Origin of the sequence: Pantoea sp. (genome assembly GCF_028283705.1) — a bacterium.
Taxonomy (GTDB): domain Bacteria; phylum Pseudomonadota; class Gammaproteobacteria; order Enterobacterales; family Enterobacteriaceae; genus Pantoea.
Genome location: NZ_JAPWKD010000032.1, coordinates 629,597 through 686,863, shown reverse-complemented (window position 1 = coordinate 686,863; position 57,267 = coordinate 629,597). Strand labels below are relative to the sequence as shown.

Here is a 57,267-nt window from a genome sequence, read left to right as displayed (position 1 = left end):
GGCAACCTGACCGATGATGACCAGATAGCCCAATTGCTCCAGAGTGCGGAAACCTCGCTGGCGGTGGCGGCACAACTGAATTGTCCGGTCCTCAATTTGCACGGCACCGGGCTGGATGACAAAGGTCTGCCGGTGAAACCGGTGGAGGTAGTGACCGGTGACATGTGGCTGAAGGCCGCCGATACGCTACGCAAAGTGGCACAACTCGGTGAGCGCGCCGGGCGGGTATTCACGCTGGAAAACCTCAATCTGCCGGTTGACCATCCGGGTACGCCTTTTGCGCTGGCTGCCGATACGCTGGCGCTGGTGGAGGCGGTCAACAGCCCGGCGCTGAAGATGAATCTCGACCTGTATCACGCGCAGATCGGGGAAGGCAATTTGATCGAACTGATCCGTCGTGCCGGTCCGGCGATTGGTGAGATCCAGGTAGCGGATGTGCCCGGACGTCAGCAGCCTGGCACCGGTGAAATCAACTATCGCGCCATCGCCCGTGCGCTGCATGACATCGGTTATCAGGGCACGGTGGCGATGGAGGGCTGGGCCAGCGGCGACAGCACGGCTGCGCTACAGCAGTTCCGCGATCACTTCAGTTTATAAGCGTTATCCCGCCGGGTATTTGCCTGTTGCCCGGCGTTAAAACACAACAATAAAATCGCAACCCTACAGGAAACATATCATGAAAATCAGAACCTTATTTCTCCTGCTCTGTTCGTTGTTGTTCAGCCTGAGCGTCAGCGCCAAAACCTTCACCGTTGGCGTGGCGCTGGCGAATTTTGACCTCAACTTTGTGTCGATTTTGCGTACCCAGATGGAAGCCGAGCTGAAGGCCAATCAACTCAAAGGACAGTTTGTTGATGCCAAAGGCGATGTAGCGCTTCAGGTGCAGCAGGTGGACGATTTTATCAACCAGGGTGTGGACGCCATTATCCTCAACCCGGTGGATACCCAGGGGGTGCTGCCGATGATCACCGCCGCGAAGAATGCCGGGATTCCGCTGATCTTTGTCAACCGTAAACCGGAAGTGAAGCTACCGGCAGATATGGCTTATGTCGGCTCGGATTCGGCGCTGGGCGGCGAAATGCAGATGGAAGCGCTGGCGAAAAAGATGAATTACAAAGGCAACGTCGCCATCCTGATGGGGGCTTTGTCCAACGAAGAAGCTCGCGAGCGCACCCGCGCGGTGGAAGCGGTGATCGCCAAATATAAAGATATGAAGGTGGTGGAGAAGCAAAGTGCGAAGTGGCAGCGCAACGAAGCGGTGGATGTGGTATCGGGCTGGCTGCTGAATCAGCGTCCGATTGATGCCATCGCCGCCAATAACGATGAGATGGCGATTGGCGCGATTATGGCGCTGAACCAGGCGAAGAACGAAAAGATCCTGGTGGCGGGCATTGATGGTACGCCGGACGGCCAGCAGTTTGTGAAGAGTGGCAAAATGGTGCTGACGATTTTCCAGGATGCCAAAGGCCAGGCGACCGGGGCGGTGCAGGTGACCAAAGAACTGCTGAATAAACAGCAGGTTCAGGTTTATAACTGGGTGCCGTATAAAACCATTACGCCGGAGAATTACACCCAGTTTGTCGCAGCGAATTAAGGTTGCGCGAATATCGCGCGTTACGTTTACTACGTAATCGTTAATACGTATGATTCTCATTCTTTTTACAACTCCCTAATGGAGCGAAGAATGAAATCCTTGTTCAACCCACGTATTGCGGGTGTGGCGCTGGCCGTGGTCACGGCGCTGAGTCTGACGGCTTGTCAGGCACCGGCGAAAAAAGCCGCAGCGCCTGTTGTTGCCCCTCAGCCGGTTGCCAGCAATGTGCAGCAGCGGGTGCTGGCGGAGGGTCTGTATGAAATGGCCTATGTCCCCGGCAGCACCGCATCGCTGTTTGTCGCCAGTGCGCAGAGTTTCAAAGGGGTTAACGGTGGCGTGATCTACCGCCTCGATCCGGCCACGTTGGCAACCAAAGGCGAAACCCATACCGACCTGAAAAACTTTGCGATGACGATGGAGCCGGACGGTAGCCTGCTGTACGTCACCAATACGCTGGATGGCGGGATTTCAAAAGTCGATGCGCAGAGCGGCAAAGTGTTGCAGCGTCTGATGTTCGGCCTGATCAACGACAAAGGCTTCCCGTCTGGTGCGCGTGAAATCATGCTGCACGACGGCCTGCTGTATATCGGTGGCGTGGCGGATCCGGGCGTGATCTGGGTGGTGGATGCTAAAACCTTTAAGCTGAAAACCACCATCAAAAATGCCGGTAAGTGGGTAACTGGCCTGCTGTATTCACCGGTCACCGATCGTATCTATGCGGCCAACGGCAGTGGCGAGATCCTGGTGATCAACCCGCGCAGCCATAAGATCGAACAACGCTGGACACCAGGTGATGGCAAAACCTATCTGTTGCTGAATCTGGCGGAAGATCCGGCCACCGGTCGCCTGTTTGTTACCGACAATTCCAAAGCGAAAACCACGCTGGTATTTGATGAGCACACCGGCAAGGTGATCAAGCGGATCGACGGCGATGCGCTGGGTATCAAGTTCAACGCCAAACGCAATGAGATCTATATCAGCCAGCGTGAATCCGGCAAGGTGCTGCAACTGGATGCCACCACTTACGCGGTGAAAAACAGCTGGACGCTGCCAACTCATCCGAACAGCCTGCTGGTCTCACCTGATGGTCAGACGCTGTATGTGACGGTGAAGCAGGGCTTTAACAAGGATCATTCGACGAAAGGGCCGGATAGCGTGGTGCGGATTAAATTGAATTGATGAGGTGAAAAGGGCGGTTGCACCGCCCTTAATTTTAGGCCACGCCCTGCACCAGCAACACGCGATATTTTGCGCCCTTCAGACGATGCGTTTTGGCTTCCTGATAAGCCGGGCTGTAATACCAGCCTTTCGCGGCATCGATATCCGGGAACTCCAGTACCACCACACCTTCTGCTTCCGGGCCTTCCAGCGTTTCCAGCTCGCCGTAAAAGGCCAGCGGGGTGATCGGATGATCACCGCGCGCTTCACCGGCTTTCTCAGCGTAGATCGCCATTTCGTTGCCGTTCAGCGTTTCATCGCGGATAAACACCACATATGCGCTCATTATTTTTCTCCCCGCGCCTGGCGCTTATCTTCGGTGTTGGTCTCAAAATCAGACGCATCATGACGTTCCAGCAACTGGTCTTCAGGTGCGGCACCGAAGGCACGGTTCACCTTGCGGCCACGGATCACTGCCGGACGCTGGGCAATCTCTTTCGCCCAGCGCACCACATGTTTATACGACTGCACATCAAGGAACTCGGCACCGCCGTATTGATCGTTCAGCACCAGGTTGCCGTACCACGGCCAGGTGGCGATATCGGCAATGCTGTATTCATCGCCGCCGAGATAGTGGTGATTTGCCAGCTGGCGATCCAGCACATCCAGCTGACGCTTCGCTTCCAGCGTGAAGCGGTTGATAGCGTACTCGATTTTTTCCGGCGCGTAGTGATAGAAATGACCGAAACCACCACCGAGATAAGGGGCAGAACCCTGCAACCAGAACAGCCAGTTGAGCGCTTCAGTGCGACCGGCAATGTCTTTCGGCAGGAAGTGGCCGAATTTGTCCGCCAGGTACAGCAGGATGTTGCCGGATTCAAACACGCGCAGTGGCGGATTGACTGAGTGGTCGCTCAGCGCCGGGATTTTGGAGTTCGGGTTAACGTCAACGAAACCGCTGGAGAACTGGTCGCCCTCACCGATGCGAATCAGCCAGGCATCGTATTCGGCGGCAGTGACGCCGAGTGCCAGCAACTCTTCCAGCAGAATGGTAATTTTCTGGCCGTTGGGGGTGCCCAGCGAGTACAGCTGGAGCGGGTGTTTGCCGACCGGCAGTGTTTTCTCGTGAGTGGGTCCGGCAGTCGGACGGTTGGTCTTAGCGCCGTTGCCTTTGGCTTCCGGGTCCCAGGTCCAGACTTTTGCGGGCTGATACTGATGTTCCGACATTGTGATTTCGCCTTGTTGTGGTTGCGTTTTTAGCTGCCACAGAGTGTAGCAGTCGCAGTCAACGGCGATTTAACCGCGCTGGCGATGAGATGCAAAGTGCGGTTATGCAAAGTTCTCTTGCGTAAAAAGCATAAAGTCCACTTTGCCTGCCTGCCAGGTATCCGGCTGCTCACCTTCTTCCAGGTAGCGCAGCAGCAGCGTCAGAGCCAGTTGGGCATGGCGCTGGGTATTTTGATCGAGCGTCAGCGTCAGTACCTGTTTTTCCAGCAGCATGCGCGTGGTGTTGTAAAGCTCATGGGTGACGTACACCACTTTGCCGCTCAGGCGGTGGCGCGCCAACGCTTCATAAATCTGCGTATTGCCCATCCCGGTGTTATACAGGCCGACAATCTGTTTTGAATTCGCCAGCGCTTTTTCCAGCAGGCGGCTGATGCGTTCGCGCTCATCCTGCCCGGCGAGAATGGCGTTGAGATGGAGCTGCGGGAAGCGTTCGGCCAGCACTGCCTGACATCCTTCAATGCGCTGGCGGTGGGCGCGGTAATCAGTCCGGCCACTCACCAGCACCACCTCACCCGGCTGAGACAACATGCTGCCCAGCATCAACCCGGCGGTGCGCCCGGCTTTGTACTGATTGATACCGACGTGGCACAGGCGCGCTGCATCGGGCAGATCGGTCACCAGCGTAATCACCGGCACCGCGCGTGCCTGACATGTCGCCAGTGCCTGATAAATCAGTGGGTTTTCATGGGCGAAGACAATCAGCGCATCCATTTTTTTGCTGCTGGCTTCGATGTGTGCCGCCAGTTTCTCTGGCGCGTTTTCCGGGATCAGGGTGCGATGCAGTCGCAGGCGGCGATAGCCCAGTTCATCCGCCAGGGTAGCGAAATCCTGTGCCAGCTGCTGAAAGAAGAACGAACCGTTGCCACTCAGCAGCACTTCAATCTGCCATGGATGACGATGCTCCTCCGGCAAAATGCGTTTTAGCCCGGCATCACGTGCGATTTGCAGCACTTTTTTGGTCATCGCCGGTGAGACGCCGCCCCGGTCATTCAGCACCCGGTCCACCGTCGCCACGCCTACGCCTGCCCGTTTGGCCAGTTCTGCCAGCGTCATTGCCTTCATCTGAGTGAATTCCATCAAAAACCGCGTTCAGCCAGCCTGCCAGAAGCGGCTATTTTGACAAGCAACAGACCTCTGAAGTGTGAACAAACAGGAGCTTTATCATGCGGTCACCGCAACGTTTTGCCTTGATTGGTAGTGGTTTTATCGGCCAGGTGCATGCCGCGAATCTGGCGGCTCATCCTGGCGTGGAACTGGCGCTGGTGTGTGATATCGATGCCGCCCGCGCGGAAGCGGTGGCACAGCGCTACGGCGCACAAGCAGCCAGCGTGCAGCAGGCTCTCGCCAGTGATGCAATCGATGGGGTGCTGATCGCCAGCGCCACGCCGACTCATGCCGATCTGCTGGAGCAGGCGGTGACGGCAGGCAAGGCAGTGTATTGCGAAAAGCCGATTGATTTGTCGCTGGAGCGTGCGCGTGAGGTGGTGGAAAAAATTTCGCCGGTGCAAGTACCGATCACCGTTGGTTTTAACCGCCGTTTTGACCGCAGCCATCAGCAACTGAAAGCGCAGCTGCGGCAGGGGGTAATTGGCCGGACGGAGCTGATCCAGATGGTGTGCCGGGCTTCTGAGTTGCCGCCGCTGAGCTACCTGCAATCATCAGGTGGGCAGATGCGCGATCAGGCGATTCATTTCTTCGATCTGCTGCGCTGGCTGACGGACGATGAAGTCACCACCGTCGGGGCGATGGGTGCGGCGCTGGCGATGCCGGAAATCCGTGATTTTGATGTTGATACTTCGGTGCTGATTATGCGGATGCAGCAGGGGGCGTTGGCTCAGCTGGATAATACCCGCCGCACCGCTTACGGCTACGACGAACGCATTAGCGTGATGGGCAGTGCCGGGATGCTGGCATCAGAAAGTCAGTCGGTGCGCGGTGCCACCTTGTATCAGGCGCAGGGGATTACCCAGCCGGGTTTGTATGCCGACTGGTTCAGCCGGGTGCGCGAAACTTATTACACCCATCTGGATGCGTTTCTGCGCCATATCGCTGGCGAAACGGTGGCGGACCTGCCGGGATTGCAGGATGGCTTGCGCGCGCAGGCGATTGCTGAAGCGGCACAGCTGTCTTTAACCCGTGGTGAGTTTGTTGAGGTGATGTAACGGCGCGAGAAATCGCGCGATGCCGAAAAACACCGCGCGATGAATCGCGCCGCTACAATAACTCGCGTTCAATCAGTTCGCGGGTTTCCACTGCCTGATACTTCATTTTCTCGGGATAGCCAAACAGCGCCGCCGAGATGATTGATTCGCCGCCCACTTTAAAGCTGCGGTTGGCGAAATCCATCTCGCGCAGCGCTTCGAACAAGGCATCAAAATTAACCTCCCCTTCGCCGACTCCCACATGCTGGTGGATGGTGGCATCCACGCCCGGCGGGTTAACGATATAGCGGCAATGTTTGGTGTGGTTCATGGTATCGGCAATCAGCATATGCGACAGGTCATCCCCGGCGTATTGCAGCATGCTTTTCACATCGCCTTTGCCTTTGTCATAGAAGAAAGTGTGCGGCGCGCTGTAGATGTATTTCACATGATCGCTGCGGAATGACTTCACGATATCCGCTGTTTCGTTGCTCTCTTCGCAGAAGTCCCACGGATGCGCCTGAATTTCCACGCGAATACCTTCACGTTCGATAATCGGCAGCAGCTCTTCCATCGAACGATAGAACATCTCTTCACAGATCTCCGGCTCGTTCGGGTTGCCGGACAGCTCGGTATTGATCACCGGTACCCCCATTTCCACGGCGATTTCAATCATGCGTTTCCAGTTCTTCACTGCCGCCTGGCGACGTAATTCATCCGGACCGGACCAGCGATACACCACGATAAACGAGGAGATTTCCAGCCCGGTCGAACGCAGCGCGTTCTTGTATTCCGTCATGATTTCACGGCTGGCTTTCGGGTGTTTATAGAATGGGTTAATTTGCGGATGCGGCGACTGTTCAATGTACTTGTAGCCCCATTCCGCCACCTGATGCACCATGCGGGTGATACCAAGGTCACGGATGACATCTACGTCAAAAGCGATTTTCATTGTTTTCTCCTGCGCGTTAAGCCGGTCGCTCTTCATTGAAAACCACACCGATCTGGCGTCTCACTTCATCCATCGCGTTAAGCGTTGCCCGCGAGGTGGCAAGCGGACGAACCGGTGAGTCGATCAGGCCCTGATGGATGCACCAGGCGGTATGTTCGATTTCATGAGAAAGCTGGATATAGCGATTATTGGGTTCTTCCCAGCGCAGCGTGTGGCGGCCATCGCTGGAGGTCAGACGGAAGTTGCCGGGGGTGTAAAATTGCCCATCGAGATACAGGGTGGCATCGCGACCTGCGATCACCGCCGTACCGGGCGTGTTACTGAACAAAGTGGTGTTCAGCACCGCCTGCATCCCGCCGGGATGGGTCAGCAGCATTGAGGTCTGGCCGTTGACGCCGCCAGGCGCAGGCTGACCCACGGCGATAATGCTGTCCGGTGCCCCTGCCACCAGCACGCTGAAACTTATCAGGTAGCTGCCGAGATCCAGCATCGGACCCCCTGCCAGATCGGCGTTGAAAATGCGGTGATCCTGAGTGAAATACTCACCATGATCGGCAATCAGGGTATGAACCTCACCGAGTGCGCCATCTGCCAGCAGCTGGCGGATCACATCGTATTTTGGCGCGTAGTCGCACCACATGGCTTCAAGACACAGGCGCTGCTGTTGCTGCGCTTCCTGGTGTAACTGCAACGCCTGCTGCGCATTCAGCGTCAGCGGCTTTTCAATCAGCACATGCTTGCCAGCCTGCAATGTGCGTAAACCATCAGGGAAATGGTGGTTATGCGGCGTGGCGATATACACCACATCAATATCGTTGCGGTTCAGCAAGGCATCAATACCTGCACAGGCGTGGGGAATATCCCATTTGCTGGCAAACGCCTGCGCTTTCTCCATGCTGCGTGACGCGACCGCCACCAGCTGTTGTTGCGTGTGATGACGCAGCGCATTGGCAAAGTGGTCAGCAATCCAGCCGGGGCCGACAATGCCCCAGCGCAGCGCGGGAATCTGGTTAACAGGGTGACGACGGGGTACAGGTAAGGTTGAAGGGAACATATCATCTCCGTTTTTCTTCGATACGTAACACATCGGGCGACCAGGCAGGCCGTTAACCACTATAGGAAGGCGCAGCTGGCCGCTCTAACGCTTTGCTGATGCAAATCCATCAACCCGTTTTCAGGCGTCGTCAGTAAAAATAATTATCAAACATTTATTCCGAATGATATTGATGTGAAATTATTCATTTCATTTTTGCGAAGGGGATCAAAATTATGAGAGATTCTCTATCAGACATGGCGATTTCCAGCATGAAGCATTGGCACTTTTGATGTGGCTGAGGCATTATTTTTGATAAAATTTCTATCATTTAATCCTGGAAATCTGGCATGAGTAAAATCACCATGAATGCCATCGCCGCTGCTGCCGGTGTCGGTGTGGCAACCGTTGATCGCGTGCTTAATCGCCGTGCGCCGGTGCGCGCCGCCACCGAACAGAAGGTGCTGGAGGCGGCGAGCCGTATGGGCTATCGCGCTGATCTGATGCCTTTGCTGCACCCGGGGCAGCAGGTGTCCGCCGTCTCGCTGCGTATGGGTTTTATTCTGCTGGCAAAAAGCTATTCGTTTTATCAGTCGCTGACCGATGCCCTGCGCGCACAGGCGCAGCCGCTGCATCCGGCAGGCAGCGAACCGCAGTTTTTCTGGCATGACATTGATGATGTTGATGCGGTGGTGGCCTCGCTGCATACCCTGGCGCAACAGGTGGACGCAATTGGGTTGGTGGCGCTCGACCATCCGCTGATCCGCCGGGCAATTGAAAGCATATCGCGCCAGGGGGTGAAGGTTTATGCGCTGTTTTCCAATTTCTCCCCCTGTGGTCACGCAGGGTACTTCGGGCTGGATAACCAAAAAGCCGGGCGTACCGCAGGCTGGATGACAACGCATTTGCTGCATCAGCCTGGCCCGGTGGCTGTGCTGGTGGGCGACCACCGTTTTACCTGCCAGGAAAGCTGCGAAATCAGCTTCCGTTCTTACCTGCGCGAACAGGACAGCACGCGCCGGGTGCTGGAACCGTTAAAAACCCATGAGTCGATCGAGGGGGGTTATCAGGCGACGCGCCGCCTGCTGGATGACCATGCCGATCTGGCTCTGATCTTCGCACCATGCGGTGGGGTTGAAGGGGTGATCCGTGCCCTGCGTGAACAGCCGCAACGGCGGGTGGCGCTGATTTGCCACGGCCCGGTCAGTGATGGTGATCTGGCCTTGATTGACGGTACCATCACGGTGATGCTGCGCCATCGCATTGAGGATCTGGCTCTGACGCTGGTACAAACGCTGCAACAGCAGCAGGCCGGGGGCCATGAGCATTTCACCCAGGTGACGTTGCCGTTCGATATTGTGACGCGCGAGAACCTCTGACGGCGTTTAAAAACCGCACATCAGCGTAACGGCGCGATTTATCGCGCTGTTTTTATATGAAATGATAGAAAGTTATCATTTTTGTGATAATAAATAACATGATCGTTATCAAAAAATGAAAGTTTCATGCTTGTTGAGGATGAAATTTTTATTTGATACTTGCCCCATCAATCACAGCAAGGAACGATCATGACTATTCATATCGCCAATGCGCCCTGTAGCTGGGGCGTTGATGATCCGAAAAATCCCTTCCTGCCACCGTGGCAAAAAGTCCTGAGTGAAGCGGCGCAGGCGGGTTACCGCAGCATTGAACTTGGCCCCTGGAGCTACCTGCCGGTGGATGCCCGCGAACTGCGTCAGCAGCTGGAGTTACACAACCTGTCACTGGTGGCGGGTACTCTGTTTGACGACCTGGTGAGTGCGGCCAATTTCCCGGCGATGGTGGAGCTGACGCACAACATCTGCCGCAACCTGTCCCAGGTGCCGACAGCAGAGAAAACCCACGGCGTAAACCAACCGGCCCCCTACCTGGTGATTATCGATTTCGGTAATCCCGAACGGGCGAAATATGCCGGTCAGTCCGATAAAGCGCCGCGTCTGGCAACGGACGACTGGCAGCGCATGATGCAGCACATCACCACCCTGAGCGAGATTGCCTGGCAGGAATATGGCGTGCGTGCGGTGATCCATCCCCATGCTGGTGGCTGCATTGAATTCGCCGATGAACTGGAACAGCTGGTGCAGGATATTCCGCACGAAGTCGCCGGTTTGTGCCTCGATACCGGCCATCTGTACTACTCCGGCATGGACCCGATTACCTGGTTGAATCGCTACTGGGATCGCATCGATTATCTGCACTTCAAAGACGTTAACGAGGCTGTGTGGCGGGATGTGATTGCTCGTGGCGTCGATTTCTTTGCTGCCTGTGCCGAAGGGGTGATGTGCCCGATAGGTAAAGGGGCGATTGATTACCCGGCGGTGCGCGGCTTCCTGGCGGAACGTAATTATCAGGGCTGGATCACCATCGAACAGGAGCGCGACCCGCGCAATGCTGACACCAGCCTGCGCGATGTCACTGCCAGCCTGCACTATCTGCAATCCGTCGGATTCTGAGGACAACATCATGATTAACGGCACTAAAGCTCTCGATCGTTCACTGCGTTGGGGTATGGTTGGCGGCGGTGGCACCAGCCAGATTGGTTACATTCATCGTTCCGCTGCCCTGCGTGACGGCAATTTTGTGTTGCAGGCCGGAGCGTTCGATATCGACGCTGAACGTGGCCGGGCCTTTGGCGTGGCGCTGGGCGTGACACCAGATCGTTGCTATCCCGATTATGAAACGATGTTCGTGGCTGAGGCGGCGCGCGCCGACGGTATCGAGGCGGTCTCCATCGCTACCCCCAACAACACCCATTTCGCCATTTGCCGTGCCGCGTTAAACGCCGGGCTGCATGTGGTCTGTGAAAAACCTCTGTGCTTCACCGTTGCTGAGGCTGATGAGCTGGAAAAACTGTGTGCGGAGAAGAAAAAAATCATCGGGGTGACTTACGGCTATGCCGGTCATCAGTTGATTCATCAGGCCCGGGAGATGATTGCTGAGGGCTTACTGGGGGAGATTCGCATCATCAATATGCAGTTTGCCCACGGTTTCCATAACGAGGCGGTGGAGTTGCAAAATCCCAGCACCAAATGGCGTGTCGATCCGCGTTTTGTTGGCCCCAGCTATGTGCTGGGGGATCTTGCCACGCATCCGCTGTTTATCGCTGAAACGATGGTGCCGAAGCTGAAGGTCAAACGTCTGTTGTGCAGCCGCCAGAGCTTCGTCAAAAGCCGCGCACCGCTGGAAGATAACGCCTTTGTGATGATGGAGTATGACAATGGTGCGGTGGGCACCATGTGGGCATCGGCGGTGAATTGCGGTTCGATGCACGGCCAAAAGGTGCGGGTGATTGGTGAGAAGGCCAGCCTGGAATGGTGGGATGAACAGCCGAATCAGCTGCGTTACGAAGTGCAGGGCGAGCCGGTGCAGATTCTGGAGCGCGGCATGGGGTATTTGTACGGGCGTGCGTTAGAGGAGGATCGTATTGGCGGCGGTCACCCTGAAGGGTTGTTTGAAGCATGGTCCAATCTCTATCGTCGTTTTGCGCTGGCGATGGATGCCACCGACCGTGCTGATAAGGCTTTCCTGGAGAACTTCTGGTATCCCGATGTGCACGCAGGACTGATGGGGGTGCGCTGGGTCGGGCAGTGCGTGCAGTCGGCTGATGCCGGTGCGGTGTGGGTTGATTGCTGAATCGAACATTCCTACGCGCAATAAATTGCGCTGCTACAAACCGTGTATGCAGAAGCGTAGCGGCGCGATTTATCGCGCGGTTTTTAGATTACAGATAAATAATTTCCACATTTCCAGGAATAATCTCCGGGTTAATCAGTAGTGTGAAGGTGGCCCCTTCACCAATGCGTATACAACAGGGTTGTCCATGAGTTTCAAGCGCTTTCAGGACAGAGCCACTTTCCAGCGTAATACAGGGAATAAAGTCTCCTTTAGTTTCTCCCGGTGGAGGTAAGCAGATTTCATCAACAACGGTATTTTCTTTCATTATCAGCGTGTGCCCCCGTAGCTTCACGGCACCATTGAGGGTCGAAGAGAGGATTTCATTATTCCGGCCACCCAGGATGGCACCCTGTCTGATGACGGAATGGTTGTGAATCAGTGTATTGCTATCTTTAGCATAAATAAAATCCACTGTGGAGTTATTTATCTCTGTCAATCCTTCCTGACTATAAACAGCTTTGGCACTGCTTTGCTCCAGCAGAGTATTGCCACCATTATTCAGAATGCTTCCCGCGACCAATGATTTGTATACTTTTATTTCCCGTCCATCATCGTCTATACAGTAACGATTGTTAATAATATCTCCGTATATTTTACACCTATCATGACATTCGACATCATCGTCGTCGGCTAAAATAGCAAAGTGAGTTAAGCTATCGACATTTTTGTCATCCTCAGGGTCCATCAGAGAGTTATAATAATCAATATCAGCAATGTTAAATTGATAAATGGCATCGTCGCTATCTTTGATACTATCTATCCAGGCATCAAATCCGGATCGCGGTGTGATCTCTGTTTTTATATAGTCCCGACTTCTGATTTCCGTTGTGGTTAAGGTGATTGGGAAGATCGAACCTGTTACTTTCCCGATAATTAAACAATCTTTCGCCTTGATGTGGCCGCTCGGTGCGTTAACCACGCCTTTAATGGTGCAGTCATTCATCACCACGAGTCCACGATAAGAATAAACGGCTTCATCGGCTTCAGGGTCAGTATGCTTAGCGCCAACGTAGCAATTGGTAAGGATGATACTTTCAGTACAGTGAATATCAAAATTAATAATATGATTGCTCATCTGAAGAGGGTTACGCGCATATATCTGCTCCGAATATTGCCAGTCACTGTCAGAATTCCTTGCTGCTGCACCGGGTGAGGTCGAAATAGAACTTATGCTCATCATTATTCCCTTATATTAATAGCGACTGGTCGCCATTGATGACGACCAGAGCATAAAGTTAAATAAAATGAATTTCCACATTGGCAGGGATGGGGTCCCCAGTGTTCAGGGGGGTAAAGACAGCATCTTTTCCAATAACTAAGCGACACCGCTGTCCTTCAGTTTCGATAGCATGAAGCGTGGAGCCACTGTTAAGTCTGATCTCGGTAAAATCAAACTCTCCTCTGACTTCATGGGGTTGCGGTAAACAAACCTTATCAACGATGGAGTGGTCTTCGATAGTCAGAATTTGTCCCTTCAGCTGCACGGAGTCATGGAGAGTTGAGGATGAAATCCGGTTCATCATGCCTCCCAGCATTGCGCCATGTTTGATGACAGAATGATTATTAATATGTGTATCACTGTTCACGCTATAAATAAAACCGACATCTGAGTTATTTATCTCGGTTTTTTGTGTATTACTATAAACGGCTTTTGCACTGCTTCTTTCCAGCAATGTGCTGCCGGTGCGGTTTACGATGCTCCCTGCGATCATTGAATCAAAAACCTTAATATCTCTGGTCGGGTTTTCAATATCCAGGAAGTCGTTAATGATATCACCATATATTTTGCATTGTTCCCGACATTCGATATCGTTATCGTCGGTCGAGATTGCAATGTGATATAATCCGTAATGTTCGGTATTCATTTCCAGCAGATTGCTGTAACGTTCGATGTCGGTGGTAGTAAACTGATAAATTTCATCATCATGATCTTTGAGAACGTTTATCCACTCGCCAAATCCTGATTCAGGTACAGTTGCGTATTTTGTGTAATCCGGGCTTCTGATTTCCGTGGTTATTAAGGTGACAGGCGCGCTTCTGCCATCAACTTTCCCCTGAATTAAACATTTTTCGATCTCGGTATCACCATTGGGGGCGTAGACGATGCCTTTAATCGTGCATTCATTCAGTTTCACCCGGCCATCAGATGAGAAAACCACTTCCCATTTTTCTGGTTCTCTATTCTTAATCCCCACCTTACAATTATCAAGCGTGATATCATTGCTGTTAGCCACCGCAATATCGATGATGTAATTGCTTAAATTAACAGGGGCAATCCCTCCGCTGTGGCACTGAACAAAACGCCAGTTCGTTTCAATATTATTTGCCGTCGTGCCGTATGAGGCTGAAATAGATCCTACGCTCATAAAATCATTCCTTTGTAGAGATAAGAACTGGCAGTCAGGCCAGTGATATGGACTAAAGAGTATAAAAGCTAACGTGAAGAAGAGGTGGCGGGAATTGATTTCAGGGAAATATCATAAAATATCAGATGTTGAGAGGGGGAAAGAGGTCGCGCGATAAATCGCGCCGCTACAACGAATGCAATAATTGGCCAGGACGTGAAGTTTCGCTGGTTTCGTAGCGGCGCGATTTATCGCGCAGTGTGTGCTTTGAATCAATGGGATCGTAAATCGCTTAAAAAGCGCTGGGCACGCGGGTGCTGCGGTTGAGTGAAGAATTTTTCCGGCGTGGCTTTTTCCAGAATCTGGCCTTGATCCATAAACCAGATGGTGTCGGCCACTTCACGGGCAAAATTCATCTCGTGAGTGACGCACATCATCGTCATGCCTTCCTGCGCCAGGCTGCGCATCACTGATAACACTTCACCGACCATTTCCGGATCGAGTGCTGATGTCGGCTCATCAAACAGCATCACCGGCGGCTTCATCGCCAGCGCACGGGCAATTGCCACGCGTTGCTGCTGACCACCCGACAGCTGCGCCGGCCAGGCATCCGCCTTGTGCGACAGCCCGACCCGTTCCAGCAGTTCCCCCGCCAACTGACGCGCTTCAGAACGTTTCACCCCGAGCACCTTCATCGGCGACATCATTATGTTCTCTGCCACCGACACATGCGGGAACAGGTTGAAACTCTGGAAAACAAAACCAATACGCGTGCGCAGCTGGTTGAGGCGCGTACTGCTGCCGTGGATGTCGATGCCATCAAAGACAATCTGGCCGGATTCGATCGGTTCCAGTCGGTTTACGGTGCGGATTAGCGTTGATTTGCCGGAGCCGGATGGGCCGCACACCACTACCACTTCGCCGGGATTGATCTCGGCACTCAGGTCGGTCAGCGCCTGATACGCGCCGTACCATTTGTTGACCTGATTAAACAGAATCATCGGTCGCATAGCCGTTCCTTACTGTGATTGGGTTTTAGTCATCATCACCGCCGGGGTCGCGGTGGGGATTTCCACTGACGGCTGACGACGTTTCTGCGCCAGGCGTGCTTCCAGTTTGTTGGCAAGCCACGTCAGGCTGAAGCAAATGATGTAGTAACTCAGCGCCACGATGGCAAACACCTGAAAAGGTTTAGTCAGCAGTTGGTTACTCACCTGGTTGGCGGCGAAGGTCAGCTCTGGCACGTTGATCACATAGCCGAGGGTGCTGTCTTTAATGATCGACACCAGCTGGCTCACCAGGCTGGGCAGGGTGTTAAACAGCGCCTGCGGTAGGATCACCAGACGCAGGGTTTTGATATGTCCCATGCCGAGTGCGCGTGCTGCTTCATACTGGCCGTGCGGTAACGCCTGAATACCGCCGCGCACGATCTCGGCGATATAAGCGCTTTCATAAATCACCAGCGTACACAGCATGGTGGTAAAGCCACTGATGTTGTGACCAATCAGCAGCGGTACGCAAAAGTAGGTCCAGAACACCACCATCATCAGCGGGATGCCGCGCAGCAGATAGACCCAGCAGGTGGCGGGCCAGCTCAGCCAGCGCCATGGCGACAGGCGCGCCAGCCCCAGCAGCACTCCCACCGGAAAGGCGAACAGCACTGCCAGCAGCGAGATCAACAGAGTACAGAGCACCCCGCCCAGTGGCCCGTTCGGGTACTGGCCCATTAACAGCAGCATGCCGTTGTTATGCAAAATGGTGAACATCTCAAGCATCGCCATTACCTCGCATAGACGCGCTGAAAGCGGCGGGCCAGCAGCGCGCCAAGGCCCATCAGCAACAGGGAGAAGAACAGATAGCCAATGGTGGCGACAAAATAGGCCTCGAAGGTGCGGAAGGTCTGGTTCTCGATGTCGCGCGTCACATAAGTCAGTTCCGCCACGCCAATCACCATCGCCAGGCTGGTGTTTTTGAACAGCAATACCGTATGGTTAATTAACGATGGCAGCGCATTACGAATGCCCTGCGGCAGGATCACCGACCACATGGCGCGCACAAAGCTCATGCCAAGCGCACGCGCGGCTTCGTTTTGCCCATCCGGGATGGCGCGCAGGCCGCTGCGGATATCTTCCGAGAAGTAGGCGGCCTGGCACAGGCCAAGTGCCACCAGCGAGAACAGAAATTCGGCGTTGTAGTCGTTAATCCACATTTGCAGCGCTTCCGGCAGCAGCGTCGGAATAGCGAAATACCACATCATCAATTGAATCAGCGTCGGCACATTGCGGTGATACGAGACCCAGGCTTTCACCAGCCCGACGGCAATGCGTTGATTGGTCAGGCGGATGATCACCAGCAGCATGGCGAGGACCATTGCCAGCAGCCAGGCACCCAACGCCAGTTCAAGGGTGACAACCGTTCCATCGACGATCATCTGGCCGAAGTGGCCGGTTATCACACTGCTGAAATCGAGTGCCATAGTTTTACCTCGTTACTCGGCGCGGTCGCCCGGTCGCATGGTGGAAAGGCCGCCCGGCACCTGCAACGTTGGGGTGATCTCGATATTGCCGATATTCACCGCCACCGGTGCCGCCAGGGCAAAGGCGACGCAGTCGGCGATATCTTTTGCCTGCGGCAGCTCAAAGCCGTCAATAAAACGGCGACGCGCATCTTCGTGATCGCCCGAGACATTGCCGAAGATGTCGGTCGCGACGCGGCCCGGGCAGATTTCGGTGATGCGCACCCGCTTGCCATAACAATCGACGCGCAACTGGCGCGACAGGGCGTGCACCCCGGCTTTGGTGGCGTGGTACACCGAGTTACCGCCAAAGTTGTAGATGGCGGCAATGGAGGTGATGTTGAACACATGGCCACGATCGCGAGCCACCATGCCCGGCACCAGCAGACGGCACAGATGCAGCACCGCGCGCAGGTTCACATCCACCTGGCTTTCAATCACGTTTTCATCGGCATCGAGAATCGAGCCCGGATGCGACAACCCGGCGTTGTTGACCAGAATGTCGATTTGCAGGTCCTGACACAGCGCCGTCAGCGCACTGAGATCGCTGACATCCACTGCGTGTGGAATGCAGCCGGTGCGTTCCGCCAGCGCCGCCAGCTGTTCTTTGCGGCGCGCTACGGCGTGAACGGTGCTCCCTTCCTGGCACAGACGTTCAACAATCGCTTCACCCATCCCGGCTGATGCGCCGGTGACCAGTGCGGTTTTGTAATCTGAAAATGGCATTTGCCTCTCCTGTCATCGCCGGGCCTGTTGGCTGTGGCGCGTTTCTGATCTTTTTCTGACTTTATGCAGTTATGTGGTATGGGGATAAGACATAAAAATTTTGAGGCAATAAGCGACCCTTATAACCGCGGGAGTGCGGGGTTATCCTGATGAATTATCATGATTTCCTGGTTGTATTCCACAGGAGAGCCGCCGTCTGCCGTGACATTTTCCACCCGGCCAGCGGTGGCGCTGGTGACGGGCAAATACAGCGGACCCACCTGCACCAGTGCCAGCACCTCCTCGGGTTGCACCTGCTGACCGGGCTGGACAAAATCCTGCTGGCTGAGCGGATGGCGCAATAGCAGAGTGCCCGGCATCGTTGCTGTGACAACATGGGTGCTGCTCGGGATGACCTCCGGGGCCGGAGGGGCCGGAGGGGGAGCAGGGGGCAAGGGGGCGAAAGTCAGTCGTACCGACCAGTCTTTACCGCCCAGCTCCAGGCGGCTCAGCCCGGAGCGGCGCATCCGGCGCGCGATAGCGCGCAGCGTCGGCAGCGGTATTGCGGTTTTTTCCATGAGGTTCCCGTCAAAGCAAAAGACGACAAAGCCCGCCGGAGCGGGCAGCTATGCCGTCAATCTAGCGCGTTCGTCAGACGGGCAGTAAGAGGGTTTCGCTTTGCGGTAATAAGCGAGGCTTATCCCACCAGCGTCAGGGGATGGTTCTCAACGTTGCGGCGTGACATCAGCGACAGCAGAATCGATTTCACCGCTTCTGCCGGTTGTGACAGCGGCAGGTGATCGGACATGCAGAAGGAAAGCGACGCCTGCACATCCGGTTCGACAATCTTCGCCATCCACGCATCGGCATTTTTCAGCATCGCCCGCGCGGCGGATTCCGGCATGATGGTCGCGCCCAGCCCGGCGGAAAGGGCTGCATTGAGGGTGGTTTGCGATTCGATTTCGCATTTCACCTGATATTGCAGGTTGTTCTGCACAAAGGCATCGTCCAGCACTTTGCGCATGATGTTATAGATACGCGGCAGGAACAGATCGTATTTCGCCACTTCCGCCAGACGGATCTCCTTCATCGGTTTCGCGAGGCTGAAGGGGCAAACGAAGCACAGATCTTCCTTCATCAGTGGCATAAAACGCAGACCGTGGATGTTGCGATGGTCATAGATCACCGCCATGTCCATGCGGCCATTCATGATCAGTTCACTCAGCGTGGTGCCGAAGTTCTCATTGAAATACAACACGATGCCGGGATGCTGCTGCTGCACTTCCATCATCAGCGGCAGGGCCAGGTTTTGTGCCGCCGTGCCCGGCGCCAGGCCGACAGAGACGCTGCCGCTAAGCGACGCGCCGACACGATCAATCGCACTTTGCGCCTGTTCGCACTGGCGCAAAATGGACTGGGCATGTGAATAGAGCGTTTTACCCGCTTCGGTGGGCGTGACGCCGCGCTTGGTGCGGATCAGCAGCTGCTGATTCACTTCCCCTTCCAGGGTCGCCAGCTGCTGGCTCAGGGCAGGCTGGGCGATATGCAAAATATCGGCGGCCTGCGTCAGACTGCCGACATCGACAATTTTGACAAAATATTTAAGACGGCGAAGATTCATGGTCACTCCCTCCAGCGGAACGCATATCAGCATCAAGCAAAGTTGATGCCAGAATAAGGTTTAGTGATTGAACTCAGACAGGAGGGTACAGCCAGTGTGCCTCCTAAGGCTTTTGCTGAGTTGACTCCCTGCCTGTTCAATAAATGTTCAGGCCGGGTGTTTCGCACTATTTTGGTGCGTTTTCCCATCAGCGTTACCAATGGCTGACGACAGCGATGCGCCGGGATGGCGCGTAAAAACAACTAAAAGTAACACTTTTTTAACATATCCGTGGCGGCAACGGCGTGACCCGCCGCGCATTTCCGCGCAAAGCGCTGGATTTGCGGCCAAAGTGCGCGACCGCTCCAGTCATCGTTTTGTGTTATATCACCACAACAAAGCTCTATTAACGGTGGCTTCGGGCAAAAACCTATCCTCAGAGAACTTTGCTGGCCCTGCGCGTTTCGGCGTGCTGCGCCGTTTCTGCTGACCCTGAGATCAGGAAATGTTCCCCATGCCCGAGATAGCCGATCGACTCAAGAATGTCACTGTTTCCGCCTCCGTCGCCATGACCCAGAAAGCACGCGATCTCGCGGCGCAGGGGATTGATGTCGTGGCACTTTCCACCGGGGAGCCAGACTTCCCGACGCCGGATCACGCCATCGAGGCGGCCTACGCGGCGGCCCGCGCCGGAGATACCCGTTACCCGCCCACCGATGGCACCCCGGCACTGCGCCAGGCGATTCAGCGGAAATTCAAACGTGATAACCAGCTGGATTACGATATCAGCCAGATCCTTACGGCAGGCGGTGCCAAGCAGATCATCTTTAACGCTATGCTGGCGACCATTAATCCCGGTGATGAAGTGGTGATCCCGACGCCATCGTGGATCAGCTATGCCGACATCGTGAAGTTCGCTGGGGGGATTCCGGTGCCGCTGCCCTGTGCCCAGGAAAACGGTTTCAAGCCGCTACCTGAACAGCTGGACGCAGCGATTACCGACAAAACCAAATGGTTGTTGCTTAACTACCCAGGCAACCCGACCGGTTCCGTGGCGAGCAAAGCGGAGTTACAGGCGCTGGGCGAGGTACTGCTGCGCCACCCGCAGATGTGGATCATGACGGATGATATCTACGAACACCTGATTTATGACGACGTGCGTTTTTACACCCTGGCGCAGGTGGAACCGCGTCTGTATGACCGCGTGCTGACGGTAAATGGTGTATCAAAAGCGTATTCCATGACCGGCTGGCGTCTCGGTTTCTGTGGCGGCCCGGCAACGCTGATTAAGGCGATGAGTAACGTCAACACCCAGAACAGCGGCGGCGTCACCACCCTGACCCAGGCGGCAGCGGTTGCGGTGCTGGAAGGTCCGCAGGATTTATTGCAGGAACGCGCACGTATCTACCGCGAACGTCGTGATTATGTACTGGAACGTTTGACCTCGATCGATGGCCTGCGTTGTCACCGGCCGCAGGGGGCGTTTTACCTGTTTGTGAATATCAATGGGTATATCGGCAAAGTCAGCGCCGGTGGCCGTCACATCAATAACGATGCGGATTTTGTGCTGGCCTTGATTGAGGAACAACATGTGGTGACGGTGCAGGGGGCGGCCTATGGCATGAGTCCATTTATTCGTCTCTCCTACGCCACCAGCATGGAGCGTTTACAGACCGGCTGTGACCGTATCGCGGCGTTTTGTGCTGGTTGCCGTGAAGCCTGATGAGGGATGGATAAAAAAACGGTCGCTTCAGGGCGACCGTTTTTGTTGGTGAATTATGCTACCACCTCAGCCGCTGGTGCTACCTGGTGGCCGCTGGCCTCGACTTCGCTGCGTACAATGCTGGCGAGTGCCAGCGAACCGGGGGTATCGCTGTGGACCAGAATCGAACGCGCACGCACGGCCAGTTCTTCACCTTCGATGGTGGTGACGGTGCCCTGTTGCAGAAACTGCCGCACCCTGGCGCGCAGCGCGCTTTCCTCGTTAATTACCGAACCCACCACACCGCGTGGCACCAGACGCCCCTGGGCATCGTAGGCGCGATCAGCGAGGAATAGCGTCAGGGTTTTTAATCCTGCCGCCTGCGCGGCGCGTTCAATAAGGGTATCCGGCTGGGCGAAGATAATCAGCGAACTGTCGATGCGGGCTACCAGCGCCATCACCTGCTGTGCCAGCTTTTCGTCGCGATTGACGATATTACCCATCGCGGCATGGAAGCTTAAATGCGCCACTGTTGTGCCTTCGGCGCGGGCGATCGCCATCAACGCACCCAGCTGATAGGCCACCTGCTGGCAAATCTCGTCAGCGGAAAACGGCAGCTCACGGCGGCCAAATCCCTGGCGATCCGGCAGGCCCGGATGCGCACCAATGCCGACGCCATGCTGCTTTGCCAGCCGGACCATTTTGGTCATGATCGCCGGATCGCCAGCATGAAAACCGCAGGCGATATTGGCCGATGACACCACCTTCATCAGCGCGGCATCATCACACAACTGATAAACGCCGAAGCCTTCTCCCATGTCGGAATTCACATCAATCTTCATCGTATCGGGTCCTTGCTCTGGTTAAACGCTGATAGCCTTGCGCATTGGCAGGCAGCTCAGGCGCAGCCGGGCCAGCCAGTGCGCGACTTCCTGCTCGATGGCGATGGCTTCACGCGCATCACTTTTCACTAACTGGATCGACTGGCCCGGCAGCACCTGGCCGAGTCGCCACAGATCCTGTTCGATCACCCCGGCGATCTTGGGATAGCCCCCGGCGGTGTTGGCATCGCTCAGCTGAATGATCGGCTCACCCGCTGGCGGCACTTGTACGATGCCGGGGATCAGACCGTACGATCGCATCTCCACCGTTTGTGACGGGAAGATCGGATCCCCTGCCAGCCGGTAACCGGTGCGGTTGCTTTGGTTCGATATCTGCCAGGATTGCTGCCAGAAACGGGCCGCATCGGCGGCAAACAGGTGATATTCCCCGGACGGGATGGCGCGTAGCTGGATTTCGCCCGCATTGTTGCGGGGAAACAGCGCGCGCAGTGCGCTTTCCGGCGGTTCAATGCCGATGCCGGAACCAGGCAGGGCCGGGCCACTTCCGGCACCGAGTGCCAGCTGGTCGCCGCGCTGCAATGCCCGGCCATGATGCCCGCCAAATGCGCCACGTAGCGCGGTGCTGCGCGAATTCAGTACCACCGGCACATCAATGCCGCCACTGATGCACAGATAACCACGTGCACCGCTGCGCGGATAACGCAGCTCCAACACCTGTCCGGCTTTCACACCACAGCCCCACCAGGGCGGCAGCGGCTTGCCGTCCAGCGTGGCGCGGCAGTCGGCTCCGGTGACGGCGATACTGGTGTCCTGCAAAAAGCGCACGCGAAACGGAAACAGCTGCACTTCAATTGCCGCAGCGTTCTCGTCGTTGCCGAGCAGCAGATTCCCCGCGCGCAGCGCCAGTGGGTCCATCACGCCGCTGACCGACACCCCCATATGGCGGTATTGAAAACGCCCCAGGTCCTGCACCGTATTGAGCGCGCCGCTCTGTTCAATCTCAATCACAGCTCAATCCTCTGCGGCAAAAAGCGGATGCGGTCGCCGGGTGCCATCAGCGCCGGGGAATCCGCCAGCGGGTCAAACACCTCCAGCTCGGCATAGCCGATGGCGTTCCAGCCGTTCGGTCCGGTTAGCGCCGAGACCCCTGCCTGCGCGCCACCGATGGTGACGGTGCCTTTCAGCATGCTGAGGGAGGGGACTTTTTTACGCGGCGTTGCCAGCTGGGGATCCAGCCCGTGCAGATAGCCAAAGCCTGGTGCGCTGCCGAGCGCAAACACGGTGTATTCGTTTTGATGATGACGACGTACCACTTCGCGCGCGCTGAAGCCGGTATGGCGGCAGACCGCATCGAGATCGATAGCGTGTTCACCGCCGTAATCCACCGGAATCTCAATCAGTTTGCCCTGCGGATGCACCGCCTGCGCCTGCTCCCAGGCCGCATGCAGCCTGGCGCGCACCCGGGTTTCATCCGCTGGGATATGACGAAACAGCACCAGCAGATTGGTGACGCCAGGGATCAGCGCCTCCACGTCGTCATCGCCCGCCAGCAGACGTGCCAGCGCCCAGACGCGGCGCTGCGAGGGCAGATCAAACCCCCCTGGTGCTTCAACCAGCCAGGCGCGCGCGCCAATGGTGGAGAGAGTCATGGTGGCACCTGCCAGCGCCGGGGCACTGGCAGGCTGGATATCCGTTTTTGACATCACGGGCATGGGTTATTCCAGCGGTTCGAATTTCAGACTGGCGAGCGGCTGTACGCGTTCCTCACGCACCATTTTGTATTCGGTATTAGGCCCAATCCAGGTGTCCCAGATTTTGTCGATGGTGCCGTCATCGTCCATGGCTTTCAGGCCGCTGTTCACGCTGGCAAGCAGGGCGGGCTCATCACGTTTCATGCCGATGCCAATCGGTTCCAGCGCCATCGGTTCTTTGATCATCGCGAGGTCGATACCGTCTTTTTTCGCCTGGGTGATCATTTTGATGCCGGTCATGGTGTTGGTGACAAAGCCCAGCGCTTTGTTCTGTTCAACAGCCAGGAAGGCGGAGGCGGAATCCTGGAAAGTGACCGCTTTGGCCCCTTTCAGGTAGATCGACTGTTCCGAGGTGGTGCCTTTGGTGGCGCTGATGCGCTTGCCTTTAAAATAGCTGAGCGGCTTGTCGGCCAGCGGCGCTTTCACTAGCAGCATTTCTTTGGCGACGTAGTAGGGGTCACTGAACTGAATCTGGCTGCCACGGGTTTTGGTGTAGGCGAGGTTGGCGATCAACACATCAGCACGGCCGGTGGCGATCACCGCGATACGCGCTTCCACCGAGGTTGGCACCAGCGTGGCTTTGACGCCCATCTGTTTTGCCAGCGCATGACACAAATCCACATCCATACCGGCCAGCTGACGGGTTTGCGGGTCCGGTGAGGAGAAGGGCGGCACATCGGAATACACCGCGCATTTGAGTTCACCGCTCGATTTAATGTTTGCCATCAGATCAGCATGGGCGGAAGCGATAGCCAGCAGCGGCAGCAGCGCCAGCCCGATGGTGGTACGTCTTTTCATGGTCATGTGGTGCCCCTCAATGATGGTTATCGCGGCTGCGCCGGGAAATGTTCACTTTTCCCGGACTATATCGGCTTTGTTTTAAAGCGAATAAGAGGGAAACCCTGTCGCGCGATAGCGAAATGCTATGACTGCTGGCGATAAGTTATTGCTATTCAGGCAGAACAAAATAGTGTTATCGCGCGCGCCGCTCTCTCCCTAACGTAGGCACGTTGTCCTGCCGACAGGTGACTGGCAGAGAGAGAGTAAGGTTAAAGCAATGAATGCCCGATTAGGCGTATTACTGAAGATATTGGCGGCGCTGTGCTCTACGCTGATGCTGGCGTGCGTGAAGGGACTGAATGGCACCATTCCCACCGGTGAAGTGATCTTTTTCCGCAGTTTTGTGGCGCTGTTTCCCCTGCTGCTGTGGCTGAAAATCCAGGGGAACGTGCTGGCCAGCCTGAAGACGCGTAATTTGTTCGGTCATTTGATTCGCGGCTTTTCCGGCACCGGCGGCATGTATTTCAACTATCTGGCGCTGGTTTATATCTCGCTGGCCGATGCCACCGCACTCAGCTATGCCGCACCCTTATTTACCGTGATCATGGCGGCGCTGTTGCTGAAAGAGCGGGTGCGGGCTTCGCGCTGGCTGGCAGTGGTGGTGGGGCTTTCCGGCATTCTGATTATGTTGTCTTCTAAACTGACGTTGTTTTCCGGCAGCGTGGCCCACGCCAGCGCCGGGATTGGCGTGCTGTGTGCGCTGGTCGCCGCCCTGTGCACCGCCATTTCCAACGTGCAAATTCGTTTTCTCAACGGTATTGAACAGCCAGGTGCGATTGTGTTCTATTTTTCGCTGATGACCACGATGATCGGCCTCGCCACCGCGTTGTTTGGCTGGACGATGCCCGGCGGCACGCAGCTGTTACTGCTGATTGGCTGCGGGTTATTTGGCGGCATGGCACAGATTCTGGTGACCCTCAGCCTGCGCTATGCCGATGCGTCGCTGCTTGCGCCGTTCGATTACACCACGCTGGTATGGTCGATGGTGGTAGGTTATCTGTTCCTTGACAGCCTGCCAGGGCAAAGCACGCTAATGGGGGCCGCCATTGTGGCGCTGGCGGGGATTTTTGCTGTGTGGCGCGAGCAGCGCAAACTGGCGGCGGCCTGAACGATAAACCGCACCCCATGGGAGCGATTTATCGCACCATAACGGTCAGCGGTAGATATCGTCGATGATTTCCACCTGCTTATTACGTAGCGTTTCATCCAGCCAGCCGCGCTCCAGCGAGCCGGTTTTCGCCAGCTCGAAATTGCGCTCATCCACCTGTAAATAGGCCAGCGCATCTTCCAGAATGCGCGCCGCATCCTGGCGGGGAACAACAATCACCCCGTCGGCATCGCCAAGGATAATATCGCCCGGCGCGACGTGGATTTTGCCACAGGCAATCGGCACGTTGATTTCGCCCGGTCCATCTTTAAACGGGCCACCTGGCGTGACACCTGCCGCGTAGATCGGGAAATCCATACGCGATAAACCCTCGATATCACGCACCGGACCATCCAGCACAATGCCTTCCATGCCACGCTGTCTGGCATACGTCGCCATCACTTCTCCCATCAGTGACTGACTGCGATCGCCCTCATTCGACAGGATAATCACATCGTTACGACCGGCGATATCCATGGCTTTATGCAGCATCAGGTTATCGCCCGAGCGGGCTTTTACCGTGACGGCCAGTCCGCACATAATCGGTTTTTTTGGCGCGGTTTTCAGGTTGATCTCCGCCGCGAGCGCCGGCAGGCGGCTCATACAATCCGCCACGACGGCGGCGGGCAGGGTGCGAAACGCCTCCAGCAGCGGTTCAGCGTCATTCGGGCGGCGTAAATAAATACGGTTTCCTGCGGTCATAGGGTCTCCTTTCAGGGTTTGCCTGAGTTAATCGGGGTAAGGTGTTCAGCGGCACGTTCTTCACGGGTGAACGCACCAGAAAGTGGAGTGCCATCGACGGTGTCGTAGTGACGCACTGCCTGTGGCTTCAGCCAGCGCTGCATACGGGAAGGCATATCAAAACCAATCAACAGCATCACCACGAAGGTCAGGCCGAAGGACAGGCCGCCCAGGGCGCTGCCGAGTGACGCGTGCTGGGCGATCAGCGCCCCCAGCACCGGTGCCAGCGCGCCGCCGAGTGAACCAATGTTGTAGATAAAGCTGAGGTTAGCGGCGCGTTGTTCGGTATCGAAGTAGCCGCTGATCATCTTCGCCAGCAGGCCACCGACCCCCTGGCTAAACAGCTGTTGCAGGAAGATCAGCAGACACAGCAACCAGACGCTGGAGCCGTTCAGCATAAACACCGGGATGATGATCATCTGGGCAATCAGCAGGCTCAGGACATAGGTTTTGCGGGTGCCGATGCGATCAGCGGCAATGCCTGCCACGCAGCAGCCGAGTCCCATGCCGAAGCGGCTAAAAGAGAACACCAGTGCTACCACCTCTGGCGAATAATGCAGCTCGGTTTTCAGGTAGGTCGGCAGCAGTGCGTGGATCGGCCAGCCGTAGAGAAACACGCAGACGATAGTGACGGTGAGCATCAGACTGGTGGGCCAGCGATCCCCGCCGCTTTGTATCAGAAAGCGGATAAAGATCGCGGCGGTGATGACGGCCAGCACCGCTGTCATTAGCCCGGACGTTTGATGATCAAAGCAGAAGTAGAGCGCCGCCGCAGCCAGCAAACCCAGCAGCAGGTTGAGGGCATTGCGCAGGCGATTTGGTCCGCGAAACAGTGTATCCACCATGGTTTCTGTCGGTGTTGCCGCTTTGGCTTTGGCCGCTGCCCACTCTTCGGCTTCCGGGATGGCCCGGCGCAGCCACAGGGCGTAAAACACCGGGATGATGCCGAGGTAAAACAGCGAGCGCCAGCCCCACAGCGGTACCACCCAACTGTACGCCAGCACCGAGAGAATCGCGCCAGCCGAGAAGCCGGAGTTGAGGAAGGCACTGGCTTTGTTACGCATATCTTTCGGCCAGGTTTCGATGGCATAAGCCGAGCTGGTGCCATATTCTCCGGCCATGCCAATACCCACCAAAATGCGGGCGATAAACATCCAGGTATAGTTGGGAGCAATACCACAGGCTAAGGTGCCACCAGCAAATAATATAATGCTGGTGATCATCGCACTTTTACGTCCGTATTTGTCGCCCATGGCGCCGAGGGCCAATCCACCAAACCACCGCAAAATAAAAGCCGCAGAAATTAATGCTGCCGCTTCCGCGGTACTGACATTAAATTCCGCCATTATTTCCGTCAGCACTAACGTAATAATGACGAAATCAAAACCATCCAGCATATAACCCATCCATGCGGCCCAGAACGCTTTCCATTGCTGGCGATTCAGCCGTTTGTACCAGGGTAATAGCGAAGTTTCTTCAGGCATGGCTGGCTCCTGATGCGATTTATAGGGTAAGAGGAATAAGGGGCGTGCAGGCACGTCCGGTTCAGAGTGTTTATTTTTCTGTTTGGAGAAGCCTACCGGATAAATAACGTGTTACGGATGTTGTGTTACGGCTAACAGCGGGGTGATCACGAAATAAAATTCCGCCTTGATTTAACGCAATGATAAATAAATTTATTGGATTTTATTATGGGGGGATAATTTTATTGTATGGGGTTCTGGTATCATAGGCGAAATGAAATGGCGTCTAATCACCGTTATCCTGATTTCAGCTTGCCGCAGGGTGCAAAATGAAGATTGCGAAAATACTTAATAATAATGTGGCTATCGTACTGGGCGAGCAGGGCCAGGAACAGGTGGTGATGGGACGCGGGCTGGCGTTTCAAAAACGCGTGGGTGACCCGCTGGATGCGCAGTTGATTGAAAAAGTGTTTGCGCTGCAAAACCATGCGCTGACCAGTCGTCTGAGTGAGCTGCTCTCGGAGATCCCGATCGAGGTGATCACCACCACCGAGTTGATCATCGCGCGCGCCAGGCAGCAGCTGGGATCAACGTTGCACGAAAGCCTGTCGATCGCCTTGTGCGATCACTGCAACTTTGCCATTGAACGCCACCGGCAAAACCTGCCGATCCGCAATGTATTGATCTGGGAGATCAAAACCCTGTACCCCAATGAGTATGCGCTTGGACTGGAGGCGCTGGCGATCATCGAAAAACGTCTCGGTGAACGGCTGCCGGAGGATGAAGCGGGTTTTATCGCCATGCATCTGGTCAATGCCCAGCTCGATAACGATATGTCGGATGTCGCGCATATCACGCGTTTTATGCAGGATATTTTGCAGATCGTGAAGTATCGCCTGCAACTGGATTATCGTGTCGAAAGCCTGAGTTACAACCGTTTCGTCAACCATCTGAAATTCTTCGCGCAGCGCATGCTGGGCAAACGCGGCGTGTGCAGTGAGGACGAATCGCTGCACGATGTGGTGCGTGACAAGTACCCGGAATCCTATCAGTGCACCATCAAGGTTGATCAGCATATTCAGCAGAAATACCAGTATGCCCTGTCGAATGAGGAACGGATGTTTCTCACCATCCATATTGAGCGGGTGCGTAAAGAAACGCATGCGTTGCAGATCAATGATGATGAAGCGTAGCGGCGCGATAAATCGCGCCGCTACAAGTCAGTTCGTTACTTCAGTGATGCACCGTGGCTGCTGATCACTTCCTGATACCAGAAGAAACTTTTCTTGCGTGAGCGCGCCAGCGTGCCGTTGCCGTTATCGTCACGATCTACATAGATAAAGCCGTAGCGTTTGGAGAACTCCGCTTTGGAGGCACTGACCAGATCGATCGGTCCCCAGCAGGTATAGCCCATCACTTCCACACCGTCTTCAATCGCTTCACGCACCTGCACCAGGTGGTCGTTAAGATACTGAATACGGTAGTCATCGTTGATGCTGCCATCGGCTTCGACCTTATCTTTGGCACCCAGGCCGTTTTCCACGATAAACAGCGGCTTCTGATAGCGGTCATACAGCAGGTTCATCAGGATACGCAGGCCTTCCGGATCGATCTGCCAGCCCCAGTCTGAGCTGGCCAGATGCGGGTTTGGCACCATCGACAGAATGTTGCCGCGCGCTTTCTGATTTTCTTCTTCATTGGTGGTGACGCAACCGGTCATGTAGTAACTGAAGGAGATGTAATCGATGGTGTTTTGCAGATCGCGTTTGTCCTGTTCGGTCATTTCGATCTGGATCTGACGATCGGCAAAGAAGCGTTTCATATACGCCGGATAGTAACCGCGTACCTGCACATCACCGAAGAACAGCCATTCACGGTTTTGCTGCATAGTTTCCATCACATCCGCCGGGCGACAGCTGAGCGGGTATAGCAGCGCACCCAGCAGCATGTTGCCGATTTTGCCGCCAGAAACAATCTCGTGGCAGGCTTTAACCGCGCGTCCGCTGGCGACCAACTGGTGGTGAATCGCCTGATAAATTGCTTGCTGATTGCTTTCTTCCGGCAGACCGACGCCGGTAAAGGGCGCATGCAGCGACATATTGATTTCATTGAAAGTCAGCCACAGCTTCACCTTGTGCTGGAAGCGGGTGAACACCGCGCGCGCATAGCGTTCAAAGCAATCGATGGTGGTACGGCTGCCCCAGCCGCCGTACTTTTTGATCAGGCCATACGGCATTTCATAGTGCGACAGCGTAACCAGCGGCTGGATGTTGTATTTCGCCATCTCATCAAATAGACGATCGTAAAACGCCAGACCTTCTTCATTCGGCTCGGCTTCGTCGCCCTGTGGGAAGATACGCGTCCAGGCAATTGAGGTGCGCAGCACGGTAAAACCCATTTCGGCGAACAGTTTGATGTCTTCCGGGAAGCGATGGTAGAAATCAATGGCGGTATCTTTGATACCGAAATCGCCGGTGTGGCGCTCAACGCGATCGCCAAAAATGCCTTTTGGTTGCAGGTCGGAGGTGGACAAACCTTTACCGTCAGTCTGATAAGCGCCTTCTACCTGGTTAGCAGCGACAGCGCCGCCCCATAAAAATCCATCCGGGAAACGTGAGTTCATCTTATAGCTCCTCAATTATTTCACCGCGCTGAGTAACGGCGCACAGGCCGTAACCACAGACGGTTGCAGGGGTAAAACATCAATAAATTCATCGCTATTGCTGACCACCACCGGGGTGGTGAGATCGTAACCGGCGGCCTCGATGGCGCAGATATCGAACTCCAGCAACAGATCGCCCACTTTAACGACGTCATCCACGGCGACATGTGGGGTGAAAAATTTACCGTCGAGTTTGACGGTATCGAGACCAACGTGGATCAGCACTTCCGCGCCGTCCGTTGCCGTCAGCCCGATGGCGTGATTGGTGCGGAAAAGCGACGACACCACGCCATCAATCGGTGACACCACACGGCCATTGTCCGGCACAATGGCGACGCCTTTGCCCAGCAGGCCGCTGGCGAAGGTCTCATCTTTGATCGTTTCCAGCGCCAGTACCTTGCCTGAGATCGGGCTAAACACGGTTTGTTTGCGTACCGGAGAAGCCGGTGCTGCTTCTGCTGGCGGCGCGCTGAGTGGTGCGACCGGCGGCAGGCCAAACAGGTATGTCGTGACAGACGCGAACAGCAACGCCACCGCCGCCCCGGCAAAAGAAGCGTAGACGCTGGCATCAATGCCGCTGGTGGGCACCACCTGAATAAAGGTGAAAATGCTGGGGAAGCCAAAGGAGTAAATGGTGGTGTGCCAGAAACCGAGAATTGCCGCACCCAGCGCGCCACCGATGCAGCCGAAGATAAAGGGGCGGCGATGGGGCAGGGTGATGCCGTACACCGCCGGTTCGGTAATACCGAAGATACTGGCGCTGAAGGCAGACCCCGCCATGGCTTTCACTTTGGCCTCGCGGGTGCGCAGCATGACGCCGAGCGTGGCACCTGCCTGGCCGAGCACCGCAGGCATCAGCAGCGGCAGCAGGGTGTCATGGCCGAAGTTGGCGAGGTTGTTCAGCATGATCGGCACCAGTCCCCAGTGCAGACCGAAGATCACGCAGATCTGCCAGATCGCCCCCATTACCGCACCGGCAATGGTCGGGCTGAGGCTGTAGATCCACAGATAGCCCTCGGCCAGCATCCGGCTTAGCCAGGTCGCCGCCGGGCCGATGGCGAGAAAGGTCAGCGGCACGGTGACCAGCATACAAATGAGCGGCGTGGTGAAATTGCGCACCGCGCCGGGCGAACGCGGATGTACCGCGTGTTCAATCAGGCTGGCAACCCAGGAGGCAAAGATAATCGGGATAACAGAAGCGCTGTAGTTGAGGATCTCCAGTGGAATGCCGAGGAAACTGAAGTGTTGGCCCTGCTGCTGCTGTTCGAACGCGGTCAGCATCAGCGGATGCACCAGCGCGGCGGCAATCGCCATGCCGACAAACGGGTTCGCCCCGAATTTCTTGCTGGCGCTGTAGCCCAGCAGAATCGGCAGGAAGTAAAACAGACCATCACTGGCGACAAACAGCAATTTGTAGCTACCACTTTCCTGATGCATCACACCGAGCACCAGTGCCAGTGCCAGCAAACCCTTGATGATGCCCGAGGCGATCATCACGCCAATAAACGGGGTGAAGATGCCGGACACCAGGTCGATAAAACGCGCGAACAGGGTTTGTCTGGGTTCATAAGTCCGTTCTGCGCCATCATTCTCCAGCCCATGACGACCCACCACCTGTTGATAAACATCGCCGACGTGGTTGCCAATCACCACCTGATACTGACCGCCGCTCTCTACCACCATGATGATACCGGGATTATTTTTTAGCTGCGCGGTGTGCGCTTTGCCCGGTTGTTTCAGTTTGAAGCGTAAACGCGTGGCGCAGTGCACCACGCTGATGATGTTGGCTTTACCGCCCACACCTTCGACAATTTCGTCGGCCAGTTCCTGATATGGCATACCACACTCCCGCTTTTTCGGCTGTTGTTGTCGGGTTTTCCCGGATTGGAGGCAAAAAAAAACCTAAATCGCACCGCGCTCGGAAATCCGAATGCGGTGCGATTTAGGTTTTGCCTGCGTCAGCAGTAACAATCCTCAAACGCCGCCATCTTCCAGCAATCAACGCTGAACAGGCAAAGGGAGAAGGGTGGAAATGTGAAGAGGGTCAAAAAATATGCGCGATAAATTTACCCCGCCTGCGCTTCCTCGTTCTGCATCAACGCGAAAAATGACTCCAGCTCGCGCAGCATCATTGACGCGGCAATCGACAGCTGGCGCTGCGGGGCGACACACAACGACAGGGTGAACGGCTTCAGGATGCCATCAATCAGCGGGATAAATTTCAGCTCGCCACGGCGGTATTCATCAACAATATCCAGCCAGCACATCAGGCTGATACCGACGTCATCACGCACCAGCGAACGCAGCATATGGATATTGTTGGTACGTCCCACTTCGTTCAGGGTAATGCCGGAGCTGTTCACCAGCGCCTCCAGCGGCTCTGCCAGCATCAATGGCGCGGCAGGCACGATAAACGGCCAGGACTCGCAATGGCTGAAGCGGATACTTTCCAGCTTTGCCAGCGGATGCTGGCTGCTGACCACGATGCCGAGCCGCAAATCGGCGAATGATTTCACCAGCAGTTCGCGTGAGCAATTTGGATTGAGCATGATGCCGAAATCGGCGTCGCCATTGGTCAGCGCATTGGCAATATGGATATTGCTCATGGTGGTGAGCGTAAAGGAGATGCCGGGATACTCGGTGCGGATACGTTGCAGAATCGACGAGAAAAAGCCGCGGTTGATAGCGTCAATGGTGGCGATATGCACATGGCCGTGACGCAAACCGCGCAAATCATCCAGCTGGGTACAGACGCGCCCAAACTCACGCTGCCAGTTCTTCGCGGCGTTAAGCAGGATTTCCCCCGCTGCTGTCATACGTAATCCTGATGGATGACGTTCAAACAGTGGCATATCCAGCTGCTTTTCCACGCGCAGAATTTGCCGGTCGATGGAGGATGCCGACACGTGCAGCGTCTCGGAAGCCTTACGCAGTGAACCCTGGCGGGCCACCTCGGTGAAATAAATCAGAAACCGGGAGAAGGCGAACATAGCAGGTGCTCTCTTTTTTGCAACGCTTCGTGCTAATTAAACAGATGGACGCTTACACACAGGCAAAATAATAATCGCAATCACGATAAAAACAAGACTACGCGCGGCTTCCCGGCCGATGACGAGTCCGTCGTATGCAGGATTATTATGAAGCAGGCAGAGAATCTGGCTGTCACCGTCATCGCAAAGCAGTTTAACGGTGCTGGCAATGTATTACTGACCCTGGCGTCTGCCAGTGGACACCCACTACCGGCGTTCACCCCCGGTGCCCATATTGATGTGACCATTCCCGACTGCGGCAAGCGGCAGTATTCGCTGTGCTCGGCTGTCGGGGAAGATCACTACCAGATTTGCGTCCGCCTCGATCAGGCATCGGGCGGCGGCTCCCGCTGGCTGCACCATTATGTGCAGTCAGGGGCGAACTTAACCATTTCCGCACCCCGGAACCATTTCCCGTTACCCGATGCTCCGCGCACGCTGCTGTTTGCCGCCGGTATCGGCCTGACGCCGCTGCTGGTGATGGCGGAAGAACTGGCGGCACGCGGTGCGGATTTCACGCTGCATCTGTATCTCAAACGCCACGATGAACTGCCGTTCAGCGCCCGTCTGGAGCGGCTGGGCGAGCGCGTGCAGCTGCATTACAGCAGCGAAGGCGACAGCCTGCGGCAGCGTATCCCGGCGGATCTCCAGCAGCCGCTTAACAGCGTACTGGTAAGCTGTGGACCGGCTGGATTTATGGAGCATCTGCACCAGCTGGCATTGCAACACGGCTGGCAGGCCACGCAACTGCATAGCGAGAAATTCAAAGCTGTTGCCACTGCGCAATCGGTTGCTGGCGACACGTTCGAGGTAGAAATCGCTTCCAGCGGGGCGCGTTACACCATCGATGCCGATGAAACCATTGCTGAGGTGCTGGAGCGGGCAGGCATTGAGATCGAACTTTCCTGCGAGCAGGGCATGTGCGGTGCCTGCATCACCAGCGTGCTGAGTGGTGAACCAGACCATCGCGATGAAGTGCTGAGCCAGAAAGAACGCGCCGCCAATGACTGCATTGTGTTGTGCTGCTCACGCTCCCGTTCCCCGCTGCTGGTACTCGATCTATGAACGCCTGGCCTGGCGCGACCGGCGCGCGTTTACCCCGCTGGCTGTTACCCGCAGGCTGGCCAATGCAGGAAGGGCAACCGGCGCTGGCAACCCTGCATTTCACTGCCGATGGCACCCGTTTCGAGCCACATCGCGACATCAGTGGCTATCTGGCGCTGGATGGTGCGCTGGTGCTGCCGGCGCTGATTGAACCCCATGCCCATCTGGATAAAACCTTTACCGTGCAGCGCAGTCCGGCGCAGCAGCCGGGCCTGCTGGCCGCCATTGCCGCCATGCATCAGGACCGCGACCGCTGGAACGCGGACGATCTGCGCAGCCGGGCCACGCAGGCGTTGAACTGGGCGGTGGAAGCGGGTGTGGGCCTGCTGCGCACCCATATCGACTGGTTTTCTGCTGATGCGCCGCTGGCGTGGCAAATCGTTGGCGAGTTGCAGCATCCGTTATGCGTTATCGAGCGGGTCGCGCTGGCCCCGGTGACTTTTTTTGCGGACGCCGACCAGGCAGAGCATATCGCCGCCCAGGTGGCGACCAGCGGTGCCGTGCTCGGCGGCTTTATTCACAGCAGCAACTGGGACGCTCAGGCGCTTACCCATTTGTTGCAGGCAGCGGAGCGCTGGCAGTTGGATATCGATTTGCACATCGACGAAGAGTTGAGTGCTGATGCCCAGGGGTTGCGCTGGCTGGCGCGCTATTTGCAACAGCATCCGTTTAGCGGACGCATCACCTGTAGCCACGGCTGTGCGCTGGCGCAGCAGGACGACGGCACCGCCATCCTGGATGTGCTGGCGCAACATCGCGTCACGCTGATTGCACTGCCGCTCACCAACCTGTTGTTGCAGGATGCAGTGCCGGGCCGCACGCCGCGTCAGCGTGGTTTAACGTTGATTAAGGAAGCGCAGGCGCGCAGCATTCCGCTGCTGCTCGGGGCGGATAACGTGCAGGACGCTTTCTGCCCGGTTGGCAGCTACGACCCACTCGACACCCTGTTCAGCGGCCTGCTGAGCGCTCAGTTGGGGGCGGCTTTTGATGAGGCATCGGCCCTGATTTGCCAGCGCACCGCGCTGCATGACGGTGCAACTTTGCCTGCGAATGATTTTGTCATTTTCCCTGATGCCGATACGGCCAGCTGGCCACTGCGCCACCGCCGTCGCTATCGGCTAAAACAGGGGATTCGTTATGGGGAATTCTCTGATGACGCTTGATGTTGGGGCGGGTAAACCGCTGGCGAAATATGCCGCGTGGCGACGCGCGGGCGACTTTATCTTTCTTTCCGGCATTATCCCGGTGAACCCGCAAACCGCACTGATTGTGCGCGGTTATGACGATATTCCTGCTGCGGCCCAGCAACTGCTGGGACGTACCGGTGAGTTCTCCACCGATATCAAAGAAGGGCCCATTCTGGCGCAAAGCTGGTACGTGCTGGAGAGCATCCGTACCACCATCGAGAGCGCGGGCGGCCAGATGAGCGACGTGATCAAACTGGTGCAGTACTTCCGCAATCTGGACCATTTTCCCCACTACAGCCGGGTGCGCAAGCTGTTTTATCCCGATGCGCCACCGGTTTCCACCGTGGTTCAGGTGAGCGAAATGCTGCCCAGCCCGGATGTCTTAATTGAAGTTGAAGCGACGGCGTGGTTGCCGCAATAACACGAGGAAGCGAGATGTTACATGGTTATATTCCGGCAAACCGCTTTTTGCCGTACCTGAGCTGGACTGATATCGCCACGCTGGAAGACAAAGCCAACACGGTGATTGTGCTGCCGACCGGCGCGATTGAACAACATGGCCCGCATTTGCCGTGCGCGGTGGACAGCGTGATTTCATCCGGCGTGGTGGGGCATGCACTGGCGCGCTTACCGGCGGCGATCCCGGCTTATGCCATTCCGCCGATCACCTATGGCAAATCCGATGAGCACCTGCATTTCCCCGGCACCCTGACGCTGACCGGTGAAACGCTGCTGCACACCATTCTGGAAATTGGCGAATCATTATATCGCGCCGGTTTCCGCAAGTTCCTGATGGTCAACGGCCATGGTGGTCAGCCACAGCCGTTGCAGATGGCGGCGCGCGAGCTGCGCCTGCGTCACGGCGACATGATCATCATCATGCAGGACACCTTCAAAGTGCCGAACTGCGCCGAAAGTTTTATGGACGAGCAGGAACGCCAGATGGCGATGCACGCCGGACATGCGGAGACGGCGCTGATGCTGGCACTGGCCCCCGAAACGGTGCAGATGGAAAAAGCGGTGGTGAATTATCCCCCGGCGTTCCCCTGCCCGACGCTTTCCAGCACCCGCCCGATGGCAGCCTGGGCGTCATATGACTTTGGCCCCAGCGGCGTGATCGGCGATCCGCGTCCATCCACCAAAGAGCAGGGTGACGCGATTCTGGATTCACTGGCGACCAGCTGGGCGCAGGTGATTACCGAAGTGCATCAGATGGCATGGGTAACACGCGCCGAACCGGCGTGGGGCACCGGGCAGTGGCAGGGCAAAGTATTAGACCAAAACGACGCAGCATCATTATTACCACCGCGCTAATTCGGGGATCGGTTATGAAAAAAACATTGAGCATTGTTGCCGCGCTTTCCGTGGCTCTGTCGGCCCAGGGGATGGCTGCCGAGAAATTTACCTTTATGACCAACTGGTATGCTCAGGCCGAGCATGGCGGTTTTTATCAGGCTCAGGCACAGAATCTGTATCGTGATGCCGGGCTGGACGTCACCATCAAGATGGGTGGACCACAGGTGCACACCATGCAGCTGATGGCGGCGGGCCAGGCGGACTGCATCATCAGCGATAACATGCAGGCGCTGGAATCCTGGCAGCAGGGCGTGGAAGCGGTGCCGGTTGCCACCACCTTCCAGCATTCGGCGATTGTGTTTATCACCCATCCGGATGTGAAAAACCAGGCCGATTTGCAGGGGAAAACCTTCCTGCTGGCCGCTGAAGCTTACACCTCCTACTGGCCGTGGGCGCAGAGCGCGCTCAACCTGAAAAACGCCCATGTGCGTCCATATACCTTTAGCGTGCAGCCGTTCCTCGCGGATAAAACCCTGGTACAGCAGGGCTACGTAACCTCCGAACCTTTCGCGGTGCAGAAAGCCGGGGCACAGGCCAACGTCTACCCGATCAGCGACTGGGGCTACCCGCCGTACGGCAACAGCATCGTGTGCATGAAATCAACCGTCGAGAAACGTCCGCAGGCGGTCGCGGCATTTGTTAAAGCTTCGATGCAGGGCTGGAAAAACTACCTGGAAAATCCGGCACCGGGCAACGCGCTGATTAAGAAAGAAAACCCGCAGATGACCGACGAACAGATCGCCTTCGGCATCGCCCAGATGAAGAAGTATCAGATGCTGACCGGCGGCGATGCGCAGACCGGGGGGATCGGCATTATGACCGTGCCGCGTCTGAAGCAAACCTGGCAGCTGCTGGTGGATAACAAGCTGATCGATCCGGCCAAAGTTCCGTTTGATGGCAGCTACACCCTGAAATTCATTCAAGATGTGAAGGTTATGCCATGAATGCCGCCAGCCGACTGACCCTGATGAGCAATGATGCGCAAGCGGTGCCGCTGCATGCGGCCCCTCCGGCGATTGAAGTGCTCTCTGCCGAGAAAATTTACCCGAACGGTACACGCGCGCTGCTGCCAGTGGACCTGACGATTCGCCAGGGCGAGTTTGTCTCGCTGCTCGGTCCGTCTGGCTGTGGCAAAAGTACCTTACTGAAAATGATTGCCGGTTTGATTGAACCGAGCGATGGCAAACTGATGCTGTTCCGTCGCGATCGTCGGGAAAAGCAGCATGATTTGCCGTTATCGTTCGTGTTTCAGGAAGCGACATTGATGCCGTGGAGCAATGTGCACAAGAACGTGCGCCTGCCGCTCGATCTGGCCGGTGTGCCGCGTGCGGAAGCGGACACCCGTGTGCGGGAAATCCTTGAACTGGTCGGTCTCGGCCAGTTTGGGCAGGTGCTACCGCGTGAGTTGTCTGGCGGGATGCAGATGCGTGTCTCGATTGCCCGTGGGCTGGTGACGCGCCCGAAAGTGCTGCTGATGGATGAACCTTTCGGTGCGCTGGATGAGATCACCCGCAACAAGCTGGATAGCGATCTGCTGCAACTGTGGCAGGAACAGAAGCTGACCGTGGTGTTTGTTACTCACTCGATTCAGGAAGCGGTGTTTTTATCGCAGCGCGTGATCATGATGGCGGCCCGCCCGGGGCGTGTGGTGGATGACATCAGCATTGATGCGCCGTTCCCGCGTGATGACGAGTTCCGTGTCAGCCAGCAGTTCACCCAATATGCGCAGCAGTTGCAGCGCGGCCTGTTCGCCGCCAGTCAGGAGAGCAAATCATGAAAAAGCCCTTAGCCGCGCAGCGCCAGTTTCAGCAGTGGCTGTTTCCGGCGATGGTCGCCATCGCCCTGTTACTGCTGTGGCAGTTTCTGGTCACGGCATTGAAGATCCCGGCCTTTCTGGTGCCGTCGCCGCTGGTGGTGGCACAAAGTCTGGTGCAGAACTTCCCGACGTTGTTTATGTCGCTGCTGTACACCCTGAAGATCACTGTGATCTCCTTTGTGGTGGCGATTGTGATCGGATCGATCGTGGCGTTCCTGCTGGTGCAGAACCGCTTTATCGAAACCGCGCTGTTCCCTTATATCGTGTTTTTGCAGGTGACACCGATTGTCGCCATCGCGCCGTTGATCATCATCTGGGTGAAAGACACCACGATGTCGCTGGTGGTCTGTGCCACGCTGATGGCGGTGTTCCCGATTATTTCTAACACCACTCAGGGCCTGCGCAGCGTCTCGCCGGGTTTGCTGAGTTATTTCAAACTTAACCATGCCTCGCGTTTGCAGATTTTGCTGCGCCTGCGCATTCCCTCGGCTCTGCCGTACTTCTTCGGCGCACTGCGTATTTCCAGCGGTTTGTCGCTGATTGGCGCAGTGGTGGCGGAGTTTGTTGCTGGCACCGGCGGCACCGATACCGGGCTAGCCTACCAGATTTTGCAGGCGGGTTATCAGCTCAACATTCCGCTGATGTTTGCCGCGCTGCTGCTGATTTCTCTGGCCGGGTTCCTGCTGTTTGCCGTGATGTCCTGGCTGACGCGCCGCGTACTGGCCGCCTGGCATGAGAGTGAACTTAGCCCGACCTGATACCTCAACTACAGGAAATGAAGATGTCTGATTCCGATCGTCAGTCTGCACTGGCGGCGCTGGTTGCGGCGTTGCCTGAACTCGACTGGATTAAAGAAGCGCCGAAGGTGAAACGCCTGTCGCGTGATTTTCACTGGTTCAGCCCGGTGCTAAAACCACAGCTGGAAGAGAAGTTCGCTGAGCTGGCGGTGCGCCCGCGTGATGAGCAGGAACTGGCGGCGGTGGTGGCGGCCTGTGCTGCCCATCGTATCCCGCTCAACCTGCGCGGTGGCGGCACCGGTAACTACGGCCAGTTGATCCCGCTGGATGGCGGGTTGATGGTCGATATGACCAAACTGAATGCGGTGGTGAGCATGGGGCAGGGCACGGTGCGTGCGCAGGCCGGGATTCGCCTTGGCGACCTGGAAGCGCATACCCGTCCGCTCGGCTGGGAGCTGCGTTGCATGCCGTCTACCTGGAAGCTGGCAACCCTCGGTGGTCTGTTTGGCGGCGGCTTTGGCGGTGTGGGGTCCATCAATTATGGTCCGCTGGCGGCACCCGGCAACGTACTGGCGGTGAAGATGATGACGATGGAAGAGACGCCGCGCATCCTGAAGCTGGAAGCACCCGACGCGCTGCTGCTGCATCATGCTTATGGCAGCAACGGCATCGTACTGGAGATTGAGCTGGCACTGGCTCCGCGTCATGACTGGATCGAACGCCTTGATACCTTTGCGAGTTTCCCGGCGGCGATGGCGTTTGCCGATGCGCTGGCGAAATCGCCGGGACTGGTGAAGCGTCAGATTGCGGTGATGGCTGCACCGGTGCTGGATTATTTTACCGATCTCGCCGAGGCCGACGTGGCAGGGCAGCATGGCGTGATTTCCGTGGTCGGCGTGGAGAGCGATTGTCTGCTGTCGTCGTTGCTGGCACAGCACGACGGACGCAGCGCGCTGCATTTTGCCGAGGGCGAGAATCCCGGCCATTCGCTGATTGAGTATTGCTGGAACCACACCACCTTGCAGGCGTTGAAGGTGGATAAGACCCTGACCTATCTGCAAACCGCTTACGCAGCGGACAATTATTATCAGCAGGCGCTGGCCATGGAAGCGCAGCTGTCAGATGAAGTGATGTCGCATATTGAGTTTCTGCGCGATATGAATGGCACCCTGACCTGTAGCGGATTGCCGCTGGTGCGATATAGCGATGAAGAGCGTCTGAACGCCATCATGGATATTTATCGTGATAACGGGGTGAAAATTAATAACTCGCACGTCATTCATATTGAAGATGGTAAACAAGGGATGGTGCGTGCCGATGTTGTGGCTATGAAACGCGCCTGCGATCCGTATAATTTACTTAATCCCGGCAAATTACGTGGCTGGGAAGTGCGCGAAACATTACCGGATGTGAAAATAACCGGTGTAAATAATTAATCGATAATAAGACTTTTTTTTGCGGCAAAGCTCACCACCGACGGTACATTTATTGTCCGGCAGGCGAAGCTTTGCTCTTTTTAAAAAGTGACGAGGCTTGGGACTATGCAATTAAAAACACTGAGTGGTGCGTGTCTTGCTGCGCTGTTTTTCCCTCTGGCTCCCGCTGCACTGGCGGCAACACAGAGTAATATCAGCGATTGTCAGTATGGTGCGAGTGGCGTAAATAGCTTCACCGATATATTTACCTGCGGTACCGTGAGCGGCAGTCTGCGTACGCTTTATTATTCAACACACAACGCTTATTTCTCTAAAGGTTTTAATCAGGACACCGTGAGTTATGGTGGTAGTCTGAAATATGAAACCGCGCCATTCTATGGTTTCCGTGCTGGCGTGAGTGGTATTTTTCTGCGCGGTATCGATCATCCTGATGAAGCGCACACCATTAGCGATATTGGTGATAATCAAACCAACTTTGGTGAAGCTTATTTAAGCTGGCAACAGGATAACTTTAAAATAACGGCCGGTGATCAACGAATCAATATTCCTTTCGTTGGCGATTACGACTGGCGTATTACACCCATCCTGTTCCGCGGTATCGACACCAATTACGGTGACAGCACCAACTTCCTGCATGCGACTAAAATCTGGCGTTATAAGCCGTGGGGTGATGATCAGTTCCTCAACACCACCGCTTATACCGATGTGGAAGAACGCACCAACGGTATGTGGGCGTTGGGTGGCGGTCGTGGTACGCAGTGGGACAATAAGAAGCTGACCGGGCAGCTGTGGTATCAGGAGTACGCTGATTATACCCGTCTGGTGTATGGCGAGGGCCATCTGCAATGGCAGGATGCATTGTTCCAGCCGGATGTCGGATTACAGTTTATTCGCGGCACCAGCGCAGGCAAGGCTCTGGCGGGTGAAGTGAACAGCACCTCATACGGTGCACAGCTGGCATTGACGTTTACCCCGGCACTGAGCTGGAAACTGGGCTATGACCATATCGCTGCCAGCGGCAATAGCTGGAATAACGGCTCGCTGGTGACGCCTTATGCGCACAATACCTCCTCCGGACCTTATTTTGCTCAGCCGTTCTTCACCAGTACTCAGGATCTCGGCAGCGGCAACGCCTATATGACCAACCTGAACTATGTGATGAATGAAAGCCTGTCGCTGGGTACGCAGTATTCCTTTATGGATCTGAAACCCTCACCGGCTTCCGCCAGCATCAACCAGTCGGAATATCTGGTTTATTTCACCTGGAGCTTCAGTGGTGTGCTGAAGGGCCTGAGTCTGACCGATTTCGCCGGGGTGCAGACCTCACCGTTGTATGATTCTCACTTCTGGCAGAACCGTTTAAGCCTGGAATACGATTTCTAACCTCTCAGGGAGGCCTTCCGGCCTCCCTTGTTTATTGCGCTGTGCACTGCATTGCGCGATAAATCGCGCCGCTACGGGTTGGGTTTATTGTCTGATTAAACGCGCCACGCTGGGAAACTCCTCAAAATTACTGCGGAACGGATTGATATCCAGTCCTCCTCTGCGTGTATAACGGGCGAAGACACTCAGTTTTTCGGGTGAGCAGTAGCGGTTGATATCATTGAAAATACGTTCGACGCATTGTTCATGGAACTCGTTATGCATTCTGAATGAGATCAAATAGCGTAGCAGTTTTTCCCTATCGATTTTATTTCCTTCATATTTAATGATCACACTGCCCCAGTCAGGCTGGTGAGTGACCAGACAGTTGGATTTTAATAAATTCGAGGAAAGGGTTTCAGCAATATATTCACTGCCCGCTGAATTAGTGAGGTGATCAGGATTGAAATTGTAGTTATTAATGCTAATGTCCAGATGATCAATGCATTCGCCGGGTAAGGCGCTGATATTTTTATTATATAGATCGGGGTCAGAATAAAGGTTCACTTTTACTGTGCCTTTGGCGGCTTGTGATAAGTCATCTACCAGTGTGGTGATCACTTCTTCAGTTGAAGTGAATTTGGTTTGATTGAAACTGTTGAGATAGAGTTTAAATGATTTTGATTCGATAAGGTTGGTGCTGGTTGCGGGAATAATAAACTCAGCAATGGCGACAACCGGTTTGCCTTTGTTGTTCAACCATGAAAGTTCGAATCCTGTCCATAAATCGAAGCCAGAGAAGGGTAATTTTTCGGATTCGATATCAATTGAACTGCGGTTACGTGATCTTGGTAACCCTTCAAGCAAATCAGGAGCGTAATGTTGGATATAACCAGTTGCCCGACCCAGTAAGGTAATTTCATCTTTGATGATCATAAACATTCCTTTTTGTTTTCGATGTTGATGTATCGTCTGAAGAGTTCACGCGTGGCGTAGATGGGTCCGACGCCGATAATCGCATAAAATAACTTTATGATGGTCTGAGAAATAATCATGGTTTTAATAATTTCCATACTCAGTACATTATAAAATGCCAACATGCAGAAGATGATGCTATCCAGTACGGATGCGATAGCGGTACTGGTAATGACGCGGATAAAGAGATATCTGGAATTGGTTAGTTCTTTTATCTTACATAGCAGGAAGGAATTGATGTTTTCGGAAACAAGATATGAAACGGAGGAAGCCAAAAGAACAGAGATGATACTATTAACGAAAGTTTTAAAAGGTTGATCCAACTCCCATCCGGGTACTGATGGGAGTATGCTGGTAAACCATAAACCAGTGACAAAAACCATGTTTGATATAAATGAAAAAAATATCGTTCTTCTCGCCATTTTCAGACCATAAAATTCATTGAGGATATCGACGAGAATAAATGATATCGGATAGAAAAATATGCCGGGAGGAGTGACCAGGTTGAATGTTGGGAAATGAGCAGGTTTAATACCACATACCGTGCATAAAATATAAATTACAGCGAGTAAAATACTAATGATCAAATAGGCATACCATGAACGCTCATGTCTGTCGGCCAACTCATAGGATGTGATGGTATCGGTCTCACTGTACAATCGTCGGTAGAGCGCCTTGAGTTCATTTCTATTGAGATCATCCGTGATGTTGCTGCTTTCTAATTCCGGAAGTCCAATATTAAGGTGTTTCCCGGTTGATATGACCATAATGTTTGCTGTGATTGTGTCTGAGCGATTAAATCCTATCAGTTTGAATTTTTTATTTTGGTTCATTTTATACTTATCCTTAAATATTAATTATTTTTTACATTATTCTGTCTTCAATTATTGCCCCAAGTAAAAGATTGTCTGTCATTGAAGTATCAGTAATATTGTTACTTTTTCTTAGAGAGTAAATTCTTTTTTCTTTTGAATAGAATAAAGAAAGTTGTTTGTTCTCAGGGATAGCCTTACGTTTTATGATTAATATGTCGCCGGGGAAAAATGTATTGCCGATGCTTTTTTCTACCCTCAATGCAACCATATTCGACACATCCGAAAAATACCATGTCAGAGGATAGCGGGTGGCGAGATCTCCTATCCGGCTTCCCATGCTGGAAATAAAGTCAGATTGCGGTATAACAGGGATGGCGGCAGGATTTCTATCGCCTTCAGGTGATAGGGTTTTCTCGATTAGCTCAACCTGTTGCAGATCGCAATTTTCGATAATATGGCAGGAAACGCCAAAGAAATCAGCGATACGGGTAATTGTGGAATGCTGAACATTGCCAACTTTACCATCCAGAATCTTATATAAAGTGGCACGAGTGACACCGGTACGGTTGGCAAAGGATGTTTTACTTTCCCCACGGCTTTTAATCAAATATTCGATATTATTAATGATGTTTTCTTTGCGTTGCAGCCCAGAGACTTTCATAGAAGGCCTTCCTTGTGATGTATTACCATCCAGATAACATAATTTATTTTAATCAGTTCTATTGATAATCGGTTTTGAAGATATCATAAAAATTATCGAAAGGTATCGTTTTGTGTAATTTTTTTATATGAAAAATAAATCAATAAAAACATAGTGTTATTGATGTTATTTGAATTTGTTTTCACTTCATTGATCATTTTGTGTACTTTTGTGTTGACTTGAATGCGGGCTATGGATAGTTTACCGCCGTCTTGTGGATTTCATTTTATTAGAATTTCCTCTAATGTTTTTGGCGTATTTAAAGACATCATCTTCCCTCAGAAGTTAGGATTTTACTTAGTTGAGTTAACCTTACTTATTTATTTTTATGGAGATAAAAGAATGGACTCAAATCAAACCTTATCCGACTGGCACCGGGAAGATATTCTTGCGGCGATCAGAAAGAAGAAAAAATCAATGGCTGCACTATCACGGGAATTTGGTCTTTCTTCGGGGACATTAATCAACACGCTAAACCGTCCATGGCTGCGCGGAGAACGTATAATTGCGGGTGCGATCGGCGTGAAAGCCGAAGAAATCTGGCCGAGTCGTTACCAATTAAGAAAGCATAAGTCGTGACATCGTCTTTTAATTAATACCTCACACGCCCGCTAAACCCTGAAGACAACATCAGGCTGCCCGCCATTAATCCGATGTCTTCACTTTCCGGGGTACTGAGATCTTCGACAAAACGCGTTGCCCACCAGTGACAATCCTGCTGATGGATGCCTTTCATCAGCCGGGCGTGGCGATTTTGCCGTTCGCTGAGCGGAATACGCAGCGCAGTGTGAATGGCGTCAGCAATGGCATCGGGGTCATAAGGATTAACAATCAATGCACCATCCATATGTTCTGCCGCACCGGCAAACTGCGACAGGATCAACACGCCAGGATTGGCGGGATCTTGCACTGCAACATACATCTTCGCCATCAGGCTCATACCCGCCATCAGCGGCGTGACCAGCGCGACACGAGACGCACGATAGATACCGGCCTGCTCCTCCCGACTGTAGGCTTTGGTCAGATAACTGATCGGGCACCATTCCAGCGTACCCTGTACACCATTCATTTCACCGCACAGATTCTCCAGCTCATGGCTCAACTCAGCCGTGCGCGGTGTGTAGCCAGCAGCCGGAGAAGCCAGTTGTAGCAACATCATATTTCCCGTGTAATCCGGGTGATGGCGCAGCAACACCTCAATGGCGCTGATGCGATAAGGCAGACCGGCGCTGTCATCAAGATGGCCGCCGCTCAGGATGGTGTTTTCCGGCAGGGTTGCCCGACATTGTTCTTCCATATAACGGCAACTGTTGCTTGCCAGCAGACAGTGCGCATCTTCCAAATCGATACCCACCGGATACACCCCAGTACTGATAATCTGCCCGTGAATGCGTATGCGCGTGGCGCTCAGGCGTTCGCAGCGGAATGTGCTTTCGACCCACAACAGAAAATTGTTCATATCCTGGCTGGTCTGAAAACCAATCAGATCGCAACACAATAACGACTCAGCCAGCCATGACCAGTCAGGAATAGCGGAAAACCCCACGCCTGCCGGGAAGGGTTGATGGAAAAACAAGCCGATGCGATTTGTCAGCCCGGCAGTGCGTAGCATTTTCACGCTCGGTATCAGGTGGTAATCCTGGACCCAGATAACATCATCGGGCATGGCGTATTCGGCGATTGCCCTGGCATAGCTTTCGTTGAGTTTCCGATACTGGCTCAAATCGTCCTGATTAAAACGTGCCAGGTCAGGTCGCTGATGAAACATCGGCCACAGCCCCTGATGAACATAATGATGGTAGCCCTGTTCTGCTTCACCCCGGCTCAGCGGGAAGCTGAGGGTGTCAAATTTATGGCCGTGGCGAAAATGCAGCGGGTGAGGTGTCTCTGATGAAATGGCCTGAGTTTTTCCGTCCCAACTAATCCACAACCCACCGCGGCGTGACAGGATGCTTTCATACAGCGCGGATAAGGTCGCAGCCCGTGACAGATTGTGCGAAACCAGAATGAAGCCTGACATAGCATTTTCCCTTTAATCACGATGAAAACCATTTCCATTGATTTAAGCGTTCTGCATATAAAAAAGGCGTAAAAAAACGACGAACAGGTATAAAAATCAGGCAAAAACGGGCCTTACTCTCCACTTCGTTAGTCAGGGGCAGCAGCTATAATTGCTTCATCCAGTGGTTGGCAGACTGGCTATCTGACGCGTGTGATAACCCTCTGAAAGGATGCATTCCTTATGGCTTCAACAAAGCAATCTCTTCCGGCTGGCATGCTGGCGGCGGCAGGCATTGTGTTTGGTGATATCGGCACCAGCCCGCTTTATACGTTGCGGGAATGCCTTTCAATTTTGCCCGATGGCAGTCCGACACCAGCAGCGGTGATGGGGTTTCTTTCACTGATCTTTTGGGCGCTGACGTTGATCGTCACCGTGAAATACGTTTGCTTTGTGATGCGCGCCGATCATGACGGTGAGGGCGGGATCCTGACGCTGATGTCACTGGCGCGTCAACATGTCACCGGTCGCGCTGGATATTTTATTGTGCTGGCGGGGCTGATCGGCAGTGCATTCTTTTATGGTGACGGCGTGATTACGCCTGCTATTTCGGTCATGTCGGCGATTGAAGGGATTGAGGTAGTTGCACCTGGGCTGGACCACCTGATTGTTCCGCTTTCAGTGATCATCCTGACCTTGCTGTTTATTATTCAGAAACACGGTACCGAGCGGGTGAGCCTGGTATTTGGTCCGGTGATGCTGGTGTGGTTTCTGACCCTTGCGGTGCTGGGTATACGCGGCATCATGATGAACCCTGGCGTATTGCAGGCGTTGAATCCATTCTTTGCGCTGGAATTTCTCAACAGCCATAAGGCGCTTTCCTTCGCCGCGCTGGGCATGGTGGTGCTGGCGGTGACCGGGGCTGAGGCCTTGTATGCGGATATGGGCCATCTGGGAAAAACACCGATTCGCCTGGCATGGCTGGTTATTGCGATGCCAGCGCTGGTGCTGAACTACTTTGGTCAGGGGGCGCTGGTGCTGGCGGACGCTGACGCGGTGCGCAACCCCTTTTACCTGCTGGCTCCCGACTGGGCTCAGATCCCATTGATTGTGCTGGCGACGTTATCGACGGTGATCGCCGCGCAATCGGTAATTTCCGGTGTTTATACCCTGACGCATCAGGCCATCCGGCAAGGATTCCTGCCACCGGTGCGCATCGTCTATACCTCATCAACTGAGTCCGGGCAGATTTATATCCCGGTCGCTAACTGGCTGCTGTTCGCGGCAGTGACGGTGATTATTATCTCTTTTCGCCAATCTTCCGCGCTGTCGTCGGCATACGGTATCGTGGTCACGGGGACCATGGTGCTGACAGCTTGTCTTGCAAGTGTGGTTGCCTTTAAAAACTGGCGCTGGCCGCGGGCGGTGGCGCTGGTGTTCCTCGTTTGTATGCTGATCATTGATGTTCCACTGTTCAGTGCCAATCTCATGAAACTGCTGTCTGGCGGCTGGGTGCCAGTGTTACTGGCTATGACGATGCTGGTCCTGATGCTGATCTGGAGTAGTGAGCGCTCACTGTTGATCCGCCGTCTGGCAGATGACCCGATAGGACTGAAAGCCATGATCAGTTCGCTGGAAGCAAATCCGCCAAAACGGGTGGAAGGTACTGCTGTCTTCCTGTCACGCAAGGAATATGAAATTCCCCAGGCGTTGCTCCACAACCTTAAACATAACCGCGTGCTGCATGCGCGGACGGTACTTTTGCACATCCGGACCATCGATACGCCAAGGGTGCATAACCAGAAACGGATCAGCATCCAGCAACTTTCGCCTTCGTTCTGGCAGGTGACAGCGGCTTATGGCTGGCATGAAGTGCCGTCGATGCAGGAGATCCTGCATTTATGTGGACTGGAGGGGTTCGGTTGTACCTTGCAGGAAGCATCGTTTTTTACCTCACACGATACGCTGGTGATGAAGAAACGAAATGGCCTGGCGCGGGCGAAAGGGGCGATTTTTCATTTCTTTCAACGTAATGCCTTGCGGGCACATGAACAATTTATGATTCCACCCAATAGGGTGATTGAGTTGGGCGGGCAAAAGGAGTTCTAAGCTGAACCTAGACGGTTCTTAAATCTAAAGCAGATATCCATGCCGAACAGACTAACCAAAGGTATAGTTTTACAACCTTTGGTTAGCTGTCGGGGACGTTATGGTTATCACTCATTTCTTACATCTGCGCGAATTACTGCAAATACTTTTTGTTATTATCTGTGTGATTTTAAAGCATTTTTCCCACCGTAATTTGTGGGCGAAAATTGTACTGGCCTGCATGATCTATGCCGCTGAGGCACTGATATTGATTCTCTTTAACCAGACTTAGTTTCGGCCTCCTGGATTAACCAGCGTTGTCGTGAACGGCGGTCGGAACTTAATACGGTGTCGCTTTAACGCTGGTTCTCGCTTCCTGCCATTCCTGATAAAGCGTCGCCATATCCACCCACTGCAACCATTTTGCCGAGTGCAGTAAAAATTCATCGGCGACGGCATTGCGTAGCGCTTCGGCAGTAAACCCGACAAAGCCCAGTAGCCCGAGTCCGATGCTGACGCTTTCGTACAGGCAGTTACCATCATAGCGGGTGTCAATGGTCCTGCCATCAAGGTCGACAGGCCAGTAATGTGCTGATGCGTCATTTCCGGTGGAGGTGCCCGCCAGATTGGTATCGCGCTGCAAAACCAGGTTTAAATATATTTCGTTTAACTGGGGTTCAGCGCTGGCGCGTATTTCCTGGGCATTGATGCTGCCATCGGTGCGGAACTCATTTACCACCAGCACGATGCCAGCAGGCATGATCCCTGAAGCCAGCAACATATTGAGGGCATCATCCGCGAGCTGGTTATTGAAACTTCCTGACTGGCGTAACAGGAAATGACTCATTTCCTGGATCTGCTGAACGGAAGGCACCCAACCGGAAGCTGAGGGGACAGCAACCGGGTTGAAATGAATGGCGGCAGGTCGTGGGGTTATCACGCTATTCAAATCGACCGGTGAAGAGATATGGGAGGGAAGGGGGGTTATCAGCCGGTTGATATCACCGGGAGCCAGTGTTTCGAAAGGAACTGGCGTGGGAATCGGGGTCAGATTATTGAAATCAAGTAATGAAGGCACCGGTGAGACAGCCACGGGCGCAGGGATAAGGAAATTATCGGCGTCTCTGACGCGCCCCGAAACTTTTATACCCAGCTCATGCAGGGTGCGTATATCTAACCAGGTCAGTACGCTGATATCGCTCAGTGGCAGTCGCGGGTATAGCTTATGCAGGCGTCCGGCGTATTCATGGAGGGTTTCCATTTTCTTCCGTGGGGTGATTTTCTTTATCCTGGCACCTTCCTTCGACAACGATTGATATTCTGGCCGATAGCGCAGCCTGCGTTCGTCTTCTCCTGTCAGCAGGCTGATATCACGGTAGGATGGTTTAGGCCTTAAGCTGAGTAGTCGGCGGGCGTAATCTTCTGCTGATTCGGCAGTGCCACGCGGGGTGCTGGCATGGATTTGTTTCCCGAGGTCTGACAGCGTTTGAAAAGCAGGTATTTTCTTCAATGCCTGCAAACTTAATTTTGTCAGCCGACAAATCGCCCTTTGGGGGATATTAGGAATCAGTTCCTGCAAACGCACGGCATAGTCTTCAGGAGTCTCTTCCGGCTGCCAGGTGTGCTGAAAAATGGTCGTCCAAACGAGCCTGGGGAATTTTTTTAATTTTTTTAGCCTGTTATTCGCCTCCAGCAAACGGTGGCAGGCAGTGTGGGGCTTACCTGGACGCGGTTGAGGTAAGCGCGGGACGGGGGTCGTCTTTTTTCGTCGCATGGCTTTCTTATTTGAATCAACAATATCCCTGAATTCCGGCCTTTTACGCAGGGCTGATCCTGAGGCTTTGGTGATGCTGCTTAGCTCGGGAATGGTTAACCCCGGGTGATCTTTATGCAGCCGCACCGCCCAATCCATCGGTGTTTCCTTATCCTGTTGCGGCGTTGCTTTACCCGCTTCTTTAGCCGCGTCGGTCAGCGGGATAAATTCAGGCCACTGCCGCAAATTTTGTTCGCTCACGCCAACCGCAACGCAAATCTCAGCAGGAGTCAGCTGGGGGTGCTCGGTAATAATGCGCACTGCATAGGTGTGGTTACTCTCGCCATCCTGACGGCGTGTGGTTTGCTGCACGGCTTCAACCGCCGCCGTCAGCGGCTTAAATTCCGGCCTTTGCCGCAGATTGGGTTCGCTCATACCGGAGATGTAGCTGATATCGCCAAAGGTCAGGTCGTCATTATCGCGAAATAGGCGTATGGCACATTGCAGTGGCGATTCATCATCGCGGCGGGATTGGGTGGCGAAGGCTCTCAGGCCCGCCTCCGACAACGTTTTGAATTCTGCTCTTTGCCTTAGATCATTTTCATCCATCCTGGCGATAGCACTAAGTTCATGCGGCGTTAGCCCGGGATAAAGAACATGCAGGCGGCGGGCGTATTCCAGCGGGGCCTCATCCTTAAGCTGCCGGGTTAGTTGCATCGCGTTGGTGGCCGCTTTGGTGAAACTTTTAAACATCCACAACTTGCGCAATCGCCGGATATCCATCCCTGCCAGCACGCAGAAATCATCTTCACACAGGTCAGGATAGAGCGGATAGATGCGCCGGACGTAAGCTGGACCTGATTCATTTTCTTGCTGTGGCGTGGCTGCCTGCGCTTCCTCTCCTTCTGGTGACAGGATTTTAAACTCCGGCCGATAGCGTAAATCCTGAACGCTCACTCCGGAGAGCATACTGATATCCCGCTGGAGTAAATCAGGGTTTTGCATCAACCGCAGAACATAGTGACTGTCGGATTCATTGGGCTGTCGGCGGGTGGTGATTTTGGCAATCTCACCGGCCGATGACAGGGGGTGATAACGCTCTTTTGCTCGCGCAATTTGTTGCCTGCCATTATCGCTAAGGACGGTCATCAGCGCCGGCATCACCCCTGGCTCATGTGCTGCGCGATAAAGCAGGGTTTCAGCCGGAGTGAGTGATTCCACCAGAGTGGTGTTCTGCAACTGATGGGTGATCCTTTCATTAATGGTCGCCAGCACTTTTTTAGCTTTTCCCACATTTTCCAGCTTCTTCGTTAACCTGTGCTTCATCGCCACGATTTTGGGGTGCTTTGCGGGATGCTGCCGCTGATCGGGGGTGAGCATTCTGCTTGCAGCATCAGGTCGATGGGTACGGGGTTTCACCGCCTGGCGCGGCTGGTGTTTGAAGGTTACCTGCGGTTGCAATGGGGGATAGCTTTCACGGTTGCTGCCTGATGAAGGACCCTTGCCTAGCTCACGCGGTTGCAGAGAAACCGGGAGCTGCCAGCAGGAAGAGACAGCGTTAAACGGCAGGGTGAGGGGATTGGGGACTGTATGGGAAAACCGAATCGTTCCGGCACTGGAGTAAGGCACAATAATGTTGTTATCCGACATGGAGATCGCTTTTGCTGGATTGGGTTAGAGCAAGTGAGGTTTATAGATGCCGGATAACCAATGATTTGATAATCATTAAAAAGGGATTTTACCCTGATATTTTAATGAGATCGGGCTGACCCTGGCGGATACGCACCATCCGTCGCGGCGCAATTTATTGCGCGGGTTTGCTCTGTGCGGTATCCGGCAGTGTGCAGCGGCACAACATTGCGCGATAAATCGCGCCGCTACGAATCTGTGCGGTTATTGGCCTGGTCGGCATGAATGCGCACCGGGTGGTTAACGTTCAGGACGGTAGCGACGGTGTTATGCGATGTTTACACCTATCCACAATGCGCATGAATTGCAGCGGCACAATTTGCTGAATTTTGCATTTCAGTGCTATTGAGCCGAATGACGTTTGTTCAGACAATAAGGTGGCAATGTTACCGGGAAGTTATATTTGTTGTTAATAATGGATCGAAAGGTTGGCAATGTAGCTTATGTGATAATCCAAATGTCGGTTGTTTTGTGAATTTCATGTTTTTATATTGGCTGTGACGTTATTATTAATGACAGGAATTATTATTTTTTTAAAGCCAAATTGATTGTTATTTCTCTCTTCATTTTACCGCCTTGCGGGATTGCAGATGCGATGATATCGTTGTAATAAATTGATTTAAATCAATTTTTTGTTTAACGAATTGTTATAATTGAGCGAAATGGAAGCATCAGTATTAACGATTGATTTTCTTTTGGTTACAGTTCGTTGATTGATTGCGGCCATTTTTATTTCTTGTGAATGAATATAATGTGGCAGGCAACAAAAATATGGATTACCCACATTTTTCTTGACAATATCCGGGTGGGGAGGAATATACTGAGCCTCATTCGGACTACACAGAACCTATATTGGGCTTTTATGACAATATATGCGTCTCGAAACCTGGGTACATCTCTAATAAGTAAATTTCAGCAGTTGCAGTAATTTGCTTATTGTCGGGTACTGTTAGCGCTTAGTTAATAAGCTTCGTCAGCAAACGCGTCTTAGTCAGCATGGTTTAGTCACCAGGCTACAAAGTCACGGCTATGCTTTCGAGCATTATCCTGTTTCAGTCGTTTCTGTCAGGGGAATGTGCTAGCGGTAAGCCACCGACGTGAGGAATACGATGGTGCGGCACCTGTTTCTACTCTCCCTGTCCCGACTCTTATCATTTCACCTGCCAGGTAAGAGGAAGGGCGCCCGGTTGTCGCTGGCTAATACGGTCACTTAATAGAAAAGAAGATAGTCATGTTAAGTAATGATCTCACATCGCTGATTACGCGTATCGACTTTGCGCTAATCTCTTCAATACATATCATTTATCCACCGCTGACCATTGGTCTGGCTGCGCTTCTGTTCATTTCTGAACTGATGTGGGTCAGAAAAAATGACGAGAAGTGGTATCGGTTGTGTCGTTTTTTCGAAAAGCTGTTCATTGTTAACTTTGGTGCCGGTGTGGCCACCGGTGTCACGATGGAAATGGCTTTTGGTATCCTTTATGGTCGTTTTTCCCAGGCCGCCGGACCGTTTTTCGGTCAGGTGCTGGGCTATGAGACCATTACCGCCTTTATGTATGAAGCGGGCTTCATCGGATTGATGATTTTTGGCTGGGGCAAGATTAGCCGTGGCATGCATCTGTTCGCCACCTTCAACGTTGCCCTTTCCTCAACGCTGTCAGCGATGTGGATTCTGGTGGCTAACTCCTGGATGCAGACGCCTACCGGGGTCGAATACACGGATGGCATCTTCCATGTGACTGACTGGATGGCCGCGTTGTTCAATCCGAATGCCCGCACCGCCTTCCCACACATGCTGCTCGCCAGCTTCGAGCTGTCGCTCACCTTCGTGGTCGCAACCTGTGCCTGGTTCGTACTGAAGCGTCGCCATGTTGATCTGTTCCTGCGCCCCTTGAAGTATTCACTGGTGTTGCTGGCCATCGTCGCTGCCACCCAGATCTGGATGGGCGATATGCTGGGTGAGGAAACGCTGGAGCATAAACCTGCTGCGCTCGCCGCGATGGAAGGGCATTACGACACCTATGATGCCGACGGCAACGTCAACAGCGCCTGGCACATCCTCGGTTGGCCGAATGCTGAAGGGACTGGGCTGGCATGGTCGATTTCTATCCCTCATGCATTGAGCCTGATTGAAACCAAAACCTGGAACGGTCCGGTGCGCGGCCTGAACAGCTTCCCGAAAGATGAACAGCCTCCGGTGGTGCTGCCGTTCTATGCCTTCCGCGCCATGAGCGCAGCGGGCGGCGCAATGCTGCTGGTGAGCCTGTGGGGAATCTGGCTGATGTGCCGCCGTCGTATGACGGTCGAACTGGCTCCGCGCAATACTGTGTTCCTGTTTATCGCCGTGGCGATGGTGGTGCTGCCTTATATCGCGGTGATCGCCGGTTGGTGGACGCGTGAAATCGGTCGTCAGCCGTGGATCGTCAACGGTCTGATGCGTACCGAGGACGGCATGAGCGCCATGACACTGGGTCTGGCAATCTTCTGGTTTGTCGGCTTTGCCATCTTCGAGTCAGCGGTTATCGCCGGTACGATCTGGTTTATGGCGAAGGTGGTTCGTATCGGGCCTGACTTAACCAGCAAACTGCCTGGTGAAGGTCACGAGCACCTTGGTCAGCTCGACCTGCCGCCAGATGGTGGTCACGCTGACCATCCCGAATACGTTCGCCCGGTCTGATACGGAGAAGACACCCATGGATATGCTTACTCATACTCAGCAGTTCCTGACCATCGCCTGGTGGTTGGCGTTTGGCATCAGCGTGCTGCTGTACATTGCGCTTGATGGCGCAGACCTTGGGGCGGGGATCTTCTCGCTCTTCGTTAAAGATCATGACGAACGCGGTGCCATTATGGCCGCGATGGCCGGTACCTGGGATGCCAACGAAACCTGGCTGATCGTGGCCGGTGGGATTATGTTTGGTACGTTCCCCTTCGTTTACGGCTCGGCTTTCAGCTATCTGATGGTGCCGATGGCCCTGGTGCTGTGGGGCATTATGTCCCGTGCTGTTGCGCTGGAGTTCCGTCACCTGGCTTCCCCGTTCTGGCAGCGTTTTTCTGACCACGTGTTTGGTATCGCCAGCCTGGCGGTCACCTTCTTCGGTGGGATGTGTGTTGGTGCGGTGTTGCAGGGCTTTGCACTGGATACCCCGGCACATGGCGTGCCGCATTATGCGGGTGGGGCGTTTAACTTTATTTCGGCTTTCTCCATCTGGACCGGTATCGCCTCCTGTGTGGCAATGACGTTCTCCGGCGTACTCTTTGTGCGTGCGCGCTTTGAAAAGTCTGAGCCTATCCGCCAGGATGCTGCTCGCTGGACCGCGACTATCTTCTGGTTAGCGATTGCGGCGGTTGTCATCACCTGGGTGTGGAGCGCTGCGATCTTTGACTGGGCGCGTGCGAAGTGGTTTGGACCGCATTTCTGGGTCTGGGGACTGTTCGGTCTGATCGCCCTGTACTGCATTGAGCAGGTGCGTCGTGACACGCTGAAGGACAAAGATGTTGCCGCGATTATGTGGTTTAACGGTGCTGCGCTGATTCTGGGCTTCGGTATGCTGATCAGCATGTTCCCGTGGTTAGTACCAGGCACCTGGACCATCTGGGCTGGTGCCAGCCCGCAGGTTTCCCTGATCACCTTCACCCTGACGATGGGTGGGTTTGTACCCGTGATGATTATGTATAACTGGTATCAGATTTGGGTGTTCCGGGGACGCATCTCCAAACTGGTTGGCTACGGACACTAAATAAATCATGTCGGCTCGTCCTCCCCTTAGTGGAGCGGCCGCTCGCCTGGCGGAACGCTGGCTCTCCAGCCAGCGTCGCCAGGCAGGTGCGCTCTTTTCCCTGTCTGTCACCATGGCAACGCTGAATGCCATCATGATGATTGTACAGTGCTGGCTGCTGGCGTGGTTGATTGACAGGGTCGTTATCGGCGGTAAAGGATTGGCCGACCTGTTCCCGGCGCTTTGGCTGTTACCCGCCGTGATGATCCTGCGCGCAGGCCTGGATTGGCTGCGTCAGGGCTTTGCTTTTGAGACCGCTGCCCGTATCCGTCAGACGTTGCGCGCAACCTTACTGGAACGTATCTCAGCACTTGGCCCTGCATGGAGCCAGCAACAACGCACCGGCAGCATTGCCAGCTCGTTGGGTGAAGGTGTTGAAGCGATCGAAACCTATTTTTCCGCTTTCCTGCCGCAAAAAATCATTATCGGCATCGTCCCGTTGGCGATTCTGGCCGCGTTGTTCCCCTTTGATTGGGTATCCGGGCTGATCATGCTGATAACGGCTCCGCTGGTGCCGCTATTTATGATTCTGGTAGGCAAGGGGGCAGAGAAAATGAGCCTCAGGCAGTGGCATAAGCTCAGCCTGATGAGTGCGCATTTCTTTGATGTTATTTCCGGTCTGACGACGTTGCGTCAGTCCAATGCGGCCCGCAGACAGGCGGCGATCATTGCCGCGATCTCCGAAAACTATCGTCATACGACGATGAAAGTTCTGCGTGTTGCCTTTCTTTCTTCGCTGGTGCTGGAATTCTTTGCCACCATCAGTACTGCCATGGTGGCGGTGTATGTCGGCTTCCGCCTGTATTACGGTGAGATGGCTTTCCTGCCGGGCCTGTTCGCCCTGTTGCTGGCACCTGAATTCTTTCGCCCGTTGCGCGATCTGGGTGCGCATTATCACGCGCGTATGGATGCCATTGGCGCAACCGAAGGCTTGCTGGCGATTCTGAACACCGAACCACCGGTACAGTCAGACAGCAAGCCGCTGCCCTGTGCTGTGCCGCAGGAAATTCAGCTCGAAGGTGTGGGATATCGTCACCCGGAAGGCGGGGGTATTGAAGATATCTCCTTTACGCTGCGTCGGGGTGAGACGCTGGCTATTGTCGGCACCAGCGGCGCAGGCAAGACCACGCTCGCCAGGCTGCTGCTGAGGTTTATCACGCCAGCTTCAGGACGGATTCTGGTTGATGGGCATGATTTGGCCGCGCTGGATTTGCCTGAGTGGCAACAGCACATTGGCTGGCTGCCGCAAC

The 57,267-nt window shown here is 54.5% G+C and carries 52 protein-coding genes (2 of these 52 only partly in view); 25 read left to right on the top strand and 27 right to left on the bottom strand.

Annotated features, from left to right (window positions below; all coding sequences use genetic code 11):
• The 3 genes from PW844_RS26155 to PW844_RS26145 all read left to right on the top strand — a co-directional run.
• Positions 1-597: the 3' portion of a TIM barrel protein gene (locus PW844_RS26155; protein ID WP_299458083.1), read on the top strand. The gene continues 183 nt to the left of window position 1, outside the view; only the last 597 of its 780 coding nucleotides appear in the window; its start codon lies beyond the left edge, outside the window; the stop codon is at positions 595-597.
• 79 nt (positions 598-676) lie between these two features.
• Entirely contained in the window at positions 677-1,594 is a 918-nt protein-coding gene (locus tag PW844_RS26150; RefSeq protein ID WP_084871915.1) for a substrate-binding domain-containing protein, read from the top strand.
• Positions 1,595-1,684: 90 nt separating this feature from the next.
• A complete protein-coding gene (locus PW844_RS26145; protein WP_299458080.1) occupies positions 1,685-2,773 on the top strand; it encodes a YncE family protein in 1,089 nt (362 codons plus the stop codon).
• A 34-nt stretch (positions 2,774-2,807) separates the two neighbouring features.
• Here PW844_RS26145 and PW844_RS26140 read toward each other — a convergent pair whose 3' ends face one another.
• The 3 genes from PW844_RS26140 to PW844_RS26130 all read right to left on the bottom strand — a co-directional run bounded on the left by PW844_RS26140 (position 2,808) and on the right by PW844_RS26130 (position 5,101).
• The gene (locus PW844_RS26140) at positions 2,808-3,098 is read right to left on the bottom strand and encodes a DUF1330 domain-containing protein (RefSeq protein WP_299458077.1); all 291 of its coding nucleotides are present in this window, start codon (positions 3,096-3,098) and stop codon (positions 2,808-2,810) included.
• Complete coding sequence (gene yghU, locus PW844_RS26135; RefSeq protein ID WP_299458074.1) at positions 3,098-3,979, bottom strand: glutathione-dependent disulfide-bond oxidoreductase; 882 nt, start codon at positions 3,977-3,979, stop codon at positions 3,098-3,100. The genes PW844_RS26140 and yghU overlap by 1 nt, the downstream gene beginning before the upstream one ends.
• A gap of 102 nt (positions 3,980-4,081) precedes the next feature.
• Positions 4,082-5,101: a LacI family DNA-binding transcriptional regulator gene (locus tag PW844_RS26130; RefSeq protein WP_299458071.1), complete on the bottom strand. Its 1,020-nt coding sequence runs from the start codon at positions 5,099-5,101 to the stop codon at positions 4,082-4,084.
• A 101-nt stretch (positions 5,102-5,202) separates the two neighbouring features.
• On the opposite strand from PW844_RS26130, the gene PW844_RS26125 reads away from it, so the two are divergent.
• The gene (locus PW844_RS26125) at positions 5,203-6,201 is read left to right on the top strand and encodes a Gfo/Idh/MocA family oxidoreductase (RefSeq protein ID WP_299458068.1); all 999 of its coding nucleotides are present in this window, start codon (positions 5,203-5,205) and stop codon (positions 6,199-6,201) included.
• Between the two features lie 52 nt (positions 6,202-6,253).
• Here the strand turns inward: PW844_RS26125 and PW844_RS26120 are convergent, their stop codons facing one another.
• Together PW844_RS26120 and PW844_RS26115 are read right to left on the bottom strand one after the other, a co-directional pair.
• Positions 6,254-7,132: a sugar phosphate isomerase/epimerase family protein gene (locus PW844_RS26120; RefSeq protein WP_084871921.1), complete on the bottom strand. Its 879-nt coding sequence runs from the start codon at positions 7,130-7,132 to the stop codon at positions 6,254-6,256.
• 16 nt (positions 7,133-7,148) lie between these two features.
• Positions 7,149-8,186: a Gfo/Idh/MocA family oxidoreductase gene (locus PW844_RS26115; RefSeq protein WP_299458064.1), complete on the bottom strand. Its 1,038-nt coding sequence runs from the start codon at positions 8,184-8,186 to the stop codon at positions 7,149-7,151.
• Positions 8,187-8,515: 329 nt separating this feature from the next.
• On the opposite strand from PW844_RS26115, the gene PW844_RS26110 reads away from it, so the two are divergent.
• From PW844_RS26110 to PW844_RS26100, 3 genes are all read left to right on the top strand, one after another.
• Positions 8,516-9,544 (top strand): LacI family DNA-binding transcriptional regulator, encoded by a 1,029-nt coding sequence (locus tag PW844_RS26110; protein WP_299458062.1) that lies wholly within the window; start codon positions 8,516-8,518, stop codon positions 9,542-9,544.
• 189 nt (positions 9,545-9,733) lie between these two features.
• Positions 9,734-10,657: a TIM barrel protein gene (locus tag PW844_RS26105; protein ID WP_299458059.1), complete on the top strand. Its 924-nt coding sequence runs from the start codon at positions 9,734-9,736 to the stop codon at positions 10,655-10,657.
• Positions 10,658-10,667: 10 nt separating this feature from the next.
• Entirely contained in the window at positions 10,668-11,837 is a 1,170-nt protein-coding gene (locus tag PW844_RS26100; RefSeq protein WP_299458057.1) for a Gfo/Idh/MocA family oxidoreductase, read from the top strand.
• Between the two features lie 88 nt (positions 11,838-11,925).
• Here the strand turns inward: PW844_RS26100 and PW844_RS26095 are convergent, their stop codons facing one another.
• From PW844_RS26095 to nac, 8 genes are all read right to left on the bottom strand, one after another.
• On the bottom strand, positions 11,926-13,059 hold the full coding sequence (locus tag PW844_RS26095) for a hypothetical protein (protein ID WP_299458055.1): 1,134 nt from the start codon (positions 13,057-13,059) through the stop codon (positions 11,926-11,928).
• A gap of 55 nt (positions 13,060-13,114) precedes the next feature.
• Positions 13,115-14,245, bottom strand: a complete 1,131-nt coding sequence (locus tag PW844_RS26090) for a hypothetical protein (RefSeq protein WP_299458053.1) — start codon at positions 14,243-14,245, stop codon at positions 13,115-13,117.
• A gap of 251 nt (positions 14,246-14,496) precedes the next feature.
• Positions 14,497-15,234 carry an amino acid ABC transporter ATP-binding protein gene (locus PW844_RS26085; protein WP_299458050.1) on the bottom strand — a complete coding sequence of 246 codons (738 nt, stop codon included), beginning with the start codon at positions 15,232-15,234 and terminating at the stop codon, positions 14,497-14,499.
• A 9-nt stretch (positions 15,235-15,243) separates the two neighbouring features.
• Complete coding sequence (locus PW844_RS26080; RefSeq protein WP_299458048.1) at positions 15,244-15,999, bottom strand: amino acid ABC transporter permease; 756 nt, start codon at positions 15,997-15,999, stop codon at positions 15,244-15,246.
• A gap of 5 nt (positions 16,000-16,004) precedes the next feature.
• Positions 16,005-16,700 (bottom strand): amino acid ABC transporter permease, encoded by a 696-nt coding sequence (locus tag PW844_RS26075; RefSeq protein ID WP_299458046.1) that lies wholly within the window; start codon positions 16,698-16,700, stop codon positions 16,005-16,007.
• Positions 16,701-16,712: 12 nt separating this feature from the next.
• Entirely contained in the window at positions 16,713-17,465 is a 753-nt protein-coding gene (locus PW844_RS26070; protein WP_299458044.1) for an SDR family oxidoreductase, read from the bottom strand.
• 119 nt (positions 17,466-17,584) lie between these two features.
• Positions 17,585-18,022, bottom strand: a complete 438-nt coding sequence (locus PW844_RS26065) for an acetyl-CoA carboxylase biotin carboxyl carrier protein subunit (RefSeq protein ID WP_299458042.1) — start codon at positions 18,020-18,022, stop codon at positions 17,585-17,587.
• A 119-nt stretch (positions 18,023-18,141) separates the two neighbouring features.
• Complete coding sequence (nac, locus tag PW844_RS26060; RefSeq protein ID WP_299458040.1) at positions 18,142-19,065, bottom strand: nitrogen assimilation transcriptional regulator NAC; 924 nt, start codon at positions 19,063-19,065, stop codon at positions 18,142-18,144.
• A gap of 199 nt (positions 19,066-19,264) precedes the next feature.
• Here nac and PW844_RS26055 point away from each other — a divergent pair, with 199 nt between their 5' ends.
• Positions 19,265-19,534 carry a hypothetical protein gene (locus PW844_RS26055; RefSeq protein ID WP_299458038.1) on the top strand — a complete coding sequence of 90 codons (270 nt, stop codon included), beginning with the start codon at positions 19,265-19,267 and terminating at the stop codon, positions 19,532-19,534.
• A 24-nt stretch (positions 19,535-19,558) separates the two neighbouring features.
• Positions 19,559-20,767, top strand: coding sequence for a pyridoxal phosphate-dependent aminotransferase (locus PW844_RS26050; RefSeq protein WP_299458037.1), 1,209 nt, complete (start codon positions 19,559-19,561; stop codon positions 20,765-20,767).
• Positions 20,768-20,820: 53 nt separating this feature from the next.
• On the opposite strand, the gene PW844_RS26045 is transcribed toward PW844_RS26050, so the two are convergent.
• Genes PW844_RS26045 through PW844_RS26030 form a run of 4 tightly spaced genes read right to left on the bottom strand, consistent with a single transcriptional unit; the run spans position 20,821 to position 24,143 of the window.
• Positions 20,821-21,588, bottom strand: coding sequence for a 5-oxoprolinase subunit PxpA (locus PW844_RS26045; protein ID WP_299458035.1), 768 nt, complete (start codon positions 21,586-21,588; stop codon positions 20,821-20,823).
• A gap of 21 nt (positions 21,589-21,609) precedes the next feature.
• Positions 21,610-22,596, bottom strand: a complete 987-nt coding sequence (locus PW844_RS26040; protein WP_299458033.1) for a biotin-dependent carboxyltransferase family protein — start codon at positions 22,594-22,596, stop codon at positions 21,610-21,612.
• Positions 22,593-23,291, bottom strand: a complete 699-nt coding sequence (gene pxpB, locus PW844_RS26035; RefSeq protein WP_299458335.1) for a 5-oxoprolinase subunit PxpB — start codon at positions 23,289-23,291, stop codon at positions 22,593-22,595. Before pxpB ends, PW844_RS26040 begins: the two co-directional genes overlap by 4 nt.
• 12 nt (positions 23,292-23,303) lie before the next feature.
• Positions 23,304-24,143 carry a transporter substrate-binding domain-containing protein gene (locus PW844_RS26030; protein WP_299458031.1) on the bottom strand — a complete coding sequence of 280 codons (840 nt, stop codon included), beginning with the start codon at positions 24,141-24,143 and terminating at the stop codon, positions 23,304-23,306.
• A 253-nt stretch (positions 24,144-24,396) separates the two neighbouring features.
• Here PW844_RS26030 and PW844_RS26025 point away from each other — a divergent pair, with 253 nt between their 5' ends.
• A complete protein-coding gene (locus PW844_RS26025; RefSeq protein ID WP_299458029.1) occupies positions 24,397-25,287 on the top strand; it encodes a DMT family transporter in 891 nt (296 codons plus the stop codon).
• Positions 25,288-25,332: 45 nt separating this feature from the next.
• On the opposite strand, the gene PW844_RS26020 is transcribed toward PW844_RS26025, so the two are convergent.
• Positions 25,333-26,028 carry an RraA family protein gene (locus PW844_RS26020; protein WP_299458026.1) on the bottom strand — a complete coding sequence of 232 codons (696 nt, stop codon included), beginning with the start codon at positions 26,026-26,028 and terminating at the stop codon, positions 25,333-25,335.
• Positions 26,029-26,039: 11 nt separating this feature from the next.
• The gene (locus PW844_RS26015) at positions 26,040-27,551 is read right to left on the bottom strand and encodes a sialate:H+ symport family MFS transporter (protein WP_299458023.1); all 1,512 of its coding nucleotides are present in this window, start codon (positions 27,549-27,551) and stop codon (positions 26,040-26,042) included.
• 308 nt (positions 27,552-27,859) lie between these two features.
• On the opposite strand from PW844_RS26015, the gene licT reads away from it, so the two are divergent.
• Positions 27,860-28,723, top strand: a complete 864-nt coding sequence (licT, locus tag PW844_RS26010) for a BglG family transcription antiterminator LicT (RefSeq protein WP_299458020.1) — start codon at positions 27,860-27,862, stop codon at positions 28,721-28,723.
• Positions 28,724-28,758: 35 nt separating this feature from the next.
• Here licT and PW844_RS26005 read toward each other — a convergent pair whose 3' ends face one another.
• The 3 genes from PW844_RS26005 to PW844_RS25995 form a co-directional block, all read right to left on the bottom strand.
• A complete protein-coding gene (locus PW844_RS26005; protein ID WP_299458017.1) occupies positions 28,759-30,153 on the bottom strand; it encodes a glycoside hydrolase family 1 protein in 1,395 nt (464 codons plus the stop codon).
• 15 nt (positions 30,154-30,168) lie between these two features.
• Complete coding sequence (gene bglF / locus PW844_RS26000) at positions 30,169-32,031, bottom strand: PTS beta-glucoside transporter subunit IIABC (protein WP_299458015.1); 1,863 nt, start codon at positions 32,029-32,031, stop codon at positions 30,169-30,171.
• A gap of 227 nt (positions 32,032-32,258) precedes the next feature.
• The gene (locus PW844_RS25995; RefSeq protein WP_084871944.1) at positions 32,259-33,182 is read right to left on the bottom strand and encodes a LysR family transcriptional regulator; all 924 of its coding nucleotides are present in this window, start codon (positions 33,180-33,182) and stop codon (positions 32,259-32,261) included.
• Positions 33,183-33,329: 147 nt separating this feature from the next.
• On the opposite strand from PW844_RS25995, the gene PW844_RS25990 reads away from it, so the two are divergent.
• The 9 genes from PW844_RS25990 to PW844_RS25950 all read left to right on the top strand — a co-directional run bounded on the left by PW844_RS25990 (position 33,330) and on the right by PW844_RS25950 (position 42,240).
• Complete coding sequence (locus PW844_RS25990; RefSeq protein WP_299458013.1) at positions 33,330-34,286, top strand: PDR/VanB family oxidoreductase; 957 nt, start codon at positions 33,330-33,332, stop codon at positions 34,284-34,286.
• Entirely contained in the window at positions 34,283-35,488 is a 1,206-nt protein-coding gene (locus tag PW844_RS25985) for an amidohydrolase family protein (protein WP_299458011.1), read from the top strand. Before PW844_RS25990 ends, PW844_RS25985 begins: the two co-directional genes overlap by 4 nt.
• A complete protein-coding gene (locus PW844_RS25980; RefSeq protein WP_084878278.1) occupies positions 35,478-35,933 on the top strand; it encodes a RidA family protein in 456 nt (151 codons plus the stop codon). The genes PW844_RS25985 and PW844_RS25980 overlap by 11 nt, the downstream gene beginning before the upstream one ends.
• Before the next feature lie 14 nt (positions 35,934-35,947).
• Complete coding sequence (locus PW844_RS25975; RefSeq protein WP_299458008.1) at positions 35,948-36,826, top strand: creatininase family protein; 879 nt, start codon at positions 35,948-35,950, stop codon at positions 36,824-36,826.
• A gap of 14 nt (positions 36,827-36,840) precedes the next feature.
• Positions 36,841-37,812, top strand: coding sequence for an ABC transporter substrate-binding protein (locus PW844_RS25970; RefSeq protein WP_299458006.1), 972 nt, complete (start codon positions 36,841-36,843; stop codon positions 37,810-37,812).
• The gene (locus PW844_RS25965) at positions 37,809-38,645 is read left to right on the top strand and encodes an ABC transporter ATP-binding protein (RefSeq protein ID WP_299458003.1); all 837 of its coding nucleotides are present in this window, start codon (positions 37,809-37,811) and stop codon (positions 38,643-38,645) included. The genes PW844_RS25970 and PW844_RS25965 overlap by 4 nt, the downstream gene beginning before the upstream one ends.
• Positions 38,642-39,442, top strand: a complete 801-nt coding sequence (locus tag PW844_RS25960; protein WP_299458001.1) for an ABC transporter permease — start codon at positions 38,642-38,644, stop codon at positions 39,440-39,442. Before PW844_RS25965 ends, PW844_RS25960 begins: the two co-directional genes overlap by 4 nt.
• A 23-nt stretch (positions 39,443-39,465) precedes the next feature.
• Entirely contained in the window at positions 39,466-40,857 is a 1,392-nt protein-coding gene (locus tag PW844_RS25955) for an FAD-binding oxidoreductase (protein WP_299457998.1), read from the top strand.
• 105 nt (positions 40,858-40,962) lie between these two features.
• The gene (locus tag PW844_RS25950; RefSeq protein ID WP_299457996.1) at positions 40,963-42,240 is read left to right on the top strand and encodes an OprD family outer membrane porin; all 1,278 of its coding nucleotides are present in this window, start codon (positions 40,963-40,965) and stop codon (positions 42,238-42,240) included.
• Positions 42,241-42,324: 84 nt separating this feature from the next.
• On the opposite strand, the gene queF is transcribed toward PW844_RS25950, so the two are convergent.
• The 3 genes from queF to PW844_RS25935 are packed head-to-tail and all read right to left on the bottom strand — an operon-like array spanning position 42,325 to position 44,670.
• Positions 42,325-43,161 (bottom strand): NADPH-dependent 7-cyano-7-deazaguanine reductase QueF, encoded by an 837-nt coding sequence (queF, locus tag PW844_RS25945; protein ID WP_299457994.1) that lies wholly within the window; start codon positions 43,159-43,161, stop codon positions 42,325-42,327.
• A complete protein-coding gene (locus tag PW844_RS25940) occupies positions 43,152-44,027 on the bottom strand; it encodes a queuosine precursor transporter (protein ID WP_299457992.1) in 876 nt (291 codons plus the stop codon). The genes queF and PW844_RS25940 overlap by 10 nt, the downstream gene beginning before the upstream one ends.
• 31 nt (positions 44,028-44,058) lie before the next feature.
• The gene (locus PW844_RS25935) at positions 44,059-44,670 is read right to left on the bottom strand and encodes a helix-turn-helix transcriptional regulator (RefSeq protein ID WP_299457990.1); all 612 of its coding nucleotides are present in this window, start codon (positions 44,668-44,670) and stop codon (positions 44,059-44,061) included.
• Between the two features lie 381 nt (positions 44,671-45,051).
• Between PW844_RS25935 and PW844_RS25930 the strand changes: the two genes are divergently transcribed.
• Positions 45,052-45,288: a helix-turn-helix transcriptional regulator gene (locus PW844_RS25930; protein ID WP_299458333.1), complete on the top strand. Its 237-nt coding sequence runs from the start codon at positions 45,052-45,054 to the stop codon at positions 45,286-45,288.
• Positions 45,289-45,301: 13 nt separating this feature from the next.
• Here PW844_RS25930 and PW844_RS25925 read toward each other — a convergent pair whose 3' ends face one another.
• Positions 45,302-46,729, bottom strand: a complete 1,428-nt coding sequence (locus PW844_RS25925; RefSeq protein ID WP_299457988.1) for a trehalose-6-phosphate synthase — start codon at positions 46,727-46,729, stop codon at positions 45,302-45,304.
• A 222-nt stretch (positions 46,730-46,951) separates the two neighbouring features.
• On the opposite strand from PW844_RS25925, the gene kup reads away from it, so the two are divergent.
• Positions 46,952-48,817 (top strand): low affinity potassium transporter Kup, encoded by a 1,866-nt coding sequence (kup, locus tag PW844_RS25920; RefSeq protein ID WP_299457986.1) that lies wholly within the window; start codon positions 46,952-46,954, stop codon positions 48,815-48,817.
• A gap of 319 nt (positions 48,818-49,136) precedes the next feature.
• On the opposite strand, the gene PW844_RS25915 is transcribed toward kup, so the two are convergent.
• Positions 49,137-52,199: a hypothetical protein gene (locus PW844_RS25915; RefSeq protein ID WP_299457984.1), complete on the bottom strand. Its 3,063-nt coding sequence runs from the start codon at positions 52,197-52,199 to the stop codon at positions 49,137-49,139.
• 1,270 nt (positions 52,200-53,469) lie between these two features.
• Here PW844_RS25915 and PW844_RS25910 point away from each other — a divergent pair.
• The 3 genes in view from PW844_RS25910 to cydD are tightly spaced (at most 16 nt apart) and all read left to right on the top strand, a layout consistent with a single transcriptional unit that may run on beyond the window.
• Positions 53,470-54,915: a cytochrome ubiquinol oxidase subunit I gene (locus PW844_RS25910; protein ID WP_299457982.1), complete on the top strand. Its 1,446-nt coding sequence runs from the start codon at positions 53,470-53,472 to the stop codon at positions 54,913-54,915.
• 16 nt (positions 54,916-54,931) lie between these two features.
• Positions 54,932-55,978 carry a cytochrome d ubiquinol oxidase subunit II gene (locus PW844_RS25905; RefSeq protein WP_299457980.1) on the top strand — a complete coding sequence of 349 codons (1,047 nt, stop codon included), beginning with the start codon at positions 54,932-54,934 and terminating at the stop codon, positions 55,976-55,978.
• Positions 55,979-55,985: 7 nt separating this feature from the next.
• Positions 55,986-57,267 carry the 5' portion of a thiol reductant ABC exporter subunit CydD gene (gene cydD / locus PW844_RS25900; protein ID WP_299457977.1) on the top strand. It continues 473 nt past the right edge of the window, so 1,282 of the gene's 1,755 nt are visible here — the first part of the coding sequence; it begins with the start codon at positions 55,986-55,988; the stop codon falls past the right edge of the window.

Excerpts from the sequence above, each read along its gene's own strand:
- PW844_RS26150 (WP_084871915.1), top strand. The coding sequence starts at position 677 with ATGAAAATCAGAACCTTATTTCTCCTGCTCTGTTCGTTGTTGTTCAGC.
- PW844_RS25965 (WP_299458003.1), top strand. The coding sequence starts at position 37,809 with ATGAATGCCGCCAGCCGACTGACCCTGATGAGCAATGATGCGCAAGCG.
- queF (WP_299457994.1), bottom strand. The coding sequence starts at position 43,161 with ATGTTTATGATCATCAAAGATGAAATTACCTTACTGGGTCGGGCAACT.
- PW844_RS26020 (WP_299458026.1), bottom strand. The coding sequence starts at position 26,028 with ATGACCGCAGGAAACCGTATTTATTTACGCCGCCCGAATGACGCTGAA.
- PW844_RS26145 (WP_299458080.1), top strand. The coding sequence starts at position 1,685 with ATGAAATCCTTGTTCAACCCACGTATTGCGGGTGTGGCGCTGGCCGTG.
- PW844_RS25960 (WP_299458001.1), top strand. The coding sequence starts at position 38,642 with ATGAAAAAGCCCTTAGCCGCGCAGCGCCAGTTTCAGCAGTGGCTGTTT.
- PW844_RS25990 (WP_299458013.1), top strand. The coding sequence starts at position 33,330 with ATGAAGCAGGCAGAGAATCTGGCTGTCACCGTCATCGCAAAGCAGTTT.
- PW844_RS25940 (WP_299457992.1), bottom strand. The coding sequence starts at position 44,027 with ATGAACCAAAATAAAAAATTCAAACTGATAGGATTTAATCGCTCAGAC.
- PW844_RS25985 (WP_299458011.1), top strand. The coding sequence starts at position 34,283 with ATGAACGCCTGGCCTGGCGCGACCGGCGCGCGTTTACCCCGCTGGCTG.
- PW844_RS26095 (WP_299458055.1), bottom strand. The coding sequence starts at position 13,059 with ATGATGAGCATAAGTTCTATTTCGACCTCACCCGGTGCAGCAGCAAGG.
- PW844_RS26030 (WP_299458031.1), bottom strand. The coding sequence starts at position 24,143 with ATGACCATGAAAAGACGTACCACCATCGGGCTGGCGCTGCTGCCGCTG.
- PW844_RS26110 (WP_299458062.1), top strand. The coding sequence starts at position 8,516 with ATGAGTAAAATCACCATGAATGCCATCGCCGCTGCTGCCGGTGTCGGT.
- PW844_RS25955 (WP_299457998.1), top strand. The coding sequence starts at position 39,466 with ATGTCTGATTCCGATCGTCAGTCTGCACTGGCGGCGCTGGTTGCGGCG.
- PW844_RS26120 (WP_084871921.1), bottom strand. The coding sequence starts at position 7,132 with ATGAAAATCGCTTTTGACGTAGATGTCATCCGTGACCTTGGTATCACC.
- PW844_RS25905 (WP_299457980.1), top strand. The coding sequence starts at position 54,932 with ATGGATATGCTTACTCATACTCAGCAGTTCCTGACCATCGCCTGGTGG.
- PW844_RS25970 (WP_299458006.1), top strand. The coding sequence starts at position 36,841 with ATGAAAAAAACATTGAGCATTGTTGCCGCGCTTTCCGTGGCTCTGTCG.
- PW844_RS25915 (WP_299457984.1), bottom strand. The coding sequence starts at position 52,199 with ATGTCGGATAACAACATTATTGTGCCTTACTCCAGTGCCGGAACGATT.
- PW844_RS26085 (WP_299458050.1), bottom strand. The coding sequence starts at position 15,234 with ATGCGACCGATGATTCTGTTTAATCAGGTCAACAAATGGTACGGCGCG.
- PW844_RS26065 (WP_299458042.1), bottom strand. The coding sequence starts at position 18,022 with ATGGAAAAAACCGCAATACCGCTGCCGACGCTGCGCGCTATCGCGCGC.
- PW844_RS26045 (WP_299458035.1), bottom strand. The coding sequence starts at position 21,588 with ATGAAGATTGATGTGAATTCCGACATGGGAGAAGGCTTCGGCGTTTAT.
- PW844_RS26055 (WP_299458038.1), top strand. The coding sequence starts at position 19,265 with ATGGCTGACGACAGCGATGCGCCGGGATGGCGCGTAAAAACAACTAAA.
- PW844_RS26015 (WP_299458023.1), bottom strand. The coding sequence starts at position 27,551 with ATGCCTGAAGAAACTTCGCTATTACCCTGGTACAAACGGCTGAATCGC.
- PW844_RS26090 (WP_299458053.1), bottom strand. The coding sequence starts at position 14,245 with ATGAGCGTAGGATCTATTTCAGCCTCATACGGCACGACGGCAAATAAT.
- PW844_RS26070 (WP_299458044.1), bottom strand. The coding sequence starts at position 17,465 with ATGCCATTTTCAGATTACAAAACCGCACTGGTCACCGGCGCATCAGCC.
- PW844_RS26005 (WP_299458017.1), bottom strand. The coding sequence starts at position 30,153 with ATGAACTCACGTTTCCCGGATGGATTTTTATGGGGCGGCGCTGTCGCT.
- PW844_RS26100 (WP_299458057.1), top strand. The coding sequence starts at position 10,668 with ATGATTAACGGCACTAAAGCTCTCGATCGTTCACTGCGTTGGGGTATG.
- yghU (WP_299458074.1), bottom strand. The coding sequence starts at position 3,979 with ATGTCGGAACATCAGTATCAGCCCGCAAAAGTCTGGACCTGGGACCCG.
- PW844_RS25980 (WP_084878278.1), top strand. The coding sequence starts at position 35,478 with ATGACGCTTGATGTTGGGGCGGGTAAACCGCTGGCGAAATATGCCGCG.
- PW844_RS25975 (WP_299458008.1), top strand. The coding sequence starts at position 35,948 with ATGTTACATGGTTATATTCCGGCAAACCGCTTTTTGCCGTACCTGAGC.
- PW844_RS25935 (WP_299457990.1), bottom strand. The coding sequence starts at position 44,670 with ATGAAAGTCTCTGGGCTGCAACGCAAAGAAAACATCATTAATAATATC.
- PW844_RS26025 (WP_299458029.1), top strand. The coding sequence starts at position 24,397 with ATGAATGCCCGATTAGGCGTATTACTGAAGATATTGGCGGCGCTGTGC.
- bglF (WP_299458015.1), bottom strand. The coding sequence starts at position 32,031 with ATGCCATATCAGGAACTGGCCGACGAAATTGTCGAAGGTGTGGGCGGT.
- nac (WP_299458040.1), bottom strand. The coding sequence starts at position 19,065 with ATGAATCTTCGCCGTCTTAAATATTTTGTCAAAATTGTCGATGTCGGC.
- PW844_RS26050 (WP_299458037.1), top strand. The coding sequence starts at position 19,559 with ATGCCCGAGATAGCCGATCGACTCAAGAATGTCACTGTTTCCGCCTCC.
- PW844_RS26075 (WP_299458046.1), bottom strand. The coding sequence starts at position 16,700 with ATGGCACTCGATTTCAGCAGTGTGATAACCGGCCACTTCGGCCAGATG.
- PW844_RS25930 (WP_299458333.1), top strand. The coding sequence starts at position 45,052 with ATGGACTCAAATCAAACCTTATCCGACTGGCACCGGGAAGATATTCTT.
- PW844_RS26125 (WP_299458068.1), top strand. The coding sequence starts at position 5,203 with ATGCGGTCACCGCAACGTTTTGCCTTGATTGGTAGTGGTTTTATCGGC.
- PW844_RS25950 (WP_299457996.1), top strand. The coding sequence starts at position 40,963 with ATGCAATTAAAAACACTGAGTGGTGCGTGTCTTGCTGCGCTGTTTTTC.
- PW844_RS25925 (WP_299457988.1), bottom strand. The coding sequence starts at position 46,729 with ATGTCAGGCTTCATTCTGGTTTCGCACAATCTGTCACGGGCTGCGACC.
- PW844_RS25910 (WP_299457982.1), top strand. The coding sequence starts at position 53,470 with ATGTTAAGTAATGATCTCACATCGCTGATTACGCGTATCGACTTTGCG.
- kup (WP_299457986.1), top strand. The coding sequence starts at position 46,952 with ATGGCTTCAACAAAGCAATCTCTTCCGGCTGGCATGCTGGCGGCGGCA.
- PW844_RS25995 (WP_084871944.1), bottom strand. The coding sequence starts at position 33,182 with ATGTTCGCCTTCTCCCGGTTTCTGATTTATTTCACCGAGGTGGCCCGC.
- PW844_RS26105 (WP_299458059.1), top strand. The coding sequence starts at position 9,734 with ATGACTATTCATATCGCCAATGCGCCCTGTAGCTGGGGCGTTGATGAT.
- PW844_RS26140 (WP_299458077.1), bottom strand. The coding sequence starts at position 3,098 with ATGAGCGCATATGTGGTGTTTATCCGCGATGAAACGCTGAACGGCAAC.
- pxpB (WP_299458335.1), bottom strand. The coding sequence starts at position 23,291 with ATGTCAAAAACGGATATCCAGCCTGCCAGTGCCCCGGCGCTGGCAGGT.
- PW844_RS26130 (WP_299458071.1), bottom strand. The coding sequence starts at position 5,101 with ATGAAGGCAATGACGCTGGCAGAACTGGCCAAACGGGCAGGCGTAGGC.
- PW844_RS26080 (WP_299458048.1), bottom strand. The coding sequence starts at position 15,999 with ATGCTTGAGATGTTCACCATTTTGCATAACAACGGCATGCTGCTGTTA.
- licT (WP_299458020.1), top strand. The coding sequence starts at position 27,860 with ATGAAGATTGCGAAAATACTTAATAATAATGTGGCTATCGTACTGGGC.
- PW844_RS26115 (WP_299458064.1), bottom strand. The coding sequence starts at position 8,186 with ATGTTCCCTTCAACCTTACCTGTACCCCGTCGTCACCCTGTTAACCAG.